This window comes from Streptomyces sp. NPDC045021 (genome assembly GCF_056432645.1).
This window is the reverse complement of record NZ_JBWKIQ010000001.1, coordinates 841,003-898,673: the sequence shown is the minus strand read 5'-3', so window position 1 is coordinate 898,673 and position 57,671 is coordinate 841,003. Positions and strand designations below refer to the sequence as shown.

Here is a 57,671-nt window from a genome sequence, read left to right as displayed (position 1 = left end):
GGCCGAGGGCGCACGGCTCGGTAGGATCGCCTCCGCACACGACGGAAGGCGATCATGTCGGACAGCTCGACCCGGCCCAGCTCCCTGATCAACACGGTCTACGGGGCCTTCGTCCGGCATCTCGGCGGATGGATCTCCATCGCCGACCTGATCGTCCTGATGGCGGAACTGGACGTGGACGGCCCCGCGGTGCGGTCGGCGATCTCCCGGCTCAAGAAGCGCGGCATTCTCGAACCCGAGCGGCAGGGGGCGACCGGATACCGGCTCAGCCCCGCCGTGCACGCCGTCTTCGACGAGGGCGACCGGCGGATCTTCGGCAGCCTGGAGCCGGCGAACCTGAGCGACGGCTGGGTGATGGCCGTCTTCTCCGTGCCCGAGTCCGAGCGCGCCCACCGTTACCAGCTGCGCACCCGGCTGACCTGGCTGGGGTTCGGGAACACCGCGGCGGGCGTCTGGCTGGCGCCCGGCCGGCTGCTGGAGGACGCGCGCAACACGCTCGAACGCCTCGGGCTGAGCGACTACGTCCATCTCTTCACGGCCGACTACGCCGCGTTCAGCGACCTGCGCACCGCCGTCAGCTCCTGGTGGGACTTCCCGGCCATCGAGGCGCAGTACGAGGCGTTCACCGACACCTACGCGCCCATCGCCGCCAGGTTGGCGGAGCAGTCCGCCATCGACTCCACCGAGGCCTTCCGCGCCTACGTGCCGATGCTGACGCAGTGGCGCCGCCTGCCGTATCTCGACCCCGGCCTGCCCGCCGAGCTGCTTCCCGGTGACTGGAACGCGGTCGAGGCACGCCGGGTCTTCCAGCAGCTGCACGAGCTGCTCGCCGAACCGAGCCTTCGCCATGTGCGCAAGGTGACGGGTTCCGAAGCGCTGTAGGCGGTTCTGCCTGTTCCGCCCCCGGAGTGCCTTCCGGGGGCTTCGCCATGGGCGAAATATCCGCGGAACGCGCTTTGAGGTATCACGTGTAACCCGCCGAGCTCGGTAGTGCGGTGCAGTCTATTGACACGTGTAAATTTCGTATGTTCTTCTTCTGGCGGTAGCTAAATCAGCTCGATAATCTTCGCTGGAGCCGCGCGAGCGGCCATGCACGCCGCGTAGTCGCACCGCTCATGGCGGTGGCCGGCCGGGGGATTCGGCGCAACCCGCCACTGCCCTCCGTTCCGCGACCCGGCATTCAGGATCTCTCTCCCCATCGCCGTCGAGGCGCCGGTCGGCCTCCCCAGATCCTCCCTTCGCACAACTTCCGATGAGGTGAGCATGGCAATACTCCGGCTGGTGATCCGGCGGCTGCTGTCGTCGACTCCGCTGCTGTTCATGGTCTCGGCCCTGACGTTCGTCCTGGTGTCTTTGGTGCCGGGGGACCCGGCGCGGACGATCGTCGGGCAGCACGCGACCGAGGAGCAGTACCGGACCGTCCGCGGCCAACTGGGCCTGGACGAACCGCTGCCGGTGCAGTACTGGCACTGGCTGGTGCGGGTGTTCCACGGGGACCTCGGCTCCTCGCTCTTCAGCGGCGAGCCGGTCACGTCGGTGCTGAACAACCGACTGCCGGTCTCGCTCTCCCTGATCGTCGCGGGCACCGTGCTGTCCGGGATCCTGGGCGTGGCGCTGGGCCTGCTGAGCGCGCGGCGCGGCGGCTTCCTGGTGAGGGTCGTGGACGGCCTGTCCCTGATCGGCCTGGCCGTCCCGGCGTTCTGGCTCGCGCTGGTCCTGATCGCGGTACTGGCGGTACAACTGCGGTGGTTCCCGGTGACGGGATACGTACCGTTCGCCGACGACCCGGCGCAGTGGGCACGTTCGCTCGTGCTGCCGGTCCTGTCGCTGTCGGTGGGCGCGGTGGCGATCATCGCCAAGCAGACCCGTGACTCGGTGCTCGACACCTCCACCCGCGACTTCATCCGGGTGATGCAGGCCAACGGCTTCTCACCGCGCTCGATCCTCTACCGGCACGTGCTGCGCAACGCGGCGCTGCCGGTGGTGACCGTGCTGGGCGTGGTGCTGGTCAGCCTGCTCTCCGCCGCTGTCTTCGTGGAGACGGTGTTCGCCATGCCGGGCCTCGGCAGCGTCACGCAGCAGGCCACCCTCCAGCACGACATCCCCCTCATCCAAGGAGCCGTCTTGTACATCACGGTGTTGGTGGTACTGGTCAACCTGCTGGTGGACCTGGCCTACGGCCGCCTCGACCCGAGGGTGCGTGCCGCGTGAACCCGCCCGCGAAGAGACCGGGCCTGGCGGCCCGGGTCGTGCGCCGTCCGTCGGGTGCGGTCGCCATCGGATGGCTGGTGCTGCTGACCGCGGCCACCGCCGGGGCCTCGTTCGCCGCCCCGCACGGGCCGCTGGACCAGGACCTCGGGCACGTGCTGGCCGGACCGTCCGCCGGGCATCTGCTCGGCACCGACAACCTGGGCCGTGACCTGCTGAGCCGGCTGCTGTTCGGCGGCCGCTCCACCCTGCTGGCGGTGGCCGAGGCGCTGCTGGTCTACCTGCTGATCGGCACCGTCCTGGGCCTGGCCTCGGGGTACCTCGGCGGCTGGGTGGACCGGTTGGTCACCCGTACCGCGGATCTGATGTTCGCCCTCCCGGGCATCATCATCGTGCTCGTCGTCCTGTCGGTGTTCCCCGGCAATCTGCACGCCGCGATGATCACCTTCGGAGTGCTCGGCAGTCCCGGCCTCATCCGGATCCTCCGGTCTCAGACCCTCGGCATCCGCGAGGAGTTGTACGTCGCCGCGGCGAAGGTCGCGGGACTGACGCGCTCGCAGATCCTGCGCCGGCACGTCCTGCCGCGGATGACCAGCATGGTCATCGTCCAGGCGGCGCTGTTCTCCGCGATCGTCGTCACCATCCAGGCGGGGCTGGGCTTTCTGGGACTCGGGGCGCAGCCGCCCGACCCGTCCTGGGGCGGCCTGGTCGCCGACGCCTCCCAGGCCATCGACCGCGATCCCTGGATGCTGGTCCCCGCGGGCATCCCGCTGGTCATCACCGTGATCGCGCTGGGCCTGCTGGGGGATGCGATCCGCGACGCGGCCATCGAAGGCTGGTCGGTCTCCAAGATGGCGGCGCCGCAGGGCCGGAAGGTACCTGCTCCGAGATCGGCCGATCCGGCCGATTCCCCGCAGGAAGGCGCCGCGGAACCCGATGCGCGGGCGCTGCTCTCGGTCCGGAACCTGTCGGTCGAGATCGGCGGCATCCCCGTCGTGCAGGGAGTCTCCTTCGACGTCATGGCGGGCGAAACGCTCGGCGTCGTCGGCGAGTCCGGATGCGGCAAGTCGGTGACGGCGCTGGGCGTCCTGGGCCTCGTACCCGGAGGCGGCAGGGTCGCCGCCGGCCGGGTGGTGTTCGACGGGGTCGACCTGGCCGGATCCCCGGACGAGCTGGCCCGGGTGCGCGGGGCCGGGATCGCGTACGTGTCCCAGGAACCGATGGTGGCGCTGGATCCGACCTTCCCGGTCGGCCGCCAACTCGCCGAGGCCGTACGGCGGCACAGCCGCCCGGACCGGCGTACGACCCGCGCCGCGGCTCGCAGCCGGGTGATCGAGCTGCTCACCATGGTGAACATCCCCGACCCGGAGGCGGTGGCCGGCCGCTATCCGCACCAGCTGTCGGGCGGGATGGCGCAGCGCGTCGCGATCGCGCTGGCCCTCGCGGGCGATCCGAAGCTGCTGATCGCCGACGAGCCGACCACTGCGCTGGACGTGACCGTCCAGGCCGAGATCCTCGCGCTGCTGCGCGGGCTCCAGGCCGAGACGGGTATGGCCGTGCTCATCGTCACCCACGACTGGGGGGTGGTGGCGGACCTGTGCCACCGGTCGGTCGTGATGTACGCCGGGCAGGTCGTGGAGCAGGCGGACGTCGAGTCGATGTTCACGCTGCCGCTCCATCCGTACACCGCGGGCCTGCTGGCGGCCAACCCGCACCTGGCCGGCGGCGGAGAACCGCTGCCGACCATCCCCGGCACGGTGCCGGCTCCGCGCGACTGGCCGCAGGGGTGCCGGTTCGCCGCCCGGTGCCCGCGCGTGACCGACGCGTGCGCGGCGGCGCCGGTCGCGCTCAGCCGGCCCGCACCCGGCCGCCTCACCCGGTGCGTCCATTCCCAGCAGCTCCTCGTGGAGGGCACCCCCAGATGACTCCGCAGACCATCCTCGACATCCGTGATCTGACCGTCGAGTTCCGACAGGGCCGGCGTACGCCGCCGTTCCGGGCCGTGGACTCGGTGTCCCTGAGCATCGCGGCGGGGGAGACCGTCGGCCTGGTCGGCGAGTCCGGCTCGGGCAAGTCGACCATCGGCCGGGCCGTGCTCGGGCTCAACCCGGTCCACTCGGGCCGGATCCACTTCGAGGGCGCCGACATCACCGGCGCCCGACCGGGAGTCCGGCGAGAGCTCAGCGCCCGGCTGCAAGTGGTATTCCAGGACCCGTACTCGTCGCTCAATCCGGCCCGCACCATCGGCCGGACGCTCGCCGAACCGCTGCTGGTGCACCGGAAGATCGGCGCGGCGGAGACCGCGGAGCGGGTCACGGAGATGCTGGCGCGGGTCGGGATGCCCGCCGACACCGCGAGCCGGTACCCCGGACAGTTCTCCGGCGGGCAGCGCCAGCGGATCGCCATCGCCCGCGCCCTGATGCTCTCGCCGCGCCTGGTGATCTGCGACGAGCCGGTCAGCGCACTCGACCTGTCCATCCAGGCCCAGGTGATGAACCTGCTGGCCGACCTGCAGAGCGAACTCTCCCTCAGCTATCTGTTCATCGCCCACGACCTCCCCGTCGTCCGGCACCTCTCGCACCGCATCGTCGTCCTCTACCGCGGCCAGGTCATGGAGTCCGGGCCCGCCGACGACGTCTACGCCGACCCCGTGCACCCCTACACCCAGGCGCTGCTCGCGGCCGTTCCCGAACCCGATCCGCGCGTGCAACGCGCCCGCCGGGCCGACAAGGAGGCGGCCCGCGCCACGGTCCTGTCCACCCGGCCGCCCGCGGCCACCGGCTGCGCCTTCGCGCACCGCTGCCCGCACGCCATCGACATCTGCCACACCGTGCTCCCGGAACTGCTGCCCGTCCCGGGCAGCACCGGAGCCGACGCGGCGGGCGGCGGGCGGACCGCCGCCTGCCACCGCGCCGCGGACCTGCATCCGCTGACCGTTCCAGCACATTCAGGAATCACAGGAGAGGAAGTGCCGTGTTCAGGCAACGAATGATCAGCGGGCTGGCGACTCTGGTGGTGCTCGCCGCCGCAGCGACCGCATGTGGCGGATCGTCGACGGAATCCGGCGGCCAGGGCGAGACCCTGACCGTCATCTCGGCGAGCGCCCCGGCGAGCCTCGACCCGGCCAAGGCCAATGTCGGTTCGGACAACTGGTTCGTCAACCTGGCGTACGACACCGTTCTGCGGCAGGGCCAGGACGGGAAGACCGGCCCCGCACTGGCCACCAAGTGGGGTTACGTCGGCACCGGCAACCGGGAGTTCGACTTCACCCTGCGCGACGGGGTGAAGTTCGCCGACGGCACGCCCATGACCGCCCAGACGGTCGCGGCGTCACTCAACTACACCCGCAAGAACGGCCTCAACGTCTCCTGGACCTCGGCGATCGACTCCGTCACCGCCACCGGCCCCCTCACCGTTCGGATCCACTGTTCCAGCCCGCACCCCAACGTGCCCCAACTGCTGAACCAGATCCTGCTCGTCGGCTCGGTGATCAGCCCGGCTGGCCTGGCCAACGCCGGCAAGATGGGCACCCAGTCCTTCGGCGCGGGTCCGTACGTCCTGGACACCGCCCACACGGCCACCGGTGACCACTACACCTACACCCCCAACCCCAACTACTGGGACAAGACGAAGATCCACTGGAAGAAGGTGATCATCAAGATCGTCAACAACCCGAACTCGGCGCTCCAGGCCGTGAAGACCGGGCAGGCCGACATCCTGGGCATCACCGCCAACCAGGTCGACACCGCCACCTCGGGCGGTCTGAGCGTGATCCGGTCGCCCAACGCGTTCCTCGGCATCGACCTCGTCGACCGGGACGGAGCCCTGTCCAAGCCCCTCAAGGACGTCCGGGTCCGCCAGGCCCTCAACTACGGCGTGGACCGTGAGGCCATCACCAAGGCCCTCTTCCAGCAGTACGGCCACGCCACCGACCAGATATCCCTCCCCGGCCTGGACGGCTTCGCCGCCGACTACGACAACCACTACTCCTACGACCCGGCCAAGGCGAAGCAGTTGCTCGCCGCCGCGGGATATCCGAACGGTTTCGCGCTCCACATGGAGACGCAGAATTTCTTCGGCATCGACCTGGTCACCCAGGCCGTCGTCCAGCAGTGGAAGCAGCTCGGCGTCACCACCACCGTCACCACGGACACCAGCATCGGCCAGTGGCTCGGCAACGCCACGTCCAAGAAGTTCCCCGCGCTCGGATTCGGCTACGGCGGCGCCTCCACCTACACCCTGTCGCTGGACTGGATGCTGCCGCATCCCACGGCGTTCAACCCCTTCGCCTCGCAGGACCCCGCGCTCACCGCCATGTTGGCCACCGCCGCGGCCGCTCCCCAGGAGCAGCAGCCGGCGCTCTACCAGAACGTCATGCGCCGCGTCGTCGACCAGGCGTGGTTCGTCTCGGTACTGCGGATCGACGGGATCTACGCCTACAACAGCCGCAAGCTGACCGGGTTCGCGGTGGCACCCAGCTACCTCCCCGATCTGGCATGGGCCACCGCACCCAAGTAGTCCGTCCCGGCCTGTCGCTTCGCCCGGCGCCTCCAGTCTCCCGCCTCCCGACTCCTCCTGCGGGGTGGCGGGAGGCGGGAGGCGCGCCCGGTCGGGTGATCGGGTGGGACGAGGAGCCCCGCCCCAGCGGCGCGCACCGCGACCGGTGCTCCGATGTGCGGTAGCGGTCCACGGGCCGTCTACCGGAGGGAGGACCGCGGGGTGTGCCACTACTGCGGTTGCCGCGAGATCCCGTTGATCAGGGACTTCATCGCGGAGCACGAGTCCGTGACCGACCACGCGGGCTCGGCGGTGCGCGCGCTGGACACCGGCGAGCTCTCCGTGGCCCGCGCCTTGATCGGCGCAGCGTGGCGGACCGGTGACCGAGGGGTAGGTGAAACCCTTGCCAGCACCGGCCAACTGTGCTGATATTCGAGCTGCTTGCAGTGACAGCAGGTTCCCTCACGAACACGCCGGGGCGAACGGGCAGAGCACGCGAGGCGCCCGGCGGCACAGCCGTCGGATCAGCTCTGCGGTAGCCGGCCCATCCGCCCTCCCCTCGAACGAGTGCCATGCCACAGGATTTCTTCGAACCTCGTCGGCCGGTCGGGCGGGCGCGGGCGCCGGGCACGGCTCCGGGGTCCGAGCCGTCACGCTGTGCCAACGGCCCCTCCCCGTGGCCCGACGAATTGATCCTCGCGGCCCCGCCGGCGCCGATACGGTTACCGCAGGAGGACGGGGAGTCCGGCTGGGCGCGGGTGCGCCGCAGCGGTTTCCGACCCTTGTCCCGCAGGCGATTACGGTTACCGGAACCGCGTCCCCTCACCCCGGGTCCTCGGGACCGCGACAGCTCCGCGGGCCGTCGGCACGACAGCTCCGCGGGCCGCCGGTTCTTCGTCGGGGCGGCCATGACATCCGCTGTCGCGCTGATCGCCGCGGGGGTCGTGCTGGCCACCGTGGACAACCAGCCGGAGCATGTCCGGCCACGTGCGGTGCCCATCGCGGGCAGACCGTCCGGGCCCGCCGCCACCGGGCCGTCGTCCGAGGTCCGTGCCGAGACGGCCCGGTGGATCATCCGGAACGTCGGCCCCGGACATGTGGTCGCCTGCGACCCGGCCATGTGCGGATCGCTCGCCTCGCTCGGCTTCCCCGCCTCCTCGACGGTGTGGGTCAAGGAGAGCGCCCTGGAACTGCAGAGCGCGGACGTCGCCGTCCTCACCTCGACCCTGCGGGACCGGCTGGGTTCCATGGTCGCCGCGGTGACCGCAGCGGAGCCGCTCGCCGCGTTCGGCTCCGGCGCCCAGAGCATCACGATCCGGACCGTCGCCCATGCCGGACGGGCCTCCTACGAACGGGCGATGGCCGCCGACCTCGCCGACCGCAGACTCGCGGGCACGTCGCTGGCGGCGAACAGCGGCGTCACCTTCTCGCCCGCCGCCCGCATCCCGCTGGAGCAGGGGCTGGTGGACATGCGCATCTGCGCACTGCTCGCGACGCTGAGCAGCGGGCACACCCTGACCGTCGAGTCCTTCGGGCCGGCCGCGCCCGGCGCGGGCACGGGCGTTCCCCGCAACGCGGTGGAGATCTCCACCATCGACATGGTGTCCGCCGCGGGTGGCGCGGCACCGGCGACCGCCCTGCGGGCGCTCGTCGCGGCCCAGCAAGCGCCCTACCGCCCGCTGCGGACCGCGACCCGCTCGGAACAGGCGGGATCCCCTGCGGTGCTCAGCCTTCTCTACTCCCTTCCGGCGCCGGTCGACCCGCAGAACGGGCTTGCTCCGTGACGGCGTCCAACAGCCCCGAACGTCAGAAAGGCTCCCTCGTATGACGCTTACCGTCCGCAGACCCGCGGCCCTCCTGCTCTCGGCCGCACTGTGCACCGCCGCGCTGGCCGGTCCCGCCGCCGCGACCGCGAACGCCGCCCCCGCCCAACCGGGCGGCTGGCTGCGGCTCGCGCACTTCTCGCCGGGCGCTCCCGCCGTGGACGTCTATCTGTATCCGTTCGGCGGCTCGAAGGCCGCGCTGGTGCTCAAGAACGTCGCGTACGGTGACGCCTCGCCGTACGAGACCGTGGCCGGCGGGCAGTACACGGTGGCGATGCGGGTGGCGGGCGCGGCGCCGTCCGTCGCCCCGGTCATCTCCACCACCGTCCGGGTCGACAAGGGCAGGGCCTACACGGTGGCCGGCCTCGGCCCCGGTACGGCGCTCGAACTGCGGACCCTGAACGACCAGCTCTCCGCACCGCAGGACCGGGCCGGGATACGGGTGATCCAGGCGTCGCTGAACCAGCCCTCCGTCGCCGTCCAGGTCGCGGAGAACGACCCGAGCCGGCTGCACTTCCCGGCCTCGACCCCGTACAGCACCGTGCGCGCCGGAGCCACCGCGGTGAAGGTCACCGCGGGGACGGCCAGCACCAGCCGGACCCTGCAACTCGCCGGCCGCAGCACCCACACCCTGGTGGTGCTCTCCTCCTCGGGTGCGGCGCCCAAGCTGCTGGATCTGACCGACTCCAGCGGGCCCGCCACCCAGCCCGGCGGCGGCGTCGAGGCCGGACTCGGCGGTCTCAGCAAGCCCGCCACCACCGCGACGAGCGCCGGCGGCTCGTCCTCCGGCTTGCCGGCGGCCGCCGGATGGGCCGCCGCCCTGGTCCTCGGCCTCGGCGCGTTCCTCTTCGCCGTACGGCGCCTGCGACGGTCCTGAGCCCTGATGGGACGCCATGCCAGACCCCGCCCGCCGCACCGGGCCGCGCTCGGATCGCTGGCGCTGCTCGGAGCGGCGTCTGCGGTCGGCGGTGCGTTTGGACTCGGCCCGCACCTGGCGCGTACCGACGCGCCGGCCGGGAGTGACCGGGCCGGCCGGATGGCCGTCCCGGCCCCCGATCCCGGCCCGGCCGGCACGTCGCCGCCGGGACCGGCGCGGACTTCCGTGCTGCGCCCCAGCACGCTGTCCATTCCGGCCATCCAGGTGCGCACCTCCCTGGAGACCCTCGGCCTGACGTCCGCCGGAGCGCTCCAGGTGCCGGTCCGGCCGGAGCGGGCCGGCTGGTTCGACGGGGGCTCGGTCCCCGGACAGGTCGGACCGGCCGTCGTGGTGGGCCATGTCGACTCCCTCGACGGCCCGGCCGTGTTCGCGCGGCTGTCGTCACTGGGGCCGGGCGATGCGATCACCGTGGGTCTCAGCGACGGCAGCAGCGTCCGTTTCCAGGTGGTCTCGGTCCTGCGGCTCGCGAAGGCCCGGTTTCCGACCGCCGAGGTGTACGGGCCGCAGCCGGACCCCCAGCTGCGGCTGATCACCTGCGGCGGAGCCTTCGACGGTCGCCGCTATCCCGACAACATCGTGGTCTTCGCCCGCCTCGCCGGTACCTCGCGGACACGAGCCCTGGAAAATAGCTCTGACTAAGAGCTAAAATCGGAGTATGACCGCAGAGGAGTTCCCCGACGCGCTCGCGGACGCGCTGGCCGGTGTCCAACGGCTGATCCGGCGGCGGCTGCGCGGCGGGCTGACCGTGCCGCGGCTGCGCGGCGCGCAGGTCGAACTGCTGCAACTGGTCGGGGCCCGTCCCGGTATCCGGGTGTCGGTCGCGGCCAAGGAGCTCTATCTCGCGGGCAATTCGGTCTCCACGCTGGTCAACCAGCTCGTGCGGGACGGCTATCTCGTCCGCGAGACCGACCCGGACGACCGTCGCTCGGCGCTGCTGCTGATCACTCCCGCGGCCCGGGCGCGGTTGCGCGACTGGAAGGCGCGGCGTGACGCGCTGGTGCGTGAGCAGGTCGCCCAGCTCGACGCGGCCGACCGGGCGGCGCTGGAAGCGGCGCTGCCGGCGCTGCGCAGACTCGCCCTGAACCTGCACGAGGAAGCGGAGGGGACATGACCGTCGATTCCGGAGCCGTCGATCCGGGGACTGCTGATCCGGGCGCTATTGCGGCGGATGCCGGTGCGTCTGATGCCGTGGAGTCGGATGCCGCTGGGCCGGACGCCGTCACCTGTAGCGGCCTGGAGTACACCTTCGGCGAGACGAAGGCCGTCGACGGCCTCGACCTGTCGGTCCGCGCCGGTGAGGTCTTCGGCCTGCTCGGCCCGAACGGCGCCGGCAAGACCACCGCGATCCGCTGCATCACGACGCTGCTGCCGGTACCGGGCGGCATGGTGCGGGTCTTCGGGCACGACGTGGCCAAGGAGCGGATGGCGGTGCGCCGGCTGCTGGGTTACGTACCGCAGCAGCTGTCCGCCGACTCCGGGCTGACGGGGCGTGAGAACGTGGCGCTGTTCGCCCGGGTCTTCGACGTCTCCCGCCGCGAACGGGCCGCCCGCGTGGGGCAGGCGCTGGAGGCCGTCGACCTCACCGACGCAGCCGACCGGCTGGCCAAGACGTACTCCGGCGGCATGATCCGCCGCCTCGAACTCGCCCAGGCGCTGGTCAGCGCACCGCGGTTGCTGATGCTCGACGAGCCGACGATCGGCCTCGACCCGATCGCCCGCACCAGCGTGTGGGAGCACATCAACGCGGTACGGGCCGCCACGGGCATGACCGTCCTGGTGACCACGCACTACATGGACGAGGCCGACCAGTACTGCGACCGGGTCGCCCTGATGCACCGCGGCCGGATCCGCGCGCTCGGCACGGCCGACGAGCTCAGGTCCGACCTGAGGGAGCGCCGCCGGGCATCCGGCGACGACGATGCGGCGCCGACGCTGGAGGACGTCTTCCGGGACGTCGCCGGCAGCGGCCTCGACGAGCAGGGAGGAGACTTCCGCGATGTCCGTAGCACCCGCCGCACCGCGTCCCGCGTCGGCTGAGAGCACGCCGCCCCCCGGCCGGCTCGACCTGCTCCTGGTCCCGCCCCGCGCCCGCACCGGCTGGCGGGTGCTGCCCGCCAGGGTCGGCGCGATGTGCGTGGTCGAACTGCAGAAGCTGCGCCACGACCGCACCGAGCTGTACACCCGGGCCGTCCAGCCCGCCCTGTGGCTGCTGATCTTCGGCGAGACGTTCACCCGGATCAAGGCCATCCCGACCGGCGGCATCCCGTACATCGACTACCTGGCGCCCGGCATCATCGCCCAGTCCGCGATGTTCATCGCGATCTTCTACGGCATCATGATCATCTGGGAACGGGACGCCGGCATCCTGACCAAGCTGCTGGTCACCCCGACCCCGCGATCCGCCCTGATCACCGGCAAGGCGTTCGCCGCCGGGGTGAAGGCGCTGATCCAGGCGGTCGTGGTGATCGTCATCGCCGCCCTGCTCGGGGTGGCGATGACCTGGAACCCGCTGCGTCTGCTCGGTGTGGCGGCGGCGGTGGTCCTGGGCTCGGCCTTCTTCTCCTGCCTGTCGATGACGATCGCGGGAATCGTGCTCACCCGCGACCGTCTGATGGGCATCGGCCAGGCCATCACGATGCCGCTCTTCTTCGGCTCCAACGCCCTCTACCCGGTGGCGATCATGCCGGGCTGGCTCCAGGTGATCAGCAAGATCAACCCCCTGAGCTACCAGGTCGACGCCCTCCGCGGCCTGCTCCTCGGCACCCCGTCCCACCTGCTCCTCGACTACGCCGTCCTGATCGTCGCCGCGGCCCTGGGCATAGCGGCGGCCTCGTCCCTCCTGGGCCGCCTGGCCCGCTGACCGGTACCACCGACGCGCGTGGGTGCGGAGAGGAACCTATGGTGAGATAGGGAACGAAATGCGGACGATGTGCAGACGCTTCTCAGGAGGCGATGACCATGCATCGCGCTCAATGGTTGTGTGCGTCGTCCCTCTTCGGTGTGGTGCTGGCCACCGTGGCTGTCGGTTGTAGTTCGCCGACGGTCACCACGTCCCCGGCCTCCGTGCGGCCTTCTGCCTCCGGCTCCTCCGTTCCGGGTGGTGCCGCGTCGCCGACCGCGGCAGGCCCGCAGACAGCGCAGGTCGGCGACACTCTGGACCTGGTGGGTTCCGGTGACGGTGAGCGGATGGCCGTCACGGTCACGCGGGTCGTGGATCCGGCAGGCGCCGAAGTCTTCAGTCCGGACGCGGGAAATCGCTTCGTCGCCGTGCAGTTCCGGCTGCGCAACACCGGGACGGCCGTGTACTCGGACGCGCCGTCCAACGGGGCGCAGGTGAGCGACGCCCAGGGTCAGACGTTCAATGCCTCGGTCGCCGACACGAATGCGGGGCCGAGTTTCCCCGCCGCCATCCGGCTCACTCCGGGAGACACGGGCCTGGGCTTCATCACCTTCGAAGTGCCGAAGGCATCGGTGATCGCCAAAGTGCAGTTCACCTTGAACTCCGGCTTCGCCGACAACACCGGCCAGTGGACGGTGCAGGGCGTGGAGAAGGGTTCGCCGACTGTGGGCACCGCCCCCGCGCCCCAGCCGACCGTCTCCACGGCGCCCGCACCCACGCCCACTTCCCAGGCGGCGAGCCCCAGCCAGGTCGTTGAGGACTATTACGCTGCCATCAACGCCCACGCGTACCTCACGGCATGGAACCTGGGCGGCAAGAACCTCAATGGGTCCATGCAGAGCTTCGTGGCCGGCTTTGCCGGTACCGCCCACGACGCGGTGACAGTGACCGGTGTGCAGGGCGACACCGTGAGCGTCGTTCTCGACGCCACTCAGACGGACGGCAGCCACCGCGTCTTCTCCGGGACCTACACGGTTCGTGACGGCACGATCGTCGGCGCGAACATCCACTGAGACCGGGCGCACGCTTCAGGCCTGTCCAGCCGCGCTGGAGCTCTGGGTCAGGAGCCCACGGGGTTCACGAAGGTGCCCGGGTGGGTGGCCGCGTCCTGACGGACGATCGAGCCGCCCCAGGGCCACTTCAGCGCGAACTGGGTCTTCTCGTCCGGCGGGGTGATGCGGACCAGGGCGGGTTCGAAGGCTTCGGCGGCGGGGGCGGTGGTGGGGAGGAGGGTGATCGAGAAGTTCGTGGTGTTCGACGGCTTGAGCAGGATCTTGGTGGGGGCTGTCGAGGAGCGCGTCAGTGACCAGGTGCCGTCGGTCTCGCGGTCGCCGACGATGTCGACGCCGGGGAAGCCGATGAGCGAACAGGTATGACGGCTGATGTTGGTGAGATAGACGGACGCCCGGGTCTGGCCGGTCGACTTCATGTCCGGGGCCGCGCCACCGCCGGCAGCGAAGCCCGCCTTCAGGTCGGAAGTGTGGCAGCGGACGATGGACGTGACGTCGACGACCGTGGACGTACCGGCGTCGGACGTGCCGGCGTCGGACGTGTCGCCGGTCGACGAGCTCCCGCCCGTGGACGAGGTGCTGCCGGTCGTCGTGCTGCTCTTCGTGTCTCCGGTCGTGTCACCGGTGGTGCCGCCGGTGCCGCCGGAAGGAGCCGCCTTCGGAGTGCTCGTCGCGGGCGCGGGCGTGCTCGGGGCGTGGTTGGCTGCTCCGCTGGATCGCGCGCCGTCCGCCGAGGACGAACAGGCCACGGCGCCGGTGCTCAGGGCAGCCATGGCGAGTATCGCGGCCCCGTGACGGGGCAGGCGATTCAGCATTGCGGTCATGAGAACCCAACTCTCTGCGTTCGGCGGCGCGACGATCTCCTGCGTGATCACGCGTGGAACGCGGGGTGCGGTTCCAGGAGACCGCGACCGAACCGCCGAGCGGGTACCACTGGCTGTTGAGACTGCGCAGCCGGGAGAGGTGCTCGGCACCGGACGGAGAACAGGGAGCGGCGAACAGAGAACGGGGAGTAGGGAGCGGTCACCGCAACTGCTGGACCCGTAACGCGAGTTCCATCTCGAAGCGGGCGTCGGGATCCTGGAGCCGGTCGCCGAACAGCTCGTCGAGCTGGCGCAGCCGGTAGCGGACGGTCTGCGGGTGGATGCCCAGCCGGGCCGCCACCTCGTTGGCGTTCCGGCTGCACTGCAGCCAGCAGAGCAGGGTGTCGGCGAGGCGGGTCCGGTACGGCGGGCGCATCCGTTCCAGCGGGCCCAGATGGCGATCGGCCAGCGCGTCGACCAGGGCCTCGTCCTGGAAGAGCAGCATGGTGGCGAGGTGCTCGGAACAGCGCACGACCTCGCCGCCCGGCAGGACGTCGCGCCGCGCGAGGGTCAGCGCGTCCCTCGCCCAGCGCAGCGACCGGGCGCCCTCGGTCAGCCGGACGGTGGGGCCGAGTGCGGCGCGGTGGCCGTGCAGCGCCGAGTCGACGGCGCGGGTTCTGCCGGGACCGCCCGGATCGGGGACCACGATGCAGCCGGGCTGCTGGTCGAAGCGGGCCAGGAAGTCGGGTGGCAGGATCGGGTAGAGGGTTTCCCGTTCCCAGTGGTGGTCCACGACGACGACCGCGAGGGACGTGGGAACCGGCCAGTGCGCGGCATGGGCGAGATCCCGGATGGCCTCCTCGGTGGGGGGCTGTTCGGCGATCAGCATGTCGAACAGCCGCAGCCGGCGGCGCTGCAGCTCGCCCGCCAGGTGCAACTGGGCCTCGGCGTAACCGGCGGAGGTGGCCGTGGCGATCTCGTCGATGTGGACCAGCGCGGCCTCGCCGAGCAGGGCGAGGACCTCACGCGGCAGGACGTCGGAGTCGGCGAGGGTGACGATGCGGCGCCACGAGATACGGGCGGCGATGCGGAGCGCGCCCTGGAAGGAGTCGAGGCTGCGGCCCTCTCTGGCCTCGCCGCGGCCGATGCTGCGGTAGATGCCGATGACCTCCTGGGCGCTGATGCCCGGGGTGGAGAGGCGGTCGAGCAGGAGGTTCAGGCCTAATTCCACGCCCGTGTGGATGGTTTTCGTGTAAGTGTCGTTCGTCGGACGGTCGTACTCGGGAATCTCCGCCTGTATCGCCCCGACCACCTCCTTCCGGATAGCGTCGAGGAAGGGCCGGAGATGGTGGGCGAGCTCCGGAGGGATGTGGCTGAACGGCTCATCTGCCAGTTCTTGGGTCTGTCGCACCGTGGCGGAGTTCCCTTCCGCTTATTGGTTCGATTGCTTGCGACGGTACCTCCCGACAGTCGTTGCGCGCCACGACGTCTGACGGTCCATCAGAAAATGGCTCGTTGTCACTCGGGTGACAGCGAGTCCCGGACAAGAGTGCCCTCCGAAGGTGCCGGTATCCGCCCGCGAATGGTTAGAAAGGTCACCAGGGCGCCGCACAGCACGCAGCCGGCGGCGAGCCGCAGACCCGCCGCGTAGCCGTCGAGGAACGCGGTACGCGGATCGGAACCGGCGGCGATCTCCGTACTCCGGGCGTGGGTCAGGACGACGCCGACCAGAGCGATGCCGAGGACTCCGGAGATCTCCCGGGCGGCGCTGACCACGCCGGACGCCATACCGTTGTGGTGGGCGGGCACCGAGGCGAGGGAGCGGACCGTCAGTGGCGTGGTGAGGGCGGAGCCCGCGCCGATCAGCAGCAGCCCCGGCTGCAGCCCGAGGTACGTCGTCCGCAGACCGGTCGCGGAGACCTGCACCAGCCCCCACGCCACCAGCACCAGCCCCGCCGCGATCACCCGGTGCGCGCCGTAGGCCGTGCAGAGCCGCTCCGCGAACGGCGTCAGCGCCAGCAGGGCGAGCGCCAGCGGCAGGAAGGCGAGACCGGCCTTGGTCGCGGAGAATCCCAGCACCTGCTGCAGATAGAGCGTGGTGAAGAAGAACACGCCGTTGACGCCGATGCCCCAGAGCACCTGCGCGGCCGTGCCACCGCTGAGCAGGCGGTCGCGGAAGAGGCCCAGTTCGAGCAGGGGCGTCGCGGCGCGGGCCTCCAGGGCCACGAACAACCGTCCCGTCAAGACCGCCACGAACAGACACTGGGGAACCGGCCACCGGGTGAAGCCGTGCGCCCCGCCCTCCAGCAGCCCGTAGGCCAGCAGGTAGAGCGCCGCACTCGACAACACGAGCCCGGGCACGTCGAGTCGGCGCATCGCGGACGGCCCCGGGCGGCACACGGCCGCCGGTACGGCGCCGGCCAGCAGCAGTCCGAGGACGCCGAAAGGCACGTTGAGGAAGAACACCCAGCGCCAGCCCCAGCGCTCGGTGATGAAGCCGCCGAGCACCGGCCCCAGGGCCAGTGCGACGGCCAGCGCTCCGGTCCACAGTCCGACCGCGAGCGAACGGCGCGCCGCGGGCAGCCGGCCGGTGATCACCGCCAGCGTCGCGGGGATCACCAGGGCTGCGCCGGACCCCTGCACGGTCCTGGCCACGATCAGCGTCAGGCCGCTGCCCGCGAGACCGCCCGCCACCGAGGCGGCCGTGAAGACCGTCAGGCCCGCGACCAGCACCGGGCGGCAGGACAGCAGGTCGGTGAGGCGGCCGCCGGCCAGCAACAGCGCCCCGAAGCTCAGCACGTAACTGGTGCCCACCCACTCCAGAGCCGGCAGATCCAGCCCCAACGCCCGCTGCACAGAGGGCAGCGCGACGTTGACGACGGTGTTGTCCAGCGTCGTGATGAACCCGGTCACCGCGATCCCCAGCATGATCGGCAGCGTCCTGACCCGGTCCACCGGCGGCTCCTCTCCCGGGGCCGGCGCCTCCCGGCCCTGGCGGCGTACGTGCTCGGGGCCGTCCGACCCTAACCACCGCACCCGCCGTTCGCCTTGTCATCGGAGTGACAGAAGGCGGACGGGCGGCTGTCACCCCCCGCTCTAGTGAACCGGGGACCCGGAAGCGGAACCTGTTGCCCCCATGACGCTCCAGAATTCCGGATCCCCCCTCCGGGAAGGAGAGCCGCGCATGACCCGTTTCGCCGAGTTCGCGTCCCGTCGCGCCCAGGTTCTGCGAGGAGGCCCACCAGCGGCCGTGGAACGCCAGCACGGACGCGGCCGGCTCACCGCGCGCGAGCGCATCGACCTGCTGCTCGACCCCGGCTCCTTCACCGAGACCGACGCCTTCGTACGGCACCGCTGCACCGCCTACGGCATGGACGCCTCCCGCCCCGACGGCGACGGCGTCGTCACCGGCCACGGCACCGTCGACGACCGCCCGGTCGCGGTGTTCGCGCAGGACGCCACCGTCTTCGGCGGAAGCATGGGGGAGGCCTTCGGCCAGAAGGTCCTCAAGGTCATGGACCACGCGCTGAAGGTCGGCTGCCCCGTCATCGGCCTCAACGACTCGGGCGGCGCGCGCATCCAGGAGGGGGTCGTCGCCCTCGCCCACTACGCGGAACTCGTCCACCGCAACGTCATGGTCTCCGGGGTGATCCCCCAACTGTCCATGATCCTCGGCCCGTGCGCGGGCGGCGCCGCGTACTCGCCGGCGCTCACCGACTTCACCGTCATGGTGAAGGACATCTCCCACATGTTCGTCACCGGACCCGATGTCATCCACTCGGTGACGGGGGAGGAGACCACCGCCGAGGAACTGGGCGGCGCCCGCACCAGCACCGCCATCAGCGGCACCGCCCACTACCTCGCCCACGACGAGGCCGACGCCTTCGACTTCGTCCGCGGGCTGCTCTCCTACCTGCCCGCCAACAACCGGGAGGCGCCGCCGCGCTACCGGCAGGACACCGACCCCGGCATCACCGCGGCGGACCGGGAACTCGACGCGATCGTCCCCGACAACCTCGGGCACGCCTACGACATGCGGGAGATCCTGCGACGGATCGTGGACGACGGCGAACTCCTGGAGATCCAGGAGCTGTTCGCACCCAACATCATCTGCGCCTTCGGCCGCGTCGAGGGCTCGTCGGTGGGCATCGTCGCCAACCAGCCCCTGCACTCCGCCGGAGCCCTGGACATCAACGCCTCCGAGAAGGCCGCCAGGTTCGTGCGGTTCTGCGACGCCTTCGGCATCCCGATCCTCTCCTTCGTCGACGTCCCCGGCTACCTCTCCGGCGTCCGCCTGGAGCACGAGGGCATCGTCCGCCGGGGCGCCAAGTTGCTCTACGCGTACGCGGAGGCCACCGTGCCCGCCATCACCGTCGTCGTCCGCAAGGCCTACGGCGGCGGCTACGCCGTCATGGGCTCCAAACACCTCGGCGCCGATCTCAATCTGGCGTGGCCGACCGCGCAGATCGCCGTCATGGGAGCGCAGGGCGCCGTCGCTGTGCTGCACCGGAAGGAGTTGCGCGCCGCCGAGGACCCCGAGCTGCTGCGCAAGCAGCTGACCGCCGAGTACGAGAACGAATACGCCACCCCGTACCTCGCCGCGGAGCGCGGCTACCTCGACGCCGTCATCCTCCCGCACGAGACGCGCGGCCGGATCGTGCGGGGGCTGCGGTCGCTCCACGGAAAGCACCGGCCCGCACCGCAGCGCCAGCACGGCAACATCCCGCTCTGAACCCAACCGCCCCACCCGTCCCCCGGTCCCACGGCCCCCCACAGGTCCCGCCGAACCATCCCCTCTGAGAGCGGCCCCCCTCGCGCCCCGACCCCTCTGGAGTCCCATGCCTCCCGCGCGCCCTCTCCCGCTGACCGAGTCCCTGCGCCACTGGTCCACCGAGCGCGGTGCGCAGCGGGCCTTCACCTTCGTCGACTTCCCCACCCCGGACTCACCCGGCCGGCACCGCAGCCTGACCTGGAAGCGGCTCGACCGGCAGGCCCGCACGATCGCCTGGCGGCTGCGGGCCGACGTGGGCCCCGGCGAGCGGGCCGCGCTGATGCTGCCCCAGGGCCTGGGTTACGTGGCGGCCTTCCTGGGCTGCCTCTACGCGGGGGTGATCGCCGTCCCGCTGTTCAGCCCCGACCTGCCGGGACACGCGGGGCGGCTCGCGGCCGTACTCGACGACTGCGAACCGTCGTGCATCCTGACCGACACCCCGAGCGCGCCCGCCATCGCGGCCTTCGCCGCCGAGCACGGGATGCCGCACGTCCCGGTGATGCACATCGGCCGACCGGCCGGCGCTGATCCGCTCCTGGACCCGGACCGGTCCCTGCCCGTACCCGAGTTGGACGACATCGCCTACCTCCAGTACACGTCGGGGTCCACCCGCGTCCCCGCCGGGGTGATGATCAGCCACGGCAACGTCGTCGCCAACGCCCGGCAGGCCGTGACCGCGTTCGGCGTGAGCGCGGACCGCAACACCAGCGTCGGCTGGCTGCCGCTCTTCCACGACATGGGCCTGGTGCTGAGCGTCGCGGCGCCGGTACTCGCCGGCCTGTCCTCGGTGCTGATGGACCCGGTCTCCTTCCTGGAGCGGCCGGTGCGCTGGCTGCGGCTGCTCGGCGCGTACCCGGGCACCATCAGCGCGGCCCCCAACTTCGCCTACGACTACTGCGCCACACGCATCGACGAGGAGCAGGCCGCGCCGCTGCGGCTCGACCGCGTCCATTTCATGATCAACGGCAGCGAGCCGGTGCGACCGGGCACCGTGGACCGCTTCCAACGCGCTTTCGCCCACACCGGACTGCCACCGGAGGCGCACTGCCCCTCGTACGGGCTGGCCGAGGCCACCGTCTTCGTCACCACCGATCCGCCCGCCGAGCCGCCCCGGACGCTGTTCTGCGACCGCGACGCGCTGGCGGCGGGGCACATCAGGCCGTGCGCGGACGACGATCCGCTGGCCACCGCACTGGTGGGCTGTGGAACCCCGGTCGGGCAGCAACTGCGCATCACGGACCCGGTCACAGGGCTTGTGCTGCCCGAGGACCGGATCGGTGAGATCCGGCTGCGCGGTCCCAACATCGGCCTCGGCTACTGGAAGCGGACCGGCCGTTCGCAGGCGTCGTTCGCCTCGCGCATCCCCGGCGAACTGGGCGACTGGCTGCGCACCGGAGACCTCGGGGCGCTGCACGAAGGACGGCTCCAGGTCACCGGACGCCTGAAGGACCTGCTGATCGTGGACGGCCGCAACCACTACCCGCAGGACCTGGAGGAGACCGTCCAGTCGTCGCTGGACTGCGTACGCCGCGACCGGCTCGCGCTGTTCACCGTCGGCGGCGACGGCCGGCCCGACGAGGTGGTCGCCGTCGCCGAGCACGCCCGCGACCTCGACATCACGGCGGAGCTGTCCATCGCGGCGGAGCGTGCCGCCCGCGCCCGGATCTCCGCCCGGCACGGGGTACGGCTGGCCCGGCTGCTCCTCGTACCGCCCGGCGCGGTGCCGCGCACGTCCAGCGGCAAGGTCTCCCGTTCCGCCTGCCGCGAGCGGTATCTGGCCGGGGAGTACGAGGCGGAGGCGGTGGCAGGTGAGTGACGGCGCCCGTGCCGCGGGGGAGTCCGCGATCGCCGGGAAACTCCGCCGCACCATCGTCTCGCGGCTCTCCCAGTGGTACGGGCTCGACCCGGCCGCCATCGACGACGACCGGCCCCTGGCGGAACTGGGCATCACCTCACGGGACGCCGTCGCACTCACCGCCGAACTGCGCGCGCTCACCTCCGTGCAGCTGCCCGCGACCCTGTTGTGGGAGGCGCCGACGCTGGGCCGGCTGCTGTCCGTGGTCGAGGCGGCGGTCGGAGGCGACACGTCGCTTCCGGGTCCGAGCCCTGCTTCTGGTCCTGGCCCCGGTCCTGGTGGGGCGCAGCCCGCGGGCCCTGTGGGGAGTGCGGTCGCCGTGGTCGGGATCGGCTGCCGGCTCCCCGGCGGGATCACCTCCCCGGCCGGCTTCTGGGAGCTGCTCAGTACCGGCGGCAGCGCGGTGGGCACCCTCCCCGAAGGGAGGTGGGGCCCGTTCCTCCCCGATGGCGCGCCGCCGGACGGCATCAGCCGCCATGGCGCCTTTCTGTCCGATGTCACCGGGTTCGACGCCGAGTTCTTCGGTATCTCCCCGCACGAGGCCACCTTGATGGACCCGCAGCAACGGCTGCTGCTCGAAGTGGTCCGGGAGAGCCTGGACCACGCCGCCATCCCCGCGCCCGGCCTGGCCGGTACCCGCACCGGTGTGTTCGTCGGGATCAGCGGCAACGAGTACGCCCAGTTGACCACCGCCGACCTGGACGCGGTGGACGCGTGGACCCCGCCGGGCGCCGCCCTGAGCATCGCCGCGAACCGGCTCTCGTATGCCCTGGATCTGCGCGGTCCCAGCCTCGCCCTGGACACGGCGTGCTCCTCGTCGCTGGTCGCCGTGCACCATGCCGTCCGCAGCCTGGTGTCCGGCGAGACCGACACGGCCCTCGCCGGCGGCGTGAACCTGCTGCTGTCGCCCGCGCTGACCCTGGCGTTCCAGCGCGCGGGGGCGCTGGCGCCCGACGGACGCTGCAAGACGTTCGACGCCGCGGCCGACGGCATGGTGCGTGGTGAGGGCTGCGCGGTCGTCGTCCTCAAGCGGCTGGCCGCCGCCGAGCGGGACGGCAACCGGGTGCTCGCCGTGATCCGCTCGACCGCCGTCAACTCCGACGGCCGCTCCAACGGGCTGCTGGCGCCCAACCCCGAGGCCCAGCGGGCGCTGCTGGAGGAGGCTCACCGCGGCGAGGGCACAGAGCTGGACTACGTCGAGGCGCACGGCACCGGCACCGCGCTCGGCGACCCGATCGAGGCACACGCGCTCGGGGCCGTACTGGGCCGGGGCCGCGAGCCCGACCAACCGCTGCTGATCGGCTCGGCGAAGACCAACCTCGGCCATCTGGAGGCCGCGGCCGGGATCACCGGGCTGGTCAAGACGGTGCTGGCGCTGCACCACGACGAACTCCCGCCGCACCTCAACTTCCGCACCCCCAACCCGCTCATCGACTTCGACGCGCTGGGGCTGCGGGTCGTCGACTCCCCGGAACCCTGGCCCCGCTACTCGGGCCGGGCCACCGCGGGCGTCTCCGCCTTCGGGTTCGGCGGTACCAACGCGCATGTCGTGCTGGAGGAGTACCGGACCGCACCCCGCAGGGCGCCGGCGCCCGGAGGACGGCCGGACATCACCGTCCTGGACGCGCTCTCCGCCGCACGGCTGCGCGAGGACGCGGCGGGGCTGAGCCGCTGGTTGCGGTCTCCCGCGGCGCGCGCGGTCCGGATCGAGGACGTCGCCCGTACGCTGCACGGCCGGACCGGCCGCGGCCGGTACCGCGCGGCGGTGGTCGCGGACAACCGCGAGGATGTCGCCGAAGCCTTCGCCTGCCTGGCCGAAGGACGCCCCCATCCGGCGGTCGTCACCGGCGGCCCGGCCACCGAAACCGCCCGCCCCGTCTGGGTGTTCTCCGGCTACGGCTCCCAGTGGCCGGGCATGGCCCGCCGGCTGCTCACGGCGGAACCCGCGTTCGCCGAAGCCGTGGACCGGCTGGAACCCCTGCTGCTCCGGCACGCGGGCCTCTCGCTGCGCGCGCGCCTGGAGCCCGACGCCGAGCTGTCTTCGCCGTCCGCCGTACAGCCGGTGCTGTACGGGCTCCAGGTCGCACTGGCCGACCTCTGGCACGCGTACGGGATCGAACCGGCGGCCGTCATCGGGCACTCCATGGGCGAGGTCGCCGCAGCGGTGGTCGCCGGTGCGCTCGACGCCGAGACCGGGGCACGCGTCATCGCGACCCGGTCCCGGCTGCTCGACGGGCTGTCGGGCGGGGCGATGGCCGTGGTGGAACTCTCCGCGGCACAGCTGCGCGCGCACGCCGGAACGTGGCCCAGCCTGCAGGTCGCCGTCCACTCCTCGCCCGGCCAGAGCGTCGTGACCGGCACGGCGGACGACATCGGCCGGCTGATCGGGCTGGTGGAGCGGGAGGGCGGGCTCGCCCGATCCCTGGGGGTCGCCGCGGCCGGACACTCTCCGCAGGTCGACCCACTGCTCGGTCCGCTGGCCGAACAGCTCGGCGCGGTACGCCACATGACCCCCGGCGTGCCCTTCTACACCACCGTCCTGGACGCGCCGCGCGAAGCGCCCGTCTTCGACGCCCGGTACTGGGCGGCCGGCCTGCGCAGGCCCGTCCGCTTCACCCAGGCGGTCGCCGCCGCGGCGGCGGACGGGCACCGGCTGTTCGTCGAGGTCTCCCCGCACCCGACCCAACTGCATCCGCTCGCCGAGACGCTGCGCGCCGCGGGCGCCCTGGACACCGCCCTGTTCCCGACGCTGCGCCGCGGCACCGACGACGCCTTCTCGTTCCGGCACAGCTTGGCGGCGCAGCTGGTCCGCGGCGTGGCCGTCGACCCGGCGGCCCTGCACGGGGACGGCCGGATCGTCGATGTGCCGAGCGCCGGTTGGCGGCATCGTCCCTACTGGGTGAAGGGCCGGCTGCCGGAGCGGCGGCAGGAACCCGAACCCGCACCCCTGTCGGCGCCGGGCGCCGACGACGCACCGGCGGCCCGCCCCAGAAGCGTCACCGACCGGCTGCGGGAGCACGTCGCCCAGGTGATGGGGTACGCACCGGAGCACATCGACCCCGAAACGCCGCTCACCGAACTCGGTCTCGACTCCCTCATGGCCACCCGCATCCTGGCCGCCGTCCAGCGGGACTTCGGCACGGTCGTCGAACCGCGTGTGCTGCTGCGGAACGGCACCGTCGCCGCGCTCGCCGCGTGGCTGGAGTCGCCGGGACCGGAGGACGGTGCGCAGCCCGCGTTCGAGGGCGTGCTCCCTCGTGACGCCGCCGAGCGGCTGGTCGCCGGCGCCTGGCAGAGCGTCGCGGGCGGCGGGCCGGCCGGCGCCGAGGACGATCTCGGTCTGCGAGAGCTGCCCCGGGAGCGACTGGAGGCGCTGGCCCGGGCGCTGTCCGAGCGGGCCGGATGGGAGGTACCGGCCGGGGAACTGCTGAACGGTCCGGCCACCGTCGCCGCCATCGCGGAACAGTTGCGCCCGCGCCTGGAGGCACCGGTCAGCGGTCCGCTGCGCGTCCTGCGAGCCGGTGGCGGCCTTCCGCCGCTCTTCCTGATCCATCCCGCGGGCGGATCCACCACCGTCTACCGCGCCCTCGTCCAGCGGCTCGGCGACGACCAGCCTTGCTACGGGCTGGAACGGCTGCCCGGGCCGGACGCCGTGCACGAGCGGGCGGCGGTGTACGCGCGGCTCGTCCGCGAGACCCACCCGCACGGCCCGTGGCTGCTCGGCGGCTGGTCCTACGGCGGGGTGGTGGCCCAGGAGACGGCGCGGCTGCTGGCCCGGGACGGCAGCGTGCCCGCGCTGATCCTCATCGACAGCGTGCTGCCGCTCCCCGCCCCCGAGTTGTCGCCGCGCGAGGAGGCCCGCCGCCGCTTCGCGGCCTTCGCCGCGTATGTCGAGCGCACCTACGGCAGCCCGCTGCCCCTGCCGTACGAGGAGCTCGCGACGCTCGACGACGCCGGGCAGATCGAGCTGGTGGTCAAGGCGCTGGAGCAGGCGGCCGACCTGCCCGCCGCCGTGCTGGAGCACCAGCGCACCTCGTATCTGGACCTGCGCAGCGGGGAACGCCACACCCCGCGCCCGTACGCCGGCCGCACGCTGCTCTACCGCGCCACTCGCAGTGCCCGGCAGAGCGTTCAGGACGCCAGCTACACCCGCACCGACGAAGCGCTCGGCTGGGAGGGGTCCTGCGCGGACCTCTCCGTCACGCCACTCGCGGGAGACCACCTCTCGCTGCTCGATCCGCCCGTGGTCGACGACCTCGCCGCGCTTCTCACCCGTGACCTCAACCCACCCACGACAAGAGGGATCTGATGCACACACAGCGCCGCCGCCGTATCTCCCGTGCCGCTGTCACCGGAGCGGCCATGCTCGCGGCGACCGCCGCGCTGACCCTCGGCCCCACCGCCCCCGCCCCGGCCGCTGCTTCGACGGCGATGACCGCCCCGGCCCGCACCGCCCTGGACGGGGCCGGCATCGTCTCCGAGACCTGGCTCGACAGTCGGAGCGTCGATCTGCAGATCAGCTCCCCGGCGATCCGCGGCACCGTCGCGACCCGGCTGCTGCTTCCCGCGGACTGGTCCGCACAGGCCACCCGCACCTGGCCGGTGCTCTATCTGCTCCAGGGGGCGCACGACGACTACACCTCGTGGACCCGCGAGACCGACATCGAGCAGTTCACCGCGGACAAGGAGGTCATCGTCGCGATGCCGTCGTCGGGGTCCACCGGCATCCCCAGCACCTGGTGGAACTTCGGCTCGGGCACTCCGGACTACGAGACCTTCCAGGTCACGGAGTTGATGCAGCTTCTGCAGCAGAACTACCGGGCCGGGACGACACGGGCCATCGGCGGGGTGTCCACCGGCGGTTGGGGCGCGATAGCGTTCGCCGCCCGGCACCCCGGAGCGTTCAAGGCGGCGGCCTCGTACAGCGGTGTCCTGCACACGACGATGCCCGGTATGCCGATCGTCGTCGAGGCCATCGTGGGCCGGGAAGGTCTCCTCCCCTGGGCGCTGTGGGGCTCACCGATCTTCCAGAGCCCGCTGTGGAACGCCCAGAACCCCTACACCCTGGCATCGAAGCTGACCGGCACCAGCCTCTATCTCTCCTCCGGCACCGGCGTCGTCGGCGGGGACGGCGAGTTGAGCGCCGAGGCCCTGGAGACCACTCTGTGGCCCGCCTCCCAGAGCTTCGCCGCCCGGCTGAAGCAGCTCGGCATCCCCGTCCAGACCCACTTCTACCTGGGCGGCACCCACAGCTGGACCTACTGGCGCAACGAGTACAAGACGTCCTGGCCGCTCCTCTCGCAGGCCCTGGGGCTGTGAACCACTGACCGCCGGTTCCCGGACCCGGACCCGGACGCGGGTCGGGCCCGCGTCCGGGTCAGGCGCGTCGGGGCTCCCAGCGGAAGAAGCGCCGGGTGGCCAGCAGCACACCGGCCGTCCACACGGCGGTGATCAGCAGTGCGGGGACGGCGGACTGCCAGGTGTGGAGGAAGGAGAGCTCGCCCAACGGGCCGCCGTTCCAGCTCTCGTGGCCGAAGGTCCTGCCGAACCAGGCCGTCCTGAGCGCCTGGACGACCGGGGTGAGCGGCAGGGCGTGCGCCGGTCCCTGCAGCCAGGAGGGGAGTGACGACAGGGGGGTGGCGACGCCCGCGCCGAACATGCACAACATGAGAACGGGCGTGGCGACCAGCGGGGACGTCTCGGCGCTCGGCGTGAGTCCGGACAGCGCGAGGGCGAGGAGCGCGAAGAGCAGATAGCCCGCGACCAGGGTGAGCAGCAGCAGCGCCGGGTCGGCGGGCAGCGGCGCGTGGAACAGCACCACCGAGATGGTGCCCAGCACCACGGCCTGGAGCAGGACGACGATGCCGCTCGCGCCGATCTGGCCGGCGAAGACCGCGCTGGGCGGCACTTCCGTACCGCGCAGGCGCTTGAGGACCAGGTCGTCGCGGCGGGCGACGACCGCGTTGAGGAGATTGACGAAGGACGTGACCAGCGCCAGTCCGATGAAGCCGACGGTGACGTAGCCGGCCGCGCCGACCCCGCCGATCTCCTTGTCGCGCAAGGGGGCCGCGACGAACAGGTCCAGCAGGACGGGGAGCAGGAATCCGATGAAGGTGGAGCGGCGGTTGCGCCAGAACACCTTCCAGGACAGGAGGAGTTGGCCGCGGGCGTAGCAGGTCCAGGTCATCGGGCGGCCGCCTTGCTGTGGTGGTGGGGCCGGACGGTGTCGCGGTCGTCCGGCGCTGTCCGCCGGTCGCCGGCCAGGGCGAGGAACACGTCCTCCAGCGAGGCGTGCCGTACCTCGATGCCGTCGAGTTCGACGCCGCGCGCCGCAGCCCATTGGTGCAGGACCGCCAACGCGGGCGCCGTCCGGGCGACGCCGTACGACACCGTGGCGCCCCGCAGGCCCAGCTCCGCGCCGGGAAGGCGGGGCAGATCCGAGGCGGTGGTACCGGGCGGCATCGTGAAGGTGATCCGGCTGCCCTGGCCCGAGAGGACCTCGGCGACAGTGCCGGTGGCAGTGATGCGGCCGGCGTCCATGATGGCGACCCGGTCGGCGAGCTGCTGGGCCTCCTCCAGATAGTGCGTGGTCAGAACGACGGTGGTGCCTGCCGCCCGCAGCTCCCTGACGAGCTGCCAGGTGTTGCGGCGCGCCTCGGGGTCCATGCCCGTGGTGGGCTCGTCGAGGAAGAGCAGCTCGGGGTCGTTGAGCACGGCGAGCGCGAGATCCAGCCGGCGGCGCTCACCACCGGAGAGCTGGCCGACGCGGGTGTCGGCCTTGGCGTCGAGCCGCACCTGGCCGAGGACGTCGGCGGTGGCGCGGGCCCGCCCGGTGAAGCGTCGCCAGGCGTCCACGGTCTCCCGGACGGTCAACTCCTTGAAGAAGCCGCCCTCCTGGAGCATCACCCCGGTCCTGCGGCGGAGCGCGGGCCCGTCCGCGTAGGGGTCCAGGCCCAGCACCCGCACGGTGCCCGCGGTGGGCGGCCGGTAGCCCTCCACGACTTCGAGGGTCGTGGTCTTGCCGGCGCCGTTCGTTCCCAGCAGCGCGAACAGCTCGCCGCGCCGGACGGTGAAGGACGCTCCGCGTACCGCCTCGTAATCCCCGTAGGACTGGCGCAATTCCAGTACTTCTATGACTTCAGGAATCTCTTTCATGCGCACATGGTGCGCGGTACCAGAGAGGGTCTGCAAGAGGACATGAATTCATTTTACCTTCCTGAGCTGCAAGTTCGTCGAACATGTAAAACGTCATAAGAAAGCGGTATGACATTTTGCAGGCAGTGTTTCTGACATTCTCCACTGATGTGCGGGCAGCCCCCGGATGCATATTTCTCTCATCGCCGGAAGCGGCCGGGAAAACCGGAAGCCGAAGGGGATGAGGGAATCGGCAGACCGGCCCACCGGGGGCCGGCGCCGTACATCGAGAGGAGTCGGCCATGGCTGACAACAAGGACATCACCGAGACCGCCGCTGTCGCCGAGACCGAGCAGTTCGACATCGAGGTCGAGGAGCTGGACACCGTCTCCGGCGGCATCAGCGTCAGCTCGCTGGCCTGCGCGGCCTGCCCGGTCTCGTCCTTCAGCTCGGTCTCCAACTGACCTCACGGTCCGCGTTGGCAAGGCCTCCGAGTCTGACGCAGTAGCGGCCGACTGAGGCCGGGCCGGCGGGCGTCACCGCTCCGCCGGCCCGCCACGGGCCGCGGGAATCCGCGCCTCGGTGGGACCTGAACGGTCCCACCGGGGCGCCCCTCGTCCGGAACCCGGCTCCAACCCCATAGACCCACCGACCCATAGACCCACCGACCGACCCACGGACCGACAAGGAGAACCGGGCATGGAAAGCCTCAGCCACCAGCTCACGCGGTTCATCCAGGACCCGGCCGCGCGACGCGACCCCGCCGGGCTCTACCGGCGGTTGCTGACCGAGGCCCCGGTACTGGACCTGGGACGCGTCCACGTCATCTCCGGCTACGAGGAGATCGTCACCGTCCTGATGCACCCCGGAACCGCGGTGGACCCCGTCGCGATCGGGCTCGACCGCCCCGGTTCCTCCGCGCTCTCCCACGTACTCGCCCGCACGCTGCCGATGCGCGACGGCGCCGACCACACCAGGCTGAAGCGCCTCGCCACCGCCGCGTTCAGCGCCCGCCGGCTCGCCGAGATCCGGGGCAGGATCGAGACCACCACAGAAGAGCTGCTCGCGCCCCTGCTGGCCGCCGGCTCCTTCGACCTGGTCGCCGACCTCGCCGTACCGCTGCCGGTCGCGGTGTCCTGCGCCATCCTCGACGTGCCGCCCGAAGAGCGCGAGGGGGTGACGGGGTGGGCCGGACTGGTCGCCCGTTCCCTCCTGGACCCCTTCGCCGGCCCGGAACAGACCGCCGCTCTGGACGCGGAGTTCGGCGGATTCCGCGACTGGGTCGAGGAGCTCTGCGCCGCCCGCGCCGCGCGTCCCGGCAGCGATCTCATCAGCCGCCTCGTACTGGCCAGGGACGCCGGGCAACTCGACGACGAGGATCTGCTCGCCTTCGTCGTCATGCTCTTCGCCAACGGGCTGGAAACGCTCACTTCCGGCCTCGCCGTGGCCGCCTGGCAGCTGCTGAGGAACCCCGCTCTGGCCGCCGGCATCCGCGCGGAACCACACACCGCCGAGGCCGTCTTCGACGAATGCCAGCGACTGGGCAGCCCGGTACGGGCCAGTGCCCGCGGGTTGGGCGCCGACGTACAGGTCGGCGGCACGCTGCTGCCCGCCGGGCGGGTGGTGCTGCTGCTGTACGCGGCCGCCAACCGCGATCCGCGGCGCTTCCCCGAGCCCGACCGATTCGACCCGGCCCGGGCGGAGCGCCGTCACCTGGCCTTCGGACACGGGCCGCACCACTGCCTGGGCGCTCCGCTGTCACTGATGGCCGGCGGAACGGTCCTGGGTCTGCTCGCGGCGGCCGGCGGCGAGCGGGCGCTGAGCACCCCGCTCGACGAGAGCACCGCCCGCTGGAGCGAGCAGTTCGTCTTCGGCGGGCTGCGGGAACTGCCCGTCGAGGCCCGGCAGCTCACCGCACTCGGCGCGGGGGTGTGACCGCGATGACGACAACGACCACCGCGCACGCCGCACCGGCCGTCCCGGACGGAGAACCGCCCGCGCCCGCGGAGCGAACGAATCCGTCCGCCCGGGCCGTGGCGGCCGCCGCCGCCCAGGTGGAGCCGGGCCTCGACCGCCCGGTGCGCGTCATCGGCAGCCGGCTCGGCTCCGCACTCGTCGCGCTGGTACTGGCCGTGGGAGCGGGCGGAGCCTGGGTGGGCTGGGGATCGCTCCCCAACACCCTGACCCTGCACGGCGTGCTGGCCCACGGCCCCGCGCCGGTCCTCGCCCGCGCCGACGTCGCCGGTACGGTGCTCGACCTGCGGGTCCACCCGGGGGACCGGGTCACCCGCGGGCAGCTCCTCGCGCTGCTGCGCACCACGTCCCCCGGCCAGGGCGGTACCGCCGAGCTCCGCTCCCCGGCGGACGGCACGGTCGCCGGTGTCCTGACCGCCCCCGGCGGCACGCTCACGGCCGGTGCCGCGCTGCTCGCCCTCGACCCGGCCGGCGAGCCGGCCACGTTGCGGCTCTACACCGGTTCCGCCCGGGACCTGGCACGCCTGCGACCAGGCCAGTCCGTATCGCTGCCGCTGCCGTCCGGCACGCTGCGCGCCCGCATCACGGCCGTGGACCCGTATCCCGCCCGCGCGGACTCGCTCGACGGCGCACTGCCGCTCGGCGGGGACGACCTGGGGACGGGCGCCGACCCGGTGTGGACGATCACCGCGCTGCCGGAGGCAGCGTCCGGCGCGCTGCCCCCGACGTACGGGCCGGTGCCCGTGGACGTCTCCGTCGATCTCGGTTCGCGCCGTCCCTACCAGGTCATCCTGGGTACGGGGGCCGGGCGATGAGCCTCGACACCCGGACCGCCGAGGAACGGCGGAACCAGCAACCGACGGTGGCCGCCGCGCGGCCGTCGCCGGAGCCCGGAGCCGGCCTCGCCGGTCGCACGGGCCGCCGGCGCCGCCATCTGAAGACGCCCGTCGTCCCGCAGATGGAGGAGCAGGACTGCGGCGCCGCCTGCCTCGCGATCGTCCTCGGCGCGTTCGGCCGCCGGACGACCCTGCACGAGGCCTCGCGCTCCTGCGGCGTCTCCCGCGACGGCGTCAGCGCCGCCGCGGTGGCCCGTGCCGCGGGCCGCTACGGACTGGTGGCGCGTGGCCGCCGGGTGACGCGCGGTGAGGGCCGGCTGCTGGGCCTGGACGCCGTTCCGGTGCCGTCGATGGTGCTCGTCACCGGACCGCACTTCGCGGTCTTCGAGGGCATCAAACATCAACGGATACGGATCAACGACCCGTCGCTCGGCAGCTATTCGGCGACCCCGGCCGAGTTCTGGGACTCCTTCGCGGGTATCGCGGTCGGCTTCGAACCGGGGCCCGACTTCGAACGCGGCGGCACCCGCTTCCCGTTCCTGCGGGGGCTGTTGGCGCGGGTGCGGCCGTACGGCTTCGCGCTGCTGGTCGCCGTGCTGGTCGCGGTGCTGCTCACCGTCCCCGCGATGGCCGCGGCCTTCCTGCTGCGGGCGTACCTCACCTCGGTGACGATCGGTGGAACCGGCGGCTGGGCGACCCCGCTCGTGCTGGCCACCGGCGCCTCGGCCGCCGCGGTGCTGCTCGGCACCTGGCTGCAGCAGACCGTCGTCAACCGGGTGCTGGCCTCGATGGCGGCCCGGACCTCCATCGGATTCCTGTGGCGCATGCTGCGGCTGCCCGGCGCGTTCTTCCACCGCAGGCAGCTCGGCGGCCTGGTGACGAGAGTCCAGATCAACGACGGGCTCTCGGCGCTGCTCTCGTACCGCGCCGCGGGCGCCGCCGCCTCGGCCGCCACCGCCGCCGCGCACCTCGCCGCCCTGATCTGGCTCCAACCCCGGCTGTCACTGGTGCCGGTAGTGGTGGCGGTCATCGACGTCGCGGCTCTGAAACTCGCCGACCGGCGGCGCGGCGGCATGCTGCACCAGCTCCACTCCGAGCAGCACAAGCGCGACGGGGTGGCCTTCGCCGGAGTCTCCGCCATCGAGACGCTGAAGGCGGAGGGGTCCGAGGACGCGTTCTTCCGCTCGTGGTCGGGCTGGCAGGCGCGGGCCATGGACACCGCGCAGAACGTCGCCACCGCCGTCCTCGTACCGCTGTCGCTGCCGACCGCGCTCACGACGGCGGGCACCGCGGCCGTGGTGGTGGCCGGGACCGCGCTGCTGATCGACGGCAGCGTCTCCGTCGGAACGCTGCTGGCCTTCCTGCTGCTGCTCAACGGATTCCTGCTGCCGGTGACCCAACTGGTCGGCACCGGATCCGAGTTGTCGATGGCGCGAGCGCAGTCCGCGCTGCTGGACGACGTCGAGCTCTCCGAGCCCGACCCCTATCTGACGGCCGTCCTGGATGCCGTGGACGGCTCGGAAGGGCCGGTGGCGCTGAGCGGGCTGTTGGAGCTGCGGGACGTGTCCTTCGGGTACGACCCCAACCGGCCGGCCACACTGGACGGCATCTCGCTGACGGTCCGGCCGGGGGAGTGGGTCGCGGTCGTCGGATCGAGCGGCAGCGGCAAGTCCACGCTCGCCCGGCTCGCTGCCGGTGTGCTCCGGCCCTGGACCGGCGAGGTGCTACTGGACGGGGTACCGCGCGAATCGCTGCCGCGTGCCGTCGTGACCAGCCAGGTCGCTTATGTGGAGCAGCGGTTGCGGCTCTTCGAGGGCACGATCCGCGACAACCTCACGCTGTGGAACCCGGCGGCCGACGAGGCGGCCCTGCACCGGGCGCTCGCCGACGCGGAGGCGGCCGATCTGGTCCGCGGACGCGGCGGCCTGGACGCCGGCCGGATCGAGGAGGACGCGCGCAACCTCTCCGGGGGAGAGCGGCAGCGGCTGGAACTGGCCCGCGCACTGGCCCTCGACCCGCCGCTGCTGGTCCTGGACGAGGCGACCTCGGCGCTGGACGCGCGCACCGAGGCCCTGGTCAACGCGCACCTTCGGCGGCGCGGTACCGGCTGCCTGGTGCTCGCCCACCGGCTGAGCACCGTGCGCTCCGCCGATCGGGTGGTGGTCCTGGAGGGCGGCCGCATCGTCCAGCAGGGCACGCCGGCCGAACTGGCCGCGGTGCCGGGCCGCTACCGGACGCTGCTGTCCGAGGCCGGTGGCCAGGACTCCACGGATGCCGCAGTCCCCGCCGCCGTATCGACCCCGAACAGCCTCGTTCAGGAGCAGTCATGACGCCCACTCAGCAGGCGGAGCGCACCCGGACCGCCGACGCGACGGCCGCACTGAACGCGACGGCGGCGGCCAACCGTGCGACCCTCGCGGCCGCACTCGACGGGCTCGACGGGCTCGGCCCGGCGGCCCGCCGCCCGGGCCGCGAAGCCCGCTCGGTATCCGTCCCGCCGCCGGACGCCGCCGCTCACGCGCTCGCCGTCCTCACCGCCCTCGGCCCCGCCCTGGGCATCGAGGTGCCGGCCGAACTGCCCGCCGCGGTACGCACGGCGCGCGACCCGCTGATCGCCCTGCTGCGACGGCTGGGCGTGCGCTGGCGGCAGATCACCCTGCCCGCCGCCAAAGCTGCCAAAGCTCCCAAAGCCCCCAAGGGCCCGAAGGGTTCGGACACCGACGGCGTCCACGGTGACCCCGCCGGCACCGCCGGCGCGATGATCGCGTTCGCCTCCGACGACGGTCGCCCGCTCGCCCTCGTGCCCCGTGGCACGGGCCACCGGCTGCACGACCCGGCGGCCCGGAACGACGGCCGTACGCGACGCCGGCCGGCGGAACCGGCCTGCTCGCGGCGGGCGCTGCTGCTCTACCGGCCGCTGCCGCCCGGCACCCCGACCCCCGGTTCGCTGCTGCGCTTCGCGCTCGGCGCACCCGGCACCCGCCGCGACCTGGTGGTACTGGCGGGCGCCGGTCTCCTCACCGCGGTCCTGACGCTGCTCGTGCCGCTGAGCGTCGGGCTGCTGATGCCGCGGCTGCTGGCCGCCGACCGCCACCCGCTGCGCTGGCTGGCGCTGCTGCTGGGCGCGGCCTCGGCGGCGGGACTGCTGCTCCTGCTGGTCCGCAACACCGCCGCCGTGCGGCTGACCGGGCGCATCCAGGCGGCGCTGGAACCGGCCGTGTGGGACCGGCTGCTCACCCATGACGCCCGGTTCTTCCGGGACTTCTCCACCGGCGACCTCGTGCACCGGGCCAACGCGGTCGCCGAGGCCCGCCAGGCACTGTCGGAGGTGCTGGTCTCCGCGGTGCTCGGAGCGTTCTTCTCCCTGTCGGGACTCCTCCTGCTGCTCGCCGTGGATCTGCGGCTCGGCGGGGTGCTGCTGCTCGCCGCGGTCGTCGCCGTGACCGTCCTGCTGCTGCTGGGACGGCGCAGGCAGCGGTACGAATCCGAGGTGTACGCGCTGCACGGCCGACTGCACGGCGTGCTGTACGGGCTGCTGCTGGGCATCGACAAGCTCCAGACGGCGGGGCGCGAGATCCAGGCCTTCGCCCGCTGGGCCGGGCCCTTCGCCCGGCAGAAGCGAGCCGACGCCGCCGCCATGCGCGTCGAAGCCGCCTCGGGCGCCGTCACCGCCGCCCTGCAACCGCTGCTGCTCACCGTGCTGCTGGTGGCCTCCGCCGCCGGCGGCGCCGGGAGCGTCTCCGCCGGGCATCTGATGGCGGCCGGTATCGCGGCGGGACAGGTGGCGCTGGCACTCGGCCAGCTCACTCACGCGGCGGCCACCGCGTACGGCATCGCGCCGGTGCTGGACCGGCTGGGGCCGGTGCTCGCGGCGCCCGCGGTCCCCGCGTCGGGACCGCACCGCCGCGACCCGGGCGTGCTGGGCGGCGCCGTCGCCCTCGAAGAGGTGACCTTCCGCTACCCGGGCGCGGCGGTGCCGGCCCTGGACCGGGTCAGCCTGCGGGCCGACGAGGGAGAGTTCGTCGCCGTCGTCGGACCGTCGGGCGCCGGCAAATCGACGCTGATCCGGCTGATCCTGGGCTTCGACACCCCCGAGTCCGGCACTGTGCGGCACGACGGCCAGGACCTCGCCGCCCTCGATCTGCGCCTGGTGCGCGGCCAGTTGGGCACCGTCCTGCAGAACGGGCGCACGCTGCGCGGCAACCTGCTGGAGAACCTGGCGGGCACCGACCCCGACGTCACCGAGGACGATGTCTGGGCCGCAGCGGAACAGGCCGGAATCGCCGCCGAGCTCCGGGCCCTGCCGCTCGGCCTCGGCACCCGCATCGGTGAGGACGCCCAAGGCTTCTCCGGCGGCCAGATCCAGCGCATCCTGCTCGCCCGCGCGCTGGTACGGCGGCCTGCCGTCCTCCTGCTCGACGAGGCGACGTCCGCACTCGACAACGCCACCCAGGCCCACGTCGCCGACGCTGTGGCCGCCCTCGACCGCACCCGCATCGTCATCGCCCATCGGCTCAGCACCATCCGCCGGGCGGACCGTATCCACGTCCTGGACGCCGGGCGGGTCACCGCCTCGGGGACCTACGACGAACTGCTCGACAACGACCCGCTGTTCACCCGCCTCGTCCGACCCCAGGAGATCTGAGATGACGCTCGACCTGCAGGCCTGGCTCACCACCCCCGCCGCGCCGTCGGCCACCGGGTCCCCGGCGGGCGACGCAGCGCTCCTGCCCGGCGTCCCCCGCGGCGACGACCGGCTGCGTGCCGTGATCGCCCTGGCCGCCTCCTTCCCCGAGCGCGCGGCTGCCTCGACCACCGTCCCCGACGGGCCGGACGGCGACGGCAGACCACCTGTCTTCACCGCCGCACAGGACGACCAGCACAGCCGTTCCACGGCAGTCGCCGGCTGGCTGCGGCGGGCGGCGGGCGACCCGGCGTCGGCCGGGGTCCTGCTCGACCACCTGGCGGCCACCGGCCGCGAACTCGGCGACGGGCTGCGGTCGGTCGCGCTGCGCGACCCCTCCGTCGTCCCGGGCTGGGCGCACGCCCTCATCGGCTTCCTGCGCGCCCAGCCGGTCGCCCCCACCGCCGCCACCGGCGCGCCGGGCGCCGTCACCGCGTCGTTCCGCACCGCCGCGGGCGCCCTGCTGCCCTACGACGCCACAGGGACCGCGGACACCGCGTCCGTGCTCGGCATCCAGGTGCTCGACTTCGCGCGGGCCGACCTGGCGGAGACCCTGGTGCGGCGGCTGACCGAGGCGCTGGACCTGCCGATGCGCTACGAGGTCCAGTCGTCCTCCGCGCACCCCGGCGGCGGTGACTGGGATGCGCAGGGCGGCCCCGACGCGTCGCAGGAGGGCTGGCTCGCCAGGCTGGAGCGGCTGCCCGCGCTCGCCTTCCTCGTCGGCACCGCCTGCCGCCACTGGCAGCACGTCTACACCGAGATGTTCGCCCGGCTCGCCTCCGACCGGGAGCTGCTGCGCACCCGCCTCTGGGACGGCGCGGACCCGGGCGCCCTGGCCGCGGTGCACGGTGACGCGGGAGACCGCCACGCGGGCGGCCGTTCCGTCGCCCTGCTGCACTTCGCGGACGGTCGCGGCGTGGTCTACAAGCCGAAGGACCTGCGGCACGCCACGGCCTACATGGATCTGATCCGCGACCTCAACGCCGCCGGCCTGTCACCGGAACTCCACGTCCGTACCGTGCTGGTGCGCAGCGACCACAGCGCACCGGACGACGACGCGACGACCGGCCCGGCCGCCGATCCGGAGACCGAGCACGAGCCCGACCACGGCGACGCCTACGGCTGGGAGGAGCTCGTCCCGGCCCTGCCCTGCACCGACCGCGACGGCTTCGCCCGCTTCTACCGCCGGCTCGGCATGACCGTCCGGCTGGTCCAGCTGCTCGAAGGACGCGACCTGTGGTCCGACAACCTGCTGGCGAGCGGCGAGTACCCGGTCATCACGGACCTGGAGTGCCTGCTGTACCCGCGGGTCCAGACGCCGCCGGCGCTGCCGGCCGGCCAGGGCGGGCTGCTGGACGTCCTGGAGTCGACCGTCGTGCGCACGGCCATGGCCGTGCAGCCGTGGGTGCCGTCCAAGGACCGCCCGGTGGTGGACATCGGCTGCCTCTCGCGCGCCGACGACCTGGAGATCGAACCGGGCAAGCCCGCGCTGCCGCTGCCGCCGTACCGGCCGGTGCACGACGGTGAGAAGGCCGACCCGTGGGAGTACGCGGACGAGGTCGTCGCGGGCTACCGCGACATGCACCGCACCCTCGCCGGGATGCGTGACCGGCTGGCGTCCCCCGACGGCCCGCTGGCCGGCTTCAAGGGCGTCTGGGTGCGGTACATCTGGCGGCACACCTGGGACGGCTACAAGATCCTGCGGACCTCGACGAGCCCGCTCGCCCTCTCCGACGGCGCCACCCGCGAGACCGTGATCGCCGGCGCCCTGCGCGGCGCCGTGGCGGCCCGCGCGGGCGACAGCGCACGCGGCGACCTCCTGGAGGTGGTGCTCAGCGAACTCGACTCCTACCGCGTCCTGGACATCCCGTTCTTCCGCTCCCTGACCACGTCGTCCTCGGTCTTCACCGCCCAGGGGCAGGAGATCCCCGGCCACTTCCAGAGCACCGCCTGGGACCGGCTGCAGGCCCGGATCACCGAACTCGACCGCTTCGACCTGGAGCTGCACACCGCCGTGCTCTCCGGCTGTGTCGACGCGGCGAGGTCCGGGACGCAGCTCCCGCCGGCCGCCACCGCCTCCCGGGGGCCGGCCGCGCTCTCCGTACCGACGTCCGGTGAACTCCTCGACCACGCCGTACGGCTGGGCGACCGGATGCTCGCCGACCGGCAGCGCACCCCCGCGGGCGGCGGCTGGATCGGGCTGAGCTGGTACCCGGCCACCGGACTGCGCCAGGTCGAGGCGCTCAGCGGCGTCGACCTCGTCACCAGCGGTGTCGGCGTGGCGCTCTTCCTCGCCGAGCTGTGGTCGGCGACCGGCTCGCCGCGCTTCCGGCAGGCGGCGCACGAGACGCTCTCCGCCGCTGCCGCCCTCATCGACCCGCGCCACCCGGCGTCCTTCGGCTTCGCCCGGGACACCCGGCTGGCCTCGGGAGTCCCGGTGCCCGGCGGTTTCGCGGGCCCCGGTTCCCTCATCCACGCGCTGGCCCGCGGCGCCGAATCGCTCGCCGAGCCCGCCTTCCTCGACGTGGCGCGGGCGCTGGTCCCCGGAGCGGCGGCCCTGGCGGCGGCGCCCGCCGGCCGGTCCTCGGCCCGGGACGCCGACCGACTCCCGTACCAGGACAGCCCGTTGGGCGCGGCCGGACTGCTGCTCAACCTGCTGCGGCTGCGCCGCTCCACCGGAGCCGGCACGACGGGCCCGGCCACCGACGCCGACGCGGCGATCCGTGACCTCGCCGAGGCCGCCCGGCGAGAACTGGCAGGCGACGGCCGGGCCGGTCGCTTCACCACCCCGGCGACCTTCCTCGACCTGGTGCCGACCGGTGCCGACAGCATCGCCGCGGCTCTCGCCCGTACCGTCGCCGAAGCACCCGGCCTGCTGGCCGATCCCGACGCCGCCCGCGCGCTGCTGCGCGCGCACCGGTTCACGACGACCGCCCGCGGCGGGCGGCTGGCCTGCCTGGACACCGCCGTCTCGCTGGGCACCGGCGCCGTCCACCCCGGCGACGTCGCCGGGCTCACCCCGCCCGTCACCGGCGCCGAGATCGCCGCGCTCGGCACCCGCGAACTGGTCGCCGCCGCGGGCGAGGCACTCACCTCGGCCGAGGCCGGACTGCTGCACACCCTGGACGACGAGCTCAGCGGCACCGCCGCCGACGCCCTGGTGCCGGGACCGTTCTTCGACGGCCGGGAGGCGGCCGGCGTCCTCGTCGCCGAACTGCTGCGCCGGCAGCGCGCCACTGGCAGCTGGTTCGGGGACCGCGCCGCGGACGACCGCGTCAACCTCGGCGTCCTGGACGGCGGAGCCGCCGTCGGCCTCCTGCTGCTGCGGCTGATCGACCCGGCCACCGCCCCGCTCGCCACCCTGCGCTGACCGTCCGGGGTCGCAGCCCGGCCCGCCCGACCACATACGGATCTACGGAGTCCTCATGACCAGTACCCGGCCGACGCCCGGCATCGGCTTCAAGCGGCACTACACCCCCTACGTCGTCGACGGCGAGGCCGTCTACCTGGTGTCGGAACGCGGCGTGTGCGTCGTCAACGGCTCGTTGGCCGAGCGGCTGGCGCCACTCCTGGACGGCACCAGGAGCGCCCACGAGATCGGTGCGGAGCTGGCGCCCGCGGTGCCCGCCGACCGGGTCACCGTCGCCCTCGACCAGCTGGTGGCCGGTGGCTGGGCCGCCGCCTCGGATCCGGCGACCGACCCGGCCGCCGCCGGATTCTTCGAGATGGCCGGCCACGACGGCGACACGGCCGTCGCCGCCCTGCGGGACGCCCGGGTGCGGGTGGAGGTCTACGGGAAGGTCGCGCCGGAACCGTTCGTCGCCGCCCTGCGCGCGGCCGGCGCCGCGCACGTGGAGCTCGCGGCAGCGGACGCCCCGGCCGTCGATGCCCGGGACGCCGACCTCGTCGTCGCGCTGACCGACGACTACCTCAACCCCGGCCTTGCGGGCCGGAACGCGGCCGCCCTCGCCTCCGGCACTCCGTGGATGCTCGCCCGGCCGGTCGGTTCGATCGTTTGGGCCGGACCGGTCTTCGTCCCGGACGCGCCCGCGTCCGCCGGCACCCCGGCCGGAGCGCCCGTCGCCGGAACCGGCTGCTGGGAGTGCCTCGCGCACCGGCTCTCCGCCAACCGGCAGTCGCTCAGCTACCTCCAGCACCGGCTGGGCAGGGACCAGCCGGTGCCGACCGTCGGGGCGCACCTGGCGCCCACGGCCGCCATCGGCGTGCAGCTCGCCGCGCTGGAGGCCGCCAAGTGGGCCGCGGGCGTCCGCCCGGAGAAGTCCCAGGTGCTGACGTTCGACACCGTGCTCGCCGAGGCCGAGCGCCACGAGCTGGTCCGCCGCCCGCAGTGCCCGTCCTGCGGCGACGCCGCGACCATGGAGCGCCGCCAGCTGGCGCCCGTGCGCTTCGAGAGCCGGGCCAAGGCGTTCACCGCGGACGGGGGCCACCGGTCCGCCTCGCCCGAGGACATGCTGCTGAAGTACCGGCCGCAGCTCAGCCCCGTCACCGGTGTGGTGACCACCCTGGTGCCCGCCGAACGGACGCCCGGCGGCCTACGGGTCTACGTGGCCGGCCAGAACCTCGCCCGCCAGGTCGGCGACCTGCGCCAGCTCCGTACCGGTCTGCGCAGCATCAGCTGCGGAAAGGGACGCACCGACTCGCAGGCTCGGGCGAGCGCGATGGGCGAGGCGATGGAGCGCTACTCCGGGGTGTTCCAGGGCGACGAGGCGCGCCGTACCGCCAGTTACGACCAGCTCGGCGAGCAGGCGGTCCACCCGTCCACCAGCCTGCTCTTCAGCGACCGGCAGTTCCGCGAGCGGGAGCTGTGGAACGCCAAGAAGTCGATGTTCAACACCGTGCCCGAGCGATTCCGCGAGGGCGAGGTCATCGAGTGGTCGCCCGCCTGGTCGCTGACTTCGGAGCGCACCCGCTGGCTGCCGACGATGTCGCTGTACTACGGCTACCGGCACAACGGCCCGTTCTTCGCCATGGGTGACTCCAACGGGGCCGCCGCGGGCACCTCGTTCGAGGACGCGACGCTGCAGGGCTTCCTGGAACTGGTGGAACGCGACGCGGTCGCGCTGTGGTGGTACAACCGCGTCCAGCGCCCGGCGGTCGACCTGGACTCCTTCGGGGACCCGTACATCGACCGGATGCGTGAGGTCTACGCGGGCCTGAACCGTGAGATGTGGGCCCTGGATCTGACGGCCGACTTCGGGATCCCGGTGGTCGGCGCGTTCTCCCGGCGGACCGACAAGCCGGCCGAGGACATCCTGATCGCCTTCGGCGCCCATCTCGACCCGCACATCGCGCTGACCCGGGCGCTCACCGAGATGAACCAGTTCCTGTCACCGGTGGCCGACGCCGGACCCGGCGAGACGGCGTACTCGGGCGCCGACCACGAGCAGAAGGCCTGGTGGACCAGTGCGACGCTGGCCAACCAGCCGTACCTCAAGCCCCTCGACGGCCACGCGCCCGCCGCGGCCGGCCGCTGGGACCCGCTGGCCGCCGACGATCTGCGCACGGACCTGGAGACGGTGCAGCGCCTGGTGGCGGAGCACGGCATGGAGATGCTGGTCCTGGACCAGACCCGCCCCGACGTGGGCCTGCCCGTCGCCAAGGTGATCGTTCCCGGGATGCGGCACTTCTGGGCCCGCTTCGCGCCCGGCCGGCTCTACGACGTTCCCGTACGGCTGGGATGGAAGGCCGAACCCACCGCGGAAGCCGACCTCAACCCCACCGCCATCTTCATCTGACCGCAGGACGGAAGGCGCGCCATGACCATCACAGAACAGCCGCTGACCACCGCTGACGCCGAACTGTCCGGAGTGCGACGGATGCTGATGCTCCGCCAGGACGTGAAAGTGGCGGCGGAGGGCGACGACGTGGAACTCAGCCACCCCTGGGGCCGGCAGCGCGTCCACGCGCTCGGCGCGCCGACCGTGCGCCGGCTGCTGGCGCTCGGCGCCGGCCCGGCCGACGCCGGAACGCTGGCCGCGGACCCCGGGGCCGCCCGGCTGATGAGCCTGCTGGGCCGGTTCCCCTATCTGGTGACCAGCATCCTCGACGACGCGCTGACCGGGCCGCTGGCCACCGCGGTGCCGATCGCCCGCTCGGCGGCCACGCCCGGCGCACCGGACCTCGGCACGACGGCCGTGGTGCTGTCCCGGTTCGCCTATCTGCGGAGACTGCCCGACGGACCCGCGGACGGCGGCGGGGGCACGATCGGGCAGGGCTGCGTCATGGAATCCCCGCTGGCGCCGTACCGGGTGACGCTGCATCAGCCGGCCGCGGCGGCGTTCGTCGCGACGCTGACCACGCCGCGCACCGTTGCGGAGGCCGTCGCGCTGGCCGGACTGCCCGAGCAGTCCGGCGCCGCGCTGGCGGCCCTGCTGGCGGGAACGGGATTCATGGAACCCGCCGCGGGGTCGGTGGGCGCAGCACCGGCGCTGCCGGCCGCGGACCCGCCGCTGTGGGACTTCCACGACCTGCTCTTCCACTCCCGCAGCCGGGCCGGCCGGCACGACTACACCAGCGGCGGCGTCTTCGCGCACCAGGACGTACCGCACCCGCCGGCCCTGCCGGGCGCCGGGAGCAACGAGGAGGAGCCGTGCATCGATCTGCCGGTGCCGGACTGGGACGAGGTGACGGCCCGGGATCCGCGGCTCACCGAGGTGCTGGAGGGGCGCCGATCGATCCGCACCTACGCGGAGACGCCGGTGACGCTGGAGCAGATCGCCGAACTCCTCTACCGGGCGGCCCGGGTCCGGCAGGTGATCCCGCGCGACCCGGCCTCCCCGAACTCGTACGACGCGATCGACCGCCCCTATCCGGCCGGCGGCGCGACGGGAGAGCTGGAGATCTATCTGTCGGTCGCCGCCTGCGAGGGACTGCCCACCGGGGTCTACCGCTACGACGCCGCGGCACACCGACTGCAGCCGCGCCGTTGGCACGGCGCGGCTGACGAGGCGGCGTTCAGGGAACTGCTGACGGCCGCCTGGCGGGCGACCAACTGCACGGTGGATCCGCAGGTGCTGCTGACGGTGACCTCGCGCTTCGGCCGGCTGTCGTGGAAGTACAGCCAGATCGCGTACGCGCTGACGCTCAAGCATGTGGGGGTGCTCTACCAGACCCTGTACCTGGTGGCGACGGCGATGGGGCTGGCGCCGTGCGGGCTCGGTTCGGGTGACACGGACGCCGCGGCGCGCGCGCTGGGTCTGGACTGGACGTCGGAGTCCTCGGTGGGGGAGTTCCTGATCGGCAGCCGCCCGGCGTCGGTTTCCGGCAGCCTGCCCAAGGGCTTCTGCGACATCGTCGACACGATGCGGGAGCAGGGCTGAGCGCGGGCGGGCCGCGGGTCGAGCGCTACAGCCAGTCGTTCTCGCGGGCGATCCGTATGGCGTCGCAGCGGTTCCTGGCGCCGGTCCTGGCGATGGCCGACGAGACGTAGTTGCGCACGGTGCCCGGTGACAGGGACAGCTGGTTCGCCACTTCGTGGATGGTGCTGCCGGCGGCGACGAGCCGCAGGACCGCGAGTTCCCGCCGGGTCGGCGTGTCCGGTCCCGGCCGGATCGCGACCAGTACCAGCTCCGGGTCGAAGACCCGCCGTCCCGCGGCGAGTTCACGGACGGTGGTGATGAGCCGCTCGGGCCGTACGTCCTTGCGGAGCATGCCGTGCACCCCGTCGGCGTAGGCGCGCTGCACCTCGTCGGCGCGGGGCGCCGCACCGAGCAGCAGGACGGCGGTCCGCGGGGACAGCGACCGGATCAGCTCGGCCGTTCGCAGTCCGCCCGCACCCGGCACGTCGAGGTCGACGACCGCGACATCGGGCCGGCCCCCGGTGGCCTGGGCCACGGCGCTCTCCGCGTCGCCGGCCTCGGAGCTGACGGTGAGATCCGGTTCGCGGTCGAGCAGGGCGCTCAGACCCGAACGGAAGAGATGGTGCCCGTCGGCGAGCAGGATGCTCGTGGTCGTGGTCACCGCGGTCGTCGTGGCCGCCATGGTCAGGGTGGGCGGGAAGTCCTGCGGTCGGTCCAGTGCCGTGGTCATGTGTCCCGTACTCCCTTCGTCCCCGGATACGAACCGCTGCTCAGCCCCATCCCCAGGTGTCCGGGTGCGTCGGGTCGGGCTCGACCGGCGGGTGGGTGGGTGCCGGGGTGGGGGTCGGCGTGGGAGTGGGGCCGTCGGCGACGACGCTGACGGAGTGGGCGGGAGCGGTGGCGGGGGACGCGGCGCCCAGTGAGCTCCCCACGGAGACGGACACACCGAGGACGACTGCGACAGAGGCGATGGATACCGCGAGCTTGCGCATAGGAATGCCCGAGCCTTCCGTTCGTGGGGATCCCGGACTCCCGCCGGGGTCATGGTCGAACCGGTGCGAAACCGGCTGGTGGTGCTGGTGGTTCCTGCGGCGGATGGTCCGGCTGCCGTGCCGTTCTTCCGACACCATGAGAGTGGCCCGCGGCTGCCCCGGCTGTCAGTAGCCGGAGCTGTCACCAAGCTGCACTGGCACTCTGGGGCCAGCTCCGGTCACCGGCCGGGCCGGCTTACCGGTCTCCGGTGCCTCATCCATCTCTGACATCACCCGCGCCCCATGGATCCCACCTGTCACAGGCGCGAGTTTCAACTTCCCCGCAGCCGCCCGGCGTCGGCGCATGGCAGGAAGGTGACACCGGTATCGGGCGGGGGCCGCAGGACCGGTACAAAGGGTTCCCTTTGCAACGTTCTGAACTGCGTCTTTACCGCGCGCCCGCGGGCCGCTCGCGATCGATATGTCCGCGCACCCCGCCCGGCCACGCGTTTTCCCCAGAATCGAAGCTTCTGAAGCCCTCACCTAAGGTTGCTGCACCGCTACGCTGACGCCCTGAGTCGCTCGTCGAACACCTTCAGCGGGGTGTTCCTCGACGGCATTTTTGTCACGGGCGGGTGGGTCGAAGTCTGACCACCCAGGGGAGCTCGGGGGGTACAGGTGGGTGAACGGCTAGTTCTTGACGCGGTCGCCGAGGGGGTCTATCGAACGATGCTCATGCATCCGGAGTTAGACATCCCCGACGTGGCCGACATGCTGGAGCAGTCGGTGGAAGCCATACGCGGTTCGTTGGACCAGCTCGCTGACCTCGCGCTGGTCCGCCCGGCAGGACCGTCCGGGCGCTGGCGTGCCGTCAATCCGGAGCTCGGGCTTGCCGCCATGCTCGCCCGCCAGGAGGCGGAGGCGCAGCGCCGGCAGAACGAGATGGACCGCAGCCGCAACGCGATGGCGAGTCTGATCACCGAGTTCGCGACGACGCGGCCGGCCAGCAGTTCCTCCGGCGTCGAGATCCTCTGCGATCTCAGTGAAGTCAGGGTGCGGCTGGAGGAGTTGGCGGCGGATGCGACGGGGGAGGTGCTCTCCTTCGCCCCCGGCGGACCGCAGCCCGCGCACGTCATGGAGGCCAGCCGCGACCTGGACCAGGAGACGCTGGACCGCGGTGTACGGATGCGGACCGTCTATCTCGACAGTGTCCGCAACGACCCCGCCACCGTGCAGTACGCGCGCTGGCTGAGCGAGTTGGGGGGCAGCGTCCGCACCACACCCACCCTGCCGCTGCGCATGATCATCGTCGACGGCCGGACGGCCGTCGTCCCCGTCGATCCAGAGGACGCGCGCAAGGGCGCCGTGCTGCTGCACAGTCCCGGTGTCATCGCCGCGCTGCGGGCCCTGTTCGAGCAGGTGTGGGACCAGGCGAGGGCTCTCGGCGAGACTCCGACCCGTGATCCCTCCGGACTCACCGTCCAGGAGCGCCAGTTGCTCCGTCTGCTCGCGTGCGGTCTCACCGACGAACGTGCCGCGCAGCGGCTGGGCGTCTCGCTGCGCACGATACGGCGCATGATGGCGGACCTCATGACCCGCGTCGACGCCCGCAGCCGCTTCCAAGCCGGCGTGCAGATCGCCGCGATGGGCTGGCTCGGCTCCCGCGCTGCCGCCCCGATCGGAGTCGACATCAACGCGGTTTCCGTCGAGTGACCGCGGTGAGGTGACCACTCAGGCGCGGGCGGCGCGATCGCGCGCAGCTCACTGGTCGGGTACCGGACCCGCCGAGTCGTCGATGATCTGCTCGGCGAGTTCGGCCAGCCGCAGTTGATGGCTGCGGGCGTGCCGGCGCAGGAGGGCGAAGGCGTCGTCGGGGGTGCAGTGGTGGCGTTCGGCGAGGATGCCCTTGGCCTGCTCGATGACGACGCGGCTGTCGAGCGCGGTGTGCAACTGGCTGATACATGCCTGCTGGTCGGCGAGCGTGCTGTGGTGCTGGAGGGTGATGGCGGCCGCGTCGGCGAGCGCCTGGCCGAGGTCCAGGACGGGCGGAGCCAGCGTGCCGACATGGTGGTGGAAGAGCGCGACGGCGCCCCGTGTGCGGCCCGCCCGGCGCAGTGGGATCACCGCCAGCGTGGTGAATCCGCAGGCCAGCGCCTGGCCGGTGAAGTGCGGCCAGCGGATGCGGTTGACGGGCTGGCTCAGCGGCGTCTCGGCCAACCGTGCGCCGGACCGCAGGACGTCGTGGCCGGGCCCCTGGCTCCGTTCGAGCTGGAGCTGTGCCAGCCGGCCCACCGCCGCCGCACCGGCCGGGTCGGCCGCGCGGGCCGCGACGCGCAGGGAACGGTCACCGGCCGCGCCCTGGCCCTGCGCGAGGACGGTGGCGGCGTCGAGGCCCAGCAGGTCCACGGTGTGGTCGGCCAGCCGCTGCAGGAGCTCTGCGCGGTCCTGGCTGTCGTCGAGGGCACAGGACAGGGCGAGGAAGGCATCGGCCAATCGGATCTCCCGCAGCGTGGAGGACATGACGCGGTGCCACCTTCCCTGCGGTGCGTGGGGCCCGGATCCGCACGGCCCCCGGCCAGCGTCCCAGCTGGACCGTCGGCACGCCACGGCATTCCCCGACGGGCTGCTGCGCGCCGCCTGCCGCGGCATGCGGACGGCCGCCGCCGTACCCGGAGATACGACGACGGCCGTGGGCAGTTCGGTCAGTGGTGCAGCCGGCTCTGCAGTGCCAGAGCCGGAACGAAGCGGGCCGCGTCGAGGGTGCCGACGCCGGTCGCCATGTCGTACCCCTTCAGCGCGGTGTAGCCGGTGACACCGTCATAGGTGTTGTTCGTACCGTCCGCGACGTCCACGACGCCGGTGAACGGGTTGTGCGGGGCCTGCTTGGACAGCGTGTACAGCGCGCTGTGGATGTCGCCCACCCGGTGCCCGGCCATCTGGTCGGCCAGCGCCACGATGCCCGCGAAGAGCGGACTCGCCTCGCTCGTACCGCCGTAGACGCCCCAGCCGACCGCGGTCGGGTCGTAGCTGGAGTACACCCAGGCGCCACCGTCGACCGCCGCGGCCATCGAGATGTCCGGGGTGCCGCGGTGATCGCCGACGACGCCCTTGACACCGTTCTGGTACGCGGGACGGCCGAAGACGTGCGACGGGCCGCCGCCGCTGGCGCCGTAGTCGTTGTAGACACTGTCCGGCGCGGTGCGGTCGCCCGCGTCGTTCAGGTGCAGCTGGGTGCCGCCGATCGAGGTCACCAGCGGGTCCGACGACGGCCAGGAGTTGACCTGGTACGGGTAGTCGGCGCTGCCGTCCTCGATGTAGTCCGTGGCGCCGCTGTCACCGGAGGATCCCAGTACGGTCACCCCGTGCTTGGCCGCGTCCTTGAACGCGTACCGCAGCTTCTCGATGCTGGAGAAGTCGCCCTTTTCGAACCCGGGGAAGGTGTTCTCGGTCGCCCCGAAGCTCTGCGAGATGACATCGCCGATACCGCGGTCGATCAGCGACTTCTCCGCGTCCATCATCTCCGGCAGGCCGACGACGCCCTCGGTCTCGGCGACCGCCGTCTCCACCAGGATGATCTTCGCGTCGGGCGCGACGGCGTGTGCCATCTCCACGTCCAGGGTGGACTCGCCCGCCCAGCCGGTCATGTCCGGGTTGGTGGCGTCCCACGGCGGGACGTTGCCCCACTTGATCACCTGTACCGGAGCGCTCTTGATGCCGAACTGCTTGCTGTACACGTCCAGGTCGTGCTGGATCGTCGGCGACCCGAAGGAGTCCACGATGACGATCGTGCGGCCCTTGCCGGTGACGCCGGCCCGGTACAGCGGGTTCAGGTCGTAGGCCTGCCGGTACTGGGTCGGGGTGTAGCAGTTGATCCCCCACTTCGCCTGGCACTGCTCGGTGCTGAGCGGGCTGCCGACGGCGCGGACCAACTGGTGCCCTTTGACGGCCGGTACCACCTTGGCCACCGGGGCCTTGGCGGCGGGAGCCGCGGCGGCGGCCCCTGACAGCGGGGCGGATATGAGCGCTGCGGCCGTGAGGGCGGTGGCCCCGGCCGCTGCGACCACGGCACGCTGCCGCGGACGAACTCTGGGCATGGATCCTCCTTGTGTGGAGTCGGGCCGCGCTGGGCGGCTGCCGTGATCACATCCGCACATCATGAGCAGGACAAGCGTGTTGGCGGATTACTGCCGACGGCTTTACCTGGGAGGCGATAACTTTGCGTAGCCATTACCTGGGCCGTGCGCGCGGTCCCGCCGTCGCGCTACGGCAGCTGATCGAGCCCCCACGTTCGCCACTAGCGGTGCGCGCGAGCCGGTCACCGTGCCAACGGCCGCCCGCACCGCAGGTTCCACCGTCCTGCGCGGCCGACCAGCTCGGTGACCGTCAACGGCAGGACGTCGAGGCGCCAGAACGCCTGCGGCGGCAGGCCGACGGCGTGCACGACCGCGGCCCGCACGACGGCGGGCTCCACGACCGCGAGCACCCGCCCGCCGTCCGGCGCCCCGCCGTCCAGCCAGCCGCCGACCCGCTCGCAGAGCTCCGTCAGCGATTCGCCGCCGTGCGGGGCGGCGGCGGGGTCCGACAGCCAGCCGGCCACCGCCTCCGGCTCCGCGGCCGAGACCTCGTCCAGCCGGAGCCCCCGCCAGCGGCCCATGTCCCAGTCCCGCAAGGGCGTCTGCTCATCTGCGGTGACCCCGAGGAGCTCGGCGGTCCGCCGACAGCGCTCCGAGGAAGCGGTCAAGTACCCGGTAGCGCCCGGGAGTTCCTGCGCCACGGCGCGCGCCCGGCGCGCTCCGGCGTCGGTCAACGGGCTGCGTCCGTCGTCGAAACGCGCCTCCTCGAAGGCCTCGCTCTGCGCCGACGAGACCAAGAACACACGCACCGTCATCCCCGCTACCCCTCCCTTGTCGCACCAGCCCCGCAATGGAACACATCGTCGCAGGTTGGCGCGTATCGCCTTTGCGCACGGCCTTGGCCGCGGGTGTCGCTTCACGGTACGGTTCAGCCCGACCCGACGAAGGTGCGACGGAAGCACGGTGAAAATCCGGCACGGTCGCGCCACTGTGAAACCGGCTCACCCCGGTAAGTCAGACCCGGCACCTTCGTCAACAGCACCACCAAGTGGGACGCGTGTTCCCGAGGAGGCACTGCCATATGGCCCAGTCCGCTGTACCCGCGGCCACCAGCCCCGCCCTGCCCGTCACCCCGTTGCCGCTGAAGGCGATCCTGCCCTGGGCAGTGTTCTTCGGCGTGCTGATGCTCGTCCTGCTGTACTTCGTCGGTGCGGAACAGGGCGCGACGTCCCTGCTCTCCGGTACGGACGTTCACGAGTGGGTCCACGACGGACGCCACCTGCTCGGCTTCCCCTGCCACTGATCGGAAGCCGCTCCAATGAACTCCACCACTGTGCGCTCCCTGCTGGTCCGGGGGATGCTCGCGGGGCTCGTCGCCGGTCTGTTCGCCCTCGTCGTCGCCTATTTCCTGGGCGAACCGAGGGTGGACGCGGCCATCGCCTTCGAGGACTCCCACTCCCACGAACACGAGATGGAGATCGTCAGCCGCTCCCTGCAGTCCACCGCTGGACTGGCGACCGGCGTCCTGATCTTCGGGATCTCGCTGGGCGGCATCGCCGCCCTCGCGTTCTGCTTCGCCCTGGGCCGTATCGGCCGCTTCACCCCGCGGGCGACCGCCGCTCTCATCTCCGGCGCGGCGCTGCTCACCGTCTACGTGGTGCCGTTCCTGAAGTATCCGGCCAACCCGCCGTCCGTCGGCGACCCGGACACCATCGGTAAACGCACCACCCTGTACTTCCTCATGATCGCGCTGAGTGTTCTGCTCGCGGTGGCCGCCGTCATCCTCGGCAAGCGTCTGGCACCGCGACTGACCACCTGGTACGCCAGTGTCGTGGCCGGGGCCGCGTACCTGGTCGCCATCGGGCTGGCCTACGCCTTCCTGCCCGCGATCAACGAAGTACCCGCGGACTTCTCCGCCACTCTCCTGTGGCAGTTCCGCCTTTCGGCCGTGGCCATCCAACTCACCCTGTGGACCGCCTTCGCCCTCGCCTTCGGCTACCTCGCCGAGCGCGTGCTCAACCCCCGGCCCGCCAGGAGCGAGGCCGCGGAGACGAGCAGCGAGAGCAGCACGGCGACACGAACGGCCGCCTCCGCCGGCTGACACCGACCGCCGCCCACCCGACACGACCGACCGACAGCCCGCCGGGGCCCGCCCCGGCGGGCTGTCGGCCGCCCCGTGCTGTGCCGTGGATCCGGCACGGAGCCGAAGGAGCCCCGCGTGACCGCCCCATTCCCCAGGCCGTACGCGGCACGGCCCTGCACCCTGGTGGTGTGCCGGGGGTGCTGCTGCGGCAACGCGAGCAAGCACCCGGGAACCGACCACCAGCGGCAGTTGGACCGGCTGCGCGCCGCCGCCGCGGAGTCCGGCGGCCGCCTCGCGCTGCGCACCACCGACTGCCTCGGGCCGTGCGACCAGGCGAACATTGTGGTCGTCCAGCCGTCCGCCGAAGGACGCCGCAAAGGCGGCCGGGCCGTATGGATCGGCTTCGCGACCGACGACGGCTCCACCGACGACATCCTCGCCTGGGCGGCTTCGGGCGGCCCCGGCGAGAGCGACCCGCCCGACTCCCTCGCCCTCCAGATCGTGAACCCGCGCCGCGCGGCACCCCTGCGCCCGCGCCGCTGACCTCCGCCCCTAGCCGTGGCGCCGCGGTACGGCCCGAACCTAGGCCGCCCGGACCACGGGGGCCGGGGCCGCCGCGCGGCGCTGATCCGGAGTCCTGGCCTGCCCTTACGCTCACCGGCGTGGCGAGAATCGTGGATGCGGTCAAACGGTTGGTGATCGGTCGGGCGTTGCCGAGCGAGGGGTTGCAGGAGACGCTGCTGCCGAAGCGGTTGGCGTTGCCCATCTTCGCGTCGGACCCGCTGTCGTCGGTCGCGTACGCCACGCAGGAGATCCTGCTGGTGCTGACGCTGGGCGGGCTGGCCTATCTGCACCTGACCAAGTGGGTGGCGATGGCGGTGGTCGGTCTGATGGCCGTCGTGGTGCTGTCCTACCGGCAGGTCGTGCACGCCTATCCGTCCGGCGGTGGGTCGTACGAGGTGGTCGCCACCAACCTCGGCCCGTCCGCGGGACTCGTGGTGGCCGCATCCCTACTCGTCGACTACGTGATGACGGTCGCGGTGTCGGTCGCCTCCGGCGTCGACAACATCATCTCCGCGGTCCCGTCGGTCAACGAGTACCGGACGGGCATGGCGGTCGCCTTCGTCGCGCTGCTCGCGGCGATCAACCTGCGGGGGACAAGGGAGTCGGGGCGGGCGTTCGCCGCGCCGACGTATCTGTTCATCGCGGGCGTGCTGATCATGTGCGCCACGGGACTCTTCCGCTGGCTGGTAGGTGACGCCCCGGTGGCCGAGTCCGCCGCCTACGGCATCATCCCGGAGCCGGGAGACAGCAACCTCGCCGGCCTGGCGCTGCTGATGCTGGGTCTGCGGGCGTTCTCCAGCGGCTGTACCGCACTCACCGGTGTCGAGGCGATCTCCAACGGGGTGCCGGCGTTCCGCAAGCCCAAGTCCCGCAACGCGGCTTCCACGATGAGCGCGATGGGTCTGATCGCGGTCGTGATGTTCTCCGGCATCACCGCGCTCGCGATGATCACCAAGGTGCACATCACCAACGACACCTGCCGGCTGACCGGCGTCACCGGCGACTGCGCGACCACTCCGCAGCGCACCGTCATCGCCCAGCTCGCCTCCGCGATCTTCGGCGGTAACCACAGCTTCGGCTTCTTCTTCATCCAGGCCGCGACCGCACTGGTCCTGGTCCTCGCCGCCAACACCGCCTTCAACGGCTTCCCGCTGCTGGCGTCGATCCTGGCGCAGCACCGCTATCTGCCGCGTCAGCTGCACACCCGCGGTGACCGTCTCGCCTTCTCCAACGGCATCGTCGCCCTCGCCGTCGTCGCCGGAGCCCTGTTGTGGGCGTACGACGCGTCGGTCACCAGCCTCATCCACCTCTACATCCTCGGCGTCTTCACCTCCTTCACCCTCTCCCAGACCGGTATGGTCCGGCACTGGAACCGCGCCCTGCGCACCGAGCCCGACCCGGCCCAGCGCCGCCGGCACCGGACCGCACGGGTGATCAACGGCGTCGGGGCGTTCGTCACCGGTCTGGTGCTGGTCATCGTGCTGATCACCAAGTTCACCGAGGGCGCCTATCTGGCGGTGATCGCCGCGGTGGTCCTGTGGGTCAACATGCGCGCCATCCGGCGGCACTACGACAGCACCGCCGCGGAGTTGGCGGTCACCGACCCGGCGGACGAGGCGGTGCGGCCCGCCCGCGTGCACGCCATCGTGCTGGTCTCCAAGATCCACAAGCCGACGCTGCGAGCTCTGGCCTACGCCCGCGCCTGCCGCCCCGACACCCTCGAAGCGCTCACCGTCGACGTCGACCGCGACGAGACCAAAGCGCTGCAGGCCGCGTGGGACGCCTTCGACATGCAGGTCCCGCTGAAGACCCTGGCATCGCCCTACCGTGAGATCACCCGCCCGGTCGTGGGATACGTACGGTCGCTGAACCGGGCGAGCCCGCGCGACATCGTCAGCGTGTTCATCCCCGAGTACGTCGTCGGGCACTGGTGGGAGAACGGGCTGCACAACCAGTCCGCGCTGTGGCTCAAGAGCCGGCTGCTGTTCACCCCCGGCGTGATGGTCATCAGCGTGCCCTGGCAGCTGAGTTCATCTCAGCTCAGGCCGCACCGCCCGACCCGCCGCGCCCCCGGCTCCGTCCGCCGCGGCGAGCCCGACCCGGTTGTCCGGGCCGGCGTCGGCGCGGCGGGGAAGCCGGAGGAGGGGCAGGAAGAGCCCCCGAGCGCCGGTGACCCGCGCTGAACCGGCGGGTCCCGGGGCGCCGCCTCAGTCGGGGGGCATGGACACGCCCCGGTCCTGTAACGCCGCGCGGGCCGGCGCCGCGCCGCCGGCGACCGGGTACCCGTCGACCAGGCCGGCCCTGACCCGGCAGCGGACCCGCTCGACGGCGGGCGAGCCGATGAAGGCGTCCGAGACCTGCATGAGCCAGGCCGTCTCCGCCTCGACGCTCGCCCGGACCTTGGGCGGTACGTACCCCTCGCAACCCCCCGACACGGAGCGGCGTCCCGACCGGGCCGCCTCCAGGGCGGCGGCGATGGTCGCGGCCTCCACGATGGGCGCCAGCCGTTCGGAGGCCGCGTCGAGCCCCGAGCCCTCCGCCTCCGCCGTCCAGGCCGCCACCTCCGGATGGAAGTACGGGCGCAACGCCAGGTGCCCGTCCCGGATCTCGATGATGCGGCGGTACAGCGCGAACTGTGCGCCGAGCGGCAGTATGCGGCCGAGCCGCAGCGCCGGTCCGGTCAGTGCGATCTCCGGCAGCGCCGCATGCATCGCGGTCCACAGCGGGCCGATCCTCCGGTAGCCGTGCCAGGCCCGCAGCCAGCCGGCCGGGGTGGGCAACGACCGGCCGTTCGGCAGCCGTTCACGCAACTCGGCGGCCGCGTCGTGCGCCGCCCTCCAGGGCGGGCCGATCCAGCGGTAGCCGCGCCAGGCCCGCAGCCGGGCCGGCAGCCGCCGGAGGCGGGCCGCCACGGGCGGGCCCCACGCGGAGGACATCGTCCCGCCCAGGCCCAGCGAGAGGCAGACCATGCCGGCCAGCGCCGACAGCGTGCTCTCGCAGCCGTCCTCCCGTCCGGTGGCCAGCGCGGAGAACACATCGCCCAGACTCCACACCGTCCACAGCAGCCCCAGGGCCGCGCTCGCGGTGATCAGCCCGAGCCCGCCGCGCAGCAGCCGCGACCGGATGTACCGGGTGTAGCGCCGGATCAGCACGATGAACACCGCGAGGCACCAGACGGTGTGCAGGGTGAGCAGGGCGTTGTACGCCGCCAGGAACCCCTCGCGCCCGGCGGCCGCGACCACGTCCTGCCCGTCGCGCGTCGCCCCGGCACCCAGATACGCGACCAGGCTGGCCACCATCACCACCGAGGTGCCGATGACCTGCCGCGGGACCGCCGCGCGGCTGTGCGGCTCGGTCCCCGCCGAGCGCGCGACCAGCGCGAGGAACGCCATCGCCGCCAGATTGCAGCACTGCCCCACGGGGGCGGTCCACAGGGCCAACGACCCGGCCCGGCCCGCCAGCCGGGTGGTCGCCGGGGCGAGGACGGCGAGCGCGCCGCCCATGGACAGCGCGCAGCCCGCCAGATGGCGTACGGGAGTGTCGGTCGGAGCGCCGCGGGTGGTGAGGAGCTTCCAGCCGACGCCCGCCAGAACGATCAAGCAGCCGGTCAGGGCGACCGCGTCGGTCACCTATCGGTCCCCGGACCGGGAAACGTCCGACCGGGAAGCGTGCGCAAGGGTCCGACGACCGCGGTGGTCCGGATCGGGGTCGCGCCGGCGAGCCCGACGATCGGCCCGAGCCGGGCGAACGCCTCGGCGACATCGAGGCTGTCGGCCGCGGGGAACCAGTCGTCGCGTGAGCGTCTGACCTTGCGCGCCGGGCGGTGCAGGGCGAGTGAGGCGATGAGTTCGGCCTCCTGCTCCTGCACATCGGAGTAGACGCTGCGCCCCAGAACCCGGCGGACCAGCTCGCCCGACAGATGGGGCAGCAGCACCCGGGACGCCGAGGAGCCGAGGTGTGCGACGCCGGCGTGGCCGCAGACGAGGTGCCCCACCTCGTGCAGCAGTATGTGCTGCTGATGCAGCGCGCTGGTGCTGGTCGGATAGCCGATGTAGTCGGCCCGGTCGGTGGTCACCAGCATGCCGCAGGGCGTGCACGCGTGCGGCGGCAAAGGCACCAGCACCAGTGGCCGTCCCCGCTGTTCCGCCAGCGCTTCGGTGAAGCCGGCGGCGTCGAACGGCCGTGGCAGCGGTAACGCTGCCACCGTTCGCCGACATCGCCGCCAGAGCAATTTGTTCTGCTGTTCCGCGTAGTCCCCCATAAGACCCTCCCCGGGCAAGGCACCGCACAACGATCAGCAACCGCTCATGAGCGATATGAGCGATGAGCGATCCTATGCCCAGGGGTGGACCAGTGGATATCAGTCCGCGCGGCGCAATCCCGCCTCTCTGCGGGCGATGACTTCGATCATGTCGCTGATGGTGCCCAGGCCCTCGGGCGACAGGTTGACCGCGCGCAACGCCACCTCGCGTACTCCTGCGTCCCGCAGCGCCCCGAGGAGCTGGAGCTCCTGCGCGATCTGGGCGCTCTGCTGGTCGTCGAAGAAGTACATCGGTGGCACCTGGAAGAATTGAGCCAGCGCTTCGAGGTGACGTTTGGTCGGATTGTCCCTTCGGCCCGTGCGCAGTTGCCACAAGTAAGTGGCTGAAAAGCTCTCCCCGGTGGCCTCGCGACACGCGCGCGCCACTTCCTCGTGGGTGTACGGCGTGTGGTCCGGGCCGCGGACGACGTCGAACAGCCGGTCGATCTTGTCCGCGAGCGTCGGGGTGCCAGACATCGGATCAGGCACCGCATACCTCCCTTGGTCGAGTGCCCTGCGTATCGCCTGTGGTAAGCGCGGGTGGGGTCCGCTCTGCGTCCCCCGCATCTTAGTTGGTGACTCGCGGGTTCTGACCTCCTTGGCTGTGGAGACCGGGTGCACGTTCACCAGGTTGTTACAGGGTTCCAACTGGCTTGAACAGAGCGGTTGTTGGCCTGACGTCCGACGTGTCGTCCTGTCAGATGTACGCCGTGTCCGACTGTTGACGGCTGGGAGGACGCGTGCCAGCCTGTCAGCGGAGATGAATGAGACAGCAAATCTCATTCACATCAGTCTCTGTTCCTTTGCGCCACACAGACCCTCCCGCTTGCCGGGAGCATCGGGCGCGACCGCGCTCGACGATGCGTCACATCACGGAAAAGGAGCACAACATGAAGAAGATCGTTGTCCGCAAGGCCGGGACCGTCCGTCTGACCTCCGCCGCGGCGTCCTGCTACTGCGGTGGCACGCCCGTCCTCGCCTGACCCATCCCTTCCGAGCCGCGGCGAGCCGGTCGAGACCGGCCCGCCGCGGCTCGCGGAGCTCCCGCCGGTCCGGGCCACGACGTCCGCGGCCCGGACCGGCACTTCTGCGGACCAGTGACAGTGAGGTAGTGATGGACGCCGCGGCAGTGGACCTCGACCGACCCCTGAGGCTGTACCCGCTGACCTTCCTGGAGGAGGGCGACGAGGTCACCGTGGGCCGGGCCGACATCGATTCCTACGGCCTCTTCCCCGCCGACGGCGCCGCGCTGCTGCGCCGCCTGGAGACCGGGGAGACCCCGAACGACGCCGCCCGCTGGTACAACGCCCAGTACGGCGAGACCGTGGACATGGTGGAATTCCTCGAAGTCCTCGAGGCCTTCGAACTGCTCGTGCCGGACGGCGAGGAGGTCGCCGAGGTGCGCGCGGTGCGCTGGCAGCGGCTCGGCCGGGCCCTCTTCTCGCCCGTGGCCTGGGTGCTGTACGCGGCGCTGTTCATCGCCGGCATCGTCGCGATGTTCCGCGAACCGGCCGTGGTGCCCACCTACCACAACATCTTCTTCACCAGCTCGTCCCTGGTGGCGCTCGCGCTGGGCAACGTCCTCGGCCAGGCGCCCTGGATCCTGCTGCACGAGTCCTACCACGCACTGGCCGGACGCAGGCTGGGCCTCAACTCCTCCCTCAGCATCGGCCGGCGCTTCTACTACGTCGTCTTCCTGACCAAGCTGGACGGACTGGTCGCCGTACCCCGGCGCAAGCGCTACCTGCCGATGCTCGCGGGCATGCTCGTCGATGTCCTCGTTGTCGCAGGCCTCACGCTCGCCGCGGTGCCCCTGGTCTCGTCCGACGGCTTCGCCGGATTCATGGGCCGCTTCCTGCTCGCGATGGCCTTCGGCACCCTGCTCCGGTTCGCCTGGCAGTTCTACTTCTTCCTGCGCACCGATCTCTACTACCTCGCCACGACCGTGCTGGGCTGCAACGACCTGCAGACCGTCGCCAAGGGCATGCTGCAGAACCGGCTCTACGGGCTGATCGGGCGGCGCGACAAGATCGTGGACGCGGAGACCTGGACCCCGCGCGACCGCGAGGTCGCCCGCTGGTACGTCTGGCTGATGGTCACCGGGTACGCGGTGCTCACCGCGCTGCTCATCACCGCCGTCGTCCCCGCCGCGATCCGCATCACCGAGATGGCCGTCAGAAAGCTCTTCGCCGACATCTCGCCGCTGAACGTCATGGACGTGACCGTATTCCTGGTCCTCAACTTCGGCGAGCTGATCCTCGCGGGCGTCATCGCGATCCGCGGCTACCGCCGCCGCAGCCTCGCCACCGCCAACTGAACCGCGGCACAACCGAACCGCGGCCCACCGGAACGCCGTACGACGCGACGCAGAGGAGCAGTCCGCATGAACGAGGTTCTCCCCACTCACCACTGGGTTCGCGGCGGGTTGCGCAGGGACCGCGAGGCCGCCATGGAGCGGCTGGGCCTGCCGGCCGGGCCGAGCATGGTCGTGGACGCGCACCGCGGACTGCGCGGACCGTACACCGCGGCCGGGACCCTCGTACGCGCCATGGTGCCCGACGTGCTGCTCCGCGACCGGAAGCTGGTCGAGCGCTACGACATCGAACTCCTCTCCGCCGCGCCGGACCTGCGCTCCGTCGTCCCCAACTCCCGCGAGACGCTGACCTCCATGGCGCTCCCGGCCGAACGCACCCGCTACTACGCCCGGCTGCGCACCACCCGCATCTCCAACGGCCTGGTGGAGTTCGTCCGCGACGGCCTGGCCGCCGACGGGCCGCGCGTCCTGGTCGTGGAGAACGCCGACCGGGCCGAAACCACCGACCTGGAGTTCCTCACCGCGCTGGTCCGCCGTATCGACCCCGCGCACCTGACCGTCGTCGTGTGCAGCGGCGGCAGCGGACTTGCCGACGACGCCCTGCTCTCCGTCCTCG

Annotated in this window: 45 protein-coding genes (1 of these 45 running past the window's edge); 32 read left to right on the top strand and 13 right to left on the bottom strand. The window is 72.3% G+C overall.

What is annotated here, in order from left to right; all coding sequences use genetic code 11:
- Positions 1–54 precede the first annotated feature (54 nt).
- From AC07DC_RS04010 to AC07DC_RS03950, 13 genes are all read left to right on the top strand, one after another.
- Complete coding sequence (locus tag AC07DC_RS04010) at positions 55–882, top strand: PaaX family transcriptional regulator (RefSeq protein ID WP_478911573.1); 828 nt, start codon at positions 55–57, stop codon at positions 880–882.
- A 381-nt stretch (positions 883–1,263) separates the two neighbouring features.
- On the top strand, positions 1,264–2,211 hold the full coding sequence (locus tag AC07DC_RS04005; protein ID WP_478911571.1) for an ABC transporter permease: 948 nt from the start codon (positions 1,264–1,266) through the stop codon (positions 2,209–2,211).
- Entirely contained in the window at positions 2,208–4,133 is a 1,926-nt protein-coding gene (locus tag AC07DC_RS04000) for a dipeptide/oligopeptide/nickel ABC transporter permease/ATP-binding protein (protein WP_478911570.1), read from the top strand. Before AC07DC_RS04005 ends, AC07DC_RS04000 begins: the two co-directional genes overlap by 4 nt.
- The gene (locus AC07DC_RS03995; protein WP_478911568.1) at positions 4,130–5,200 is read left to right on the top strand and encodes an ABC transporter ATP-binding protein; all 1,071 of its coding nucleotides are present in this window, start codon (positions 4,130–4,132) and stop codon (positions 5,198–5,200) included. The genes AC07DC_RS04000 and AC07DC_RS03995 overlap by 4 nt, the downstream gene beginning before the upstream one ends.
- On the top strand, positions 5,182–6,726 hold the full coding sequence (locus AC07DC_RS03990) for an ABC transporter substrate-binding protein (protein WP_478911567.1): 1,545 nt from the start codon (positions 5,182–5,184) through the stop codon (positions 6,724–6,726). The genes AC07DC_RS03995 and AC07DC_RS03990 overlap by 19 nt, the downstream gene beginning before the upstream one ends.
- Before the next feature lie 201 nt (positions 6,727–6,927).
- Positions 6,928–7,134 (top strand): hypothetical protein, encoded by a 207-nt coding sequence (locus AC07DC_RS03985; protein ID WP_478911565.1) that lies wholly within the window; start codon positions 6,928–6,930, stop codon positions 7,132–7,134.
- A gap of 479 nt (positions 7,135–7,613) precedes the next feature.
- The gene (locus tag AC07DC_RS03980; RefSeq protein ID WP_478911564.1) at positions 7,614–8,489 is read left to right on the top strand and encodes a hypothetical protein; all 876 of its coding nucleotides are present in this window, start codon (positions 7,614–7,616) and stop codon (positions 8,487–8,489) included.
- 40 nt (positions 8,490–8,529) lie between these two features.
- A complete protein-coding gene (locus tag AC07DC_RS03975) occupies positions 8,530–9,405 on the top strand; it encodes a DUF4397 domain-containing protein (protein ID WP_478911563.1) in 876 nt (291 codons plus the stop codon).
- 6 nt (positions 9,406–9,411) lie between these two features.
- A complete protein-coding gene (locus AC07DC_RS03970; RefSeq protein ID WP_478911561.1) occupies positions 9,412–10,104 on the top strand; it encodes a class F sortase in 693 nt (230 codons plus the stop codon).
- Positions 10,105–10,120: 16 nt separating this feature from the next.
- Positions 10,121–10,576 (top strand): MarR family winged helix-turn-helix transcriptional regulator, encoded by a 456-nt coding sequence (locus AC07DC_RS03965; RefSeq protein ID WP_478911559.1) that lies wholly within the window; start codon positions 10,121–10,123, stop codon positions 10,574–10,576.
- Positions 10,573–11,502, top strand: a complete 930-nt coding sequence (locus tag AC07DC_RS03960) for an ABC transporter ATP-binding protein (RefSeq protein WP_478911558.1) — start codon at positions 10,573–10,575, stop codon at positions 11,500–11,502. Before AC07DC_RS03965 ends, AC07DC_RS03960 begins: the two co-directional genes overlap by 4 nt.
- The gene (locus AC07DC_RS03955; protein WP_478911556.1) at positions 11,462–12,325 is read left to right on the top strand and encodes an ABC transporter permease; all 864 of its coding nucleotides are present in this window, start codon (positions 11,462–11,464) and stop codon (positions 12,323–12,325) included. Before AC07DC_RS03960 ends, AC07DC_RS03955 begins: the two co-directional genes overlap by 41 nt.
- 98 nt (positions 12,326–12,423) lie before the next feature.
- Positions 12,424–13,377, top strand: a complete 954-nt coding sequence (locus AC07DC_RS03950) for a DUF4352 domain-containing protein (protein WP_478911554.1) — start codon at positions 12,424–12,426, stop codon at positions 13,375–13,377.
- Positions 13,378–13,424: 47 nt separating this feature from the next.
- Here AC07DC_RS03950 and AC07DC_RS03945 read toward each other — a convergent pair whose 3' ends face one another.
- The 3 genes from AC07DC_RS03945 to AC07DC_RS03935 all read right to left on the bottom strand — a co-directional run bounded on the left by AC07DC_RS03945 (position 13,425) and on the right by AC07DC_RS03935 (position 17,213).
- The gene (locus tag AC07DC_RS03945; protein WP_478911552.1) at positions 13,425–14,147 is read right to left on the bottom strand and encodes a DUF4232 domain-containing protein; all 723 of its coding nucleotides are present in this window, start codon (positions 14,145–14,147) and stop codon (positions 13,425–13,427) included.
- Between the two features lie 250 nt (positions 14,148–14,397).
- On the bottom strand, positions 14,398–15,588 hold the full coding sequence (locus tag AC07DC_RS03940; RefSeq protein WP_478911551.1) for a PucR family transcriptional regulator: 1,191 nt from the start codon (positions 15,586–15,588) through the stop codon (positions 14,398–14,400).
- Between the two features lie 107 nt (positions 15,589–15,695).
- Positions 15,696–17,213: an MFS transporter gene (locus tag AC07DC_RS03935; RefSeq protein ID WP_478911549.1), complete on the bottom strand. Its 1,518-nt coding sequence runs from the start codon at positions 17,211–17,213 to the stop codon at positions 15,696–15,698.
- Positions 17,214–17,361: 148 nt separating this feature from the next.
- On the opposite strand from AC07DC_RS03935, the gene AC07DC_RS03930 reads away from it, so the two are divergent.
- The 4 genes from AC07DC_RS03930 to AC07DC_RS03915 all read left to right on the top strand — a co-directional run bounded on the left by AC07DC_RS03930 (position 17,362) and on the right by AC07DC_RS03915 (position 26,122).
- Positions 17,362–18,909: an acyl-CoA carboxylase subunit beta gene (locus AC07DC_RS03930; protein WP_478911547.1), complete on the top strand. Its 1,548-nt coding sequence runs from the start codon at positions 17,362–17,364 to the stop codon at positions 18,907–18,909.
- Between the two features lie 106 nt (positions 18,910–19,015).
- Entirely contained in the window at positions 19,016–20,764 is a 1,749-nt protein-coding gene (locus tag AC07DC_RS03925; RefSeq protein WP_478911545.1) for a fatty acyl-AMP ligase, read from the top strand.
- Positions 20,757–25,112 (top strand): beta-ketoacyl synthase N-terminal-like domain-containing protein, encoded by a 4,356-nt coding sequence (locus AC07DC_RS03920; RefSeq protein ID WP_478911543.1) that lies wholly within the window; start codon positions 20,757–20,759, stop codon positions 25,110–25,112. Before AC07DC_RS03925 ends, AC07DC_RS03920 begins: the two co-directional genes overlap by 8 nt.
- Positions 25,112–26,122, top strand: a complete 1,011-nt coding sequence (locus AC07DC_RS03915; protein WP_478911541.1) for an alpha/beta hydrolase — start codon at positions 25,112–25,114, stop codon at positions 26,120–26,122. Before AC07DC_RS03920 ends, AC07DC_RS03915 begins: the two co-directional genes overlap by 1 nt.
- Positions 26,123–26,180: 58 nt before the next feature.
- Here AC07DC_RS03915 and AC07DC_RS03910 read toward each other — a convergent pair whose 3' ends face one another.
- Together AC07DC_RS03910 and AC07DC_RS03905 are read right to left on the bottom strand one after the other, a co-directional pair.
- Positions 26,181–26,990 carry an ABC transporter permease gene (locus tag AC07DC_RS03910; RefSeq protein WP_478911539.1) on the bottom strand — a complete coding sequence of 270 codons (810 nt, stop codon included), beginning with the start codon at positions 26,988–26,990 and terminating at the stop codon, positions 26,181–26,183.
- Complete coding sequence (locus tag AC07DC_RS03905) at positions 26,987–27,958, bottom strand: ABC transporter ATP-binding protein (protein WP_478911537.1); 972 nt, start codon at positions 27,956–27,958, stop codon at positions 26,987–26,989. The genes AC07DC_RS03910 and AC07DC_RS03905 overlap by 4 nt, the downstream gene beginning before the upstream one ends.
- 281 nt (positions 27,959–28,239) lie before the next feature.
- Here AC07DC_RS03905 and AC07DC_RS03900 point away from each other — a divergent pair, with 281 nt between their 5' ends.
- The 8 genes from AC07DC_RS03900 to AC07DC_RS03865 all read left to right on the top strand — a co-directional run bounded on the left by AC07DC_RS03900 (position 28,240) and on the right by AC07DC_RS03865 (position 42,771).
- Entirely contained in the window at positions 28,240–28,401 is a 162-nt protein-coding gene (locus AC07DC_RS03900) for a thiocillin family RiPP (protein WP_478911535.1), read from the top strand.
- 235 nt (positions 28,402–28,636) lie between these two features.
- Positions 28,637–29,872 carry a cytochrome P450 gene (locus AC07DC_RS03895; RefSeq protein WP_478911533.1) on the top strand — a complete coding sequence of 412 codons (1,236 nt, stop codon included), beginning with the start codon at positions 28,637–28,639 and terminating at the stop codon, positions 29,870–29,872.
- A 5-nt stretch (positions 29,873–29,877) separates the two neighbouring features.
- The gene (locus AC07DC_RS03890) at positions 29,878–30,726 is read left to right on the top strand and encodes a biotin/lipoyl attachment domain-containing protein (RefSeq protein WP_478911531.1); all 849 of its coding nucleotides are present in this window, start codon (positions 29,878–29,880) and stop codon (positions 30,724–30,726) included.
- Positions 30,723–33,077: an ATP-binding cassette domain-containing protein gene (locus AC07DC_RS03885; RefSeq protein WP_478911529.1), complete on the top strand. Its 2,355-nt coding sequence runs from the start codon at positions 30,723–30,725 to the stop codon at positions 33,075–33,077. The genes AC07DC_RS03890 and AC07DC_RS03885 overlap by 4 nt, the downstream gene beginning before the upstream one ends.
- Positions 33,074–35,392 carry an ATP-binding cassette domain-containing protein gene (locus AC07DC_RS03880; protein WP_478911528.1) on the top strand — a complete coding sequence of 773 codons (2,319 nt, stop codon included), beginning with the start codon at positions 33,074–33,076 and terminating at the stop codon, positions 35,390–35,392. The genes AC07DC_RS03885 and AC07DC_RS03880 overlap by 4 nt, the downstream gene beginning before the upstream one ends.
- Before the next feature lies 1 nt (position 35,393).
- On the top strand, positions 35,394–38,801 hold the full coding sequence (locus tag AC07DC_RS03875) for a DUF4135 domain-containing protein (protein ID WP_478911526.1): 3,408 nt from the start codon (positions 35,394–35,396) through the stop codon (positions 38,799–38,801).
- Positions 38,802–38,856: 55 nt separating this feature from the next.
- Positions 38,857–41,187, top strand: coding sequence for a TOMM precursor leader peptide-binding protein (locus AC07DC_RS03870; RefSeq protein ID WP_478911524.1), 2,331 nt, complete (start codon positions 38,857–38,859; stop codon positions 41,185–41,187).
- 21 nt (positions 41,188–41,208) lie between these two features.
- The gene (locus AC07DC_RS03865) at positions 41,209–42,771 is read left to right on the top strand and encodes a SagB/ThcOx family dehydrogenase (protein ID WP_478911522.1); all 1,563 of its coding nucleotides are present in this window, start codon (positions 41,209–41,211) and stop codon (positions 42,769–42,771) included.
- 25 nt (positions 42,772–42,796) lie between these two features.
- Here the strand turns inward: AC07DC_RS03865 and AC07DC_RS03860 are convergent, their stop codons facing one another.
- Both AC07DC_RS03860 and AC07DC_RS03855 read right to left on the bottom strand, forming a co-directional pair.
- On the bottom strand, positions 42,797–43,480 hold the full coding sequence (locus AC07DC_RS03860; protein ID WP_478911520.1) for a response regulator transcription factor: 684 nt from the start codon (positions 43,478–43,480) through the stop codon (positions 42,797–42,799).
- A 40-nt stretch (positions 43,481–43,520) separates the two neighbouring features.
- The gene (locus tag AC07DC_RS03855) at positions 43,521–43,742 is read right to left on the bottom strand and encodes a hypothetical protein (protein WP_478911519.1); all 222 of its coding nucleotides are present in this window, start codon (positions 43,740–43,742) and stop codon (positions 43,521–43,523) included.
- A gap of 714 nt (positions 43,743–44,456) precedes the next feature.
- Here AC07DC_RS03855 and AC07DC_RS03850 point away from each other — a divergent pair.
- Entirely contained in the window at positions 44,457–45,434 is a 978-nt protein-coding gene (locus AC07DC_RS03850) for a LuxR C-terminal-related transcriptional regulator (RefSeq protein WP_478911518.1), read from the top strand.
- 48 nt (positions 45,435–45,482) lie between these two features.
- On the opposite strand, the gene AC07DC_RS03845 is transcribed toward AC07DC_RS03850, so the two are convergent.
- From AC07DC_RS03845 to AC07DC_RS03835, 3 genes are all read right to left on the bottom strand, one after another.
- Positions 45,483–46,241, bottom strand: coding sequence for an ANTAR domain-containing protein (locus AC07DC_RS03845; RefSeq protein ID WP_478911516.1), 759 nt, complete (start codon positions 46,239–46,241; stop codon positions 45,483–45,485).
- A gap of 182 nt (positions 46,242–46,423) precedes the next feature.
- Positions 46,424–47,815: a S53 family peptidase gene (locus AC07DC_RS03840; RefSeq protein ID WP_478911514.1), complete on the bottom strand. Its 1,392-nt coding sequence runs from the start codon at positions 47,813–47,815 to the stop codon at positions 46,424–46,426.
- A 221-nt stretch (positions 47,816–48,036) separates the two neighbouring features.
- Complete coding sequence (locus AC07DC_RS03835) at positions 48,037–48,609, bottom strand: histidine phosphatase family protein (protein WP_478911512.1); 573 nt, start codon at positions 48,607–48,609, stop codon at positions 48,037–48,039.
- A gap of 266 nt (positions 48,610–48,875) precedes the next feature.
- Here AC07DC_RS03835 and AC07DC_RS03830 point away from each other — a divergent pair, with 266 nt between their 5' ends.
- The 4 genes from AC07DC_RS03830 (at position 48,876) to AC07DC_RS03815 (ending at position 52,624) form a co-directional block, all read left to right on the top strand.
- Positions 48,876–49,097 (top strand): CbtB domain-containing protein, encoded by a 222-nt coding sequence (locus tag AC07DC_RS03830; protein ID WP_478911510.1) that lies wholly within the window; start codon positions 48,876–48,878, stop codon positions 49,095–49,097.
- A 15-nt stretch (positions 49,098–49,112) separates the two neighbouring features.
- Positions 49,113–49,895, top strand: coding sequence for a CbtA family protein (locus AC07DC_RS03825; protein WP_478911508.1), 783 nt, complete (start codon positions 49,113–49,115; stop codon positions 49,893–49,895).
- Positions 49,896–50,012: 117 nt separating this feature from the next.
- Positions 50,013–50,420 carry a (2Fe-2S) ferredoxin domain-containing protein gene (locus AC07DC_RS03820; RefSeq protein ID WP_478911506.1) on the top strand — a complete coding sequence of 136 codons (408 nt, stop codon included), beginning with the start codon at positions 50,013–50,015 and terminating at the stop codon, positions 50,418–50,420.
- A gap of 119 nt (positions 50,421–50,539) precedes the next feature.
- Entirely contained in the window at positions 50,540–52,624 is a 2,085-nt protein-coding gene (locus AC07DC_RS03815) for an APC family permease (RefSeq protein WP_478911505.1), read from the top strand.
- 24 nt (positions 52,625–52,648) lie between these two features.
- Here AC07DC_RS03815 and AC07DC_RS03810 read toward each other — a convergent pair whose 3' ends face one another.
- The 3 genes from AC07DC_RS03810 to AC07DC_RS03800 form a co-directional block, all read right to left on the bottom strand.
- Positions 52,649–54,070 carry an MAB_1171c family putative transporter gene (locus AC07DC_RS03810; protein WP_478911503.1) on the bottom strand — a complete coding sequence of 474 codons (1,422 nt, stop codon included), beginning with the start codon at positions 54,068–54,070 and terminating at the stop codon, positions 52,649–52,651.
- Positions 54,067–54,645 carry a ParH-like protein gene (locus tag AC07DC_RS03805; protein ID WP_478911501.1) on the bottom strand — a complete coding sequence of 193 codons (579 nt, stop codon included), beginning with the start codon at positions 54,643–54,645 and terminating at the stop codon, positions 54,067–54,069. The genes AC07DC_RS03810 and AC07DC_RS03805 overlap by 4 nt, the downstream gene beginning before the upstream one ends.
- Positions 54,646–54,801: 156 nt before the next feature.
- Positions 54,802–55,218 (bottom strand): helix-turn-helix domain-containing protein, encoded by a 417-nt coding sequence (locus AC07DC_RS03800; protein ID WP_138352587.1) that lies wholly within the window; start codon positions 55,216–55,218, stop codon positions 54,802–54,804.
- Between the two features lie 637 nt (positions 55,219–55,855).
- Between AC07DC_RS03800 and AC07DC_RS03795 the strand changes: the two genes are divergently transcribed.
- Entirely contained in the window at positions 55,856–57,058 is a 1,203-nt protein-coding gene (locus tag AC07DC_RS03795; RefSeq protein ID WP_478911500.1) for a hypothetical protein, read from the top strand.
- A gap of 66 nt (positions 57,059–57,124) precedes the next feature.
- Positions 57,125–57,671 carry the beginning of a tetratricopeptide repeat protein gene (locus AC07DC_RS03790; protein ID WP_478911499.1) on the top strand. The gene runs 1,553 nt beyond the window's last position, so 547 of the gene's 2,100 nt are visible here — the first part of the coding sequence; it begins with the start codon at positions 57,125–57,127; its stop codon lies beyond the right edge, outside the window.

What these genes read in the sequence shown, in the direction of transcription:
- AC07DC_RS04010 (WP_478911573.1), top strand. Translation starts at nt 55, where the DNA reads ATGTCGGACAGCTCGACCCGGCCCAGCTCCCTGATCAACACGGTCTAC.
- AC07DC_RS04005 (WP_478911571.1), top strand. Translation starts at nt 1,264, where the DNA reads ATGGCAATACTCCGGCTGGTGATCCGGCGGCTGCTGTCGTCGACTCCG.
- AC07DC_RS03995 (WP_478911568.1), top strand. Translation starts at nt 4,130, where the DNA reads ATGACTCCGCAGACCATCCTCGACATCCGTGATCTGACCGTCGAGTTC.
- AC07DC_RS03980 (WP_478911564.1), top strand. Translation starts at nt 7,614, where the DNA reads ATGACATCCGCTGTCGCGCTGATCGCCGCGGGGGTCGTGCTGGCCACC.
- AC07DC_RS03975 (WP_478911563.1), top strand. Translation starts at nt 8,530, where the DNA reads ATGACGCTTACCGTCCGCAGACCCGCGGCCCTCCTGCTCTCGGCCGCA.
- AC07DC_RS03970 (WP_478911561.1), top strand. Translation starts at nt 9,412, where the DNA reads ATGGGACGCCATGCCAGACCCCGCCCGCCGCACCGGGCCGCGCTCGGA.
- AC07DC_RS03965 (WP_478911559.1), top strand. Translation starts at nt 10,121, where the DNA reads ATGACCGCAGAGGAGTTCCCCGACGCGCTCGCGGACGCGCTGGCCGGT.
- AC07DC_RS03960 (WP_478911558.1), top strand. Translation starts at nt 10,573, where the DNA reads ATGACCGTCGATTCCGGAGCCGTCGATCCGGGGACTGCTGATCCGGGC.
- AC07DC_RS03955 (WP_478911556.1), top strand. Translation starts at nt 11,462, where the DNA reads ATGTCCGTAGCACCCGCCGCACCGCGTCCCGCGTCGGCTGAGAGCACG.
- AC07DC_RS03950 (WP_478911554.1), top strand. Translation starts at nt 12,424, where the DNA reads ATGCATCGCGCTCAATGGTTGTGTGCGTCGTCCCTCTTCGGTGTGGTG.
- AC07DC_RS03945 (WP_478911552.1), bottom strand. Translation starts at nt 14,147, where the DNA reads ATGGCTGCCCTGAGCACCGGCGCCGTGGCCTGTTCGTCCTCGGCGGAC.
- AC07DC_RS03930 (WP_478911547.1), top strand. Translation starts at nt 17,362, where the DNA reads ATGACCCGTTTCGCCGAGTTCGCGTCCCGTCGCGCCCAGGTTCTGCGA.
- AC07DC_RS03925 (WP_478911545.1), top strand. Translation starts at nt 19,016, where the DNA reads ATGCCTCCCGCGCGCCCTCTCCCGCTGACCGAGTCCCTGCGCCACTGG.
- AC07DC_RS03915 (WP_478911541.1), top strand. Translation starts at nt 25,112, where the DNA reads ATGCACACACAGCGCCGCCGCCGTATCTCCCGTGCCGCTGTCACCGGA.
- AC07DC_RS03910 (WP_478911539.1), bottom strand. Translation starts at nt 26,990, where the DNA reads ATGACCTGGACCTGCTACGCCCGCGGCCAACTCCTCCTGTCCTGGAAG.
- AC07DC_RS03905 (WP_478911537.1), bottom strand. Translation starts at nt 27,958, where the DNA reads ATGAAAGAGATTCCTGAAGTCATAGAAGTACTGGAATTGCGCCAGTCC.
- AC07DC_RS03900 (WP_478911535.1), top strand. Translation starts at nt 28,240, where the DNA reads ATGGCTGACAACAAGGACATCACCGAGACCGCCGCTGTCGCCGAGACC.
- AC07DC_RS03895 (WP_478911533.1), top strand. Translation starts at nt 28,637, where the DNA reads ATGGAAAGCCTCAGCCACCAGCTCACGCGGTTCATCCAGGACCCGGCC.
- AC07DC_RS03890 (WP_478911531.1), top strand. Translation starts at nt 29,878, where the DNA reads ATGACGACAACGACCACCGCGCACGCCGCACCGGCCGTCCCGGACGGA.
- AC07DC_RS03885 (WP_478911529.1), top strand. Translation starts at nt 30,723, where the DNA reads ATGAGCCTCGACACCCGGACCGCCGAGGAACGGCGGAACCAGCAACCG.
- AC07DC_RS03880 (WP_478911528.1), top strand. Translation starts at nt 33,074, where the DNA reads ATGACGCCCACTCAGCAGGCGGAGCGCACCCGGACCGCCGACGCGACG.
- AC07DC_RS03875 (WP_478911526.1), top strand. Translation starts at nt 35,394, where the DNA reads ATGACGCTCGACCTGCAGGCCTGGCTCACCACCCCCGCCGCGCCGTCG.
- AC07DC_RS03870 (WP_478911524.1), top strand. Translation starts at nt 38,857, where the DNA reads ATGACCAGTACCCGGCCGACGCCCGGCATCGGCTTCAAGCGGCACTAC.
- AC07DC_RS03865 (WP_478911522.1), top strand. Translation starts at nt 41,209, where the DNA reads ATGACCATCACAGAACAGCCGCTGACCACCGCTGACGCCGAACTGTCC.
- AC07DC_RS03860 (WP_478911520.1), bottom strand. Translation starts at nt 43,480, where the DNA reads ATGACCACGGCACTGGACCGACCGCAGGACTTCCCGCCCACCCTGACC.
- AC07DC_RS03855 (WP_478911519.1), bottom strand. Translation starts at nt 43,742, where the DNA reads ATGCGCAAGCTCGCGGTATCCATCGCCTCTGTCGCAGTCGTCCTCGGT.
- AC07DC_RS03850 (WP_478911518.1), top strand. Translation starts at nt 44,457, where the DNA reads ATGCATCCGGAGTTAGACATCCCCGACGTGGCCGACATGCTGGAGCAG.
- AC07DC_RS03845 (WP_478911516.1), bottom strand. Translation starts at nt 46,241, where the DNA reads ATGTCCTCCACGCTGCGGGAGATCCGATTGGCCGATGCCTTCCTCGCC.
- AC07DC_RS03840 (WP_478911514.1), bottom strand. Translation starts at nt 47,815, where the DNA reads ATGCCCAGAGTTCGTCCGCGGCAGCGTGCCGTGGTCGCAGCGGCCGGG.
- AC07DC_RS03835 (WP_478911512.1), bottom strand. Translation starts at nt 48,609, where the DNA reads ATGACGGTGCGTGTGTTCTTGGTCTCGTCGGCGCAGAGCGAGGCCTTC.
- AC07DC_RS03830 (WP_478911510.1), top strand. Translation starts at nt 48,876, where the DNA reads ATGGCCCAGTCCGCTGTACCCGCGGCCACCAGCCCCGCCCTGCCCGTC.
- AC07DC_RS03825 (WP_478911508.1), top strand. Translation starts at nt 49,113, where the DNA reads ATGAACTCCACCACTGTGCGCTCCCTGCTGGTCCGGGGGATGCTCGCG.
- AC07DC_RS03800 (WP_138352587.1), bottom strand. Translation starts at nt 55,218, where the DNA reads ATGTCTGGCACCCCGACGCTCGCGGACAAGATCGACCGGCTGTTCGAC.
- AC07DC_RS03795 (WP_478911500.1), top strand. Translation starts at nt 55,856, where the DNA reads ATGGACGCCGCGGCAGTGGACCTCGACCGACCCCTGAGGCTGTACCCG.